Annotated in this window: 48 protein-coding genes and 1 tRNA gene (1 of these 49 only partly in view); 24 read left to right on the top strand and 25 right to left on the bottom strand. The window is 70.8% G+C overall.

Going from position 1 to position 56,789, the window contains the following annotated elements; translation table 11 throughout:
* Window positions 1-68: 68 nt before the first annotated feature.
* The 3 genes from ACFY3C_RS35010 (at window position 69) to ACFY3C_RS35020 (ending at window position 4,596) form a co-directional block, all read left to right on the top strand.
* The gene (locus ACFY3C_RS35010; protein ID WP_390773662.1) at window positions 69-1,850 is read left to right on the top strand and encodes a PQQ-binding-like beta-propeller repeat protein; all 1,782 of its coding nucleotides are present in this window, start codon (window positions 69-71) and stop codon (window positions 1,848-1,850) included.
* 67 nt (window positions 1,851-1,917) lie between these two features.
* On the top strand, window positions 1,918-3,669 hold the full coding sequence (locus tag ACFY3C_RS35015; RefSeq protein WP_390773663.1) for a PQQ-binding-like beta-propeller repeat protein: 1,752 nt from the start codon (window positions 1,918-1,920) through the stop codon (window positions 3,667-3,669).
* Between the two features lie 234 nt (window positions 3,670-3,903).
* Window positions 3,904-4,596 (top strand): LuxR C-terminal-related transcriptional regulator, encoded by a 693-nt coding sequence (locus ACFY3C_RS35020; protein WP_390773664.1) that lies wholly within the window; start codon window positions 3,904-3,906, stop codon window positions 4,594-4,596.
* A gap of 135 nt (window positions 4,597-4,731) precedes the next feature.
* Here the strand turns inward: ACFY3C_RS35020 and ACFY3C_RS35025 are convergent, their stop codons facing one another.
* Window positions 4,732-5,064: a hypothetical protein gene (locus tag ACFY3C_RS35025; protein ID WP_386573246.1), complete on the bottom strand. Its 333-nt coding sequence runs from the start codon at window positions 5,062-5,064 to the stop codon at window positions 4,732-4,734.
* 21 nt (window positions 5,065-5,085) lie between these two features.
* The gene (locus ACFY3C_RS35030; protein WP_386573245.1) at window positions 5,086-6,777 is read right to left on the bottom strand and encodes a sodium:solute symporter family protein; all 1,692 of its coding nucleotides are present in this window, start codon (window positions 6,775-6,777) and stop codon (window positions 5,086-5,088) included.
* 210 nt (window positions 6,778-6,987) lie between these two features.
* On the opposite strand from ACFY3C_RS35030, the gene galT reads away from it, so the two are divergent.
* From galT to galK, 3 genes are read left to right on the top strand one after another with little or no spacing between them, the layout of a single operon-like run.
* Window positions 6,988-8,049 (top strand): galactose-1-phosphate uridylyltransferase, encoded by a 1,062-nt coding sequence (gene galT / locus ACFY3C_RS35035; protein ID WP_390773665.1) that lies wholly within the window; start codon window positions 6,988-6,990, stop codon window positions 8,047-8,049.
* Window positions 8,046-9,008: a UDP-glucose 4-epimerase GalE gene (gene galE, locus ACFY3C_RS35040; RefSeq protein WP_390773666.1), complete on the top strand. Its 963-nt coding sequence runs from the start codon at window positions 8,046-8,048 to the stop codon at window positions 9,006-9,008. The genes galT and galE overlap by 4 nt, the downstream gene beginning before the upstream one ends.
* Window positions 9,008-10,162, top strand: coding sequence for a galactokinase (gene galK, locus ACFY3C_RS35045; protein ID WP_390773667.1), 1,155 nt, complete (start codon window positions 9,008-9,010; stop codon window positions 10,160-10,162). The genes galE and galK overlap by 1 nt, the downstream gene beginning before the upstream one ends.
* A gap of 28 nt (window positions 10,163-10,190) precedes the next feature.
* On the opposite strand, the gene ACFY3C_RS35050 is transcribed toward galK, so the two are convergent.
* The 3 genes from ACFY3C_RS35050 to ACFY3C_RS35060 all read right to left on the bottom strand — a co-directional run bounded on the left by ACFY3C_RS35050 (window position 10,191) and on the right by ACFY3C_RS35060 (window position 13,338).
* Window positions 10,191-10,505 carry a hypothetical protein gene (locus ACFY3C_RS35050; protein ID WP_390773668.1) on the bottom strand — a complete coding sequence of 105 codons (315 nt, stop codon included), beginning with the start codon at window positions 10,503-10,505 and terminating at the stop codon, window positions 10,191-10,193.
* A complete protein-coding gene (locus ACFY3C_RS35055) occupies window positions 10,502-10,792 on the bottom strand; it encodes a hypothetical protein (RefSeq protein ID WP_390773669.1) in 291 nt (96 codons plus the stop codon). Before ACFY3C_RS35055 ends, ACFY3C_RS35050 begins: the two co-directional genes overlap by 4 nt.
* A gap of 260 nt (window positions 10,793-11,052) precedes the next feature.
* Window positions 11,053-13,338 (bottom strand): NACHT domain-containing protein, encoded by a 2,286-nt coding sequence (locus ACFY3C_RS35060; protein ID WP_390773670.1) that lies wholly within the window; start codon window positions 13,336-13,338, stop codon window positions 11,053-11,055.
* Window positions 13,339-14,189: 851 nt separating this feature from the next.
* On the opposite strand from ACFY3C_RS35060, the gene ACFY3C_RS35065 reads away from it, so the two are divergent.
* A complete protein-coding gene (locus tag ACFY3C_RS35065; RefSeq protein WP_390773717.1) occupies window positions 14,190-14,681 on the top strand; it encodes a hypothetical protein in 492 nt (163 codons plus the stop codon).
* On the opposite strand, the gene ACFY3C_RS35070 is transcribed toward ACFY3C_RS35065, so the two are convergent.
* On the bottom strand, window positions 14,633-15,088 hold the full coding sequence (locus ACFY3C_RS35070) for a GNAT family N-acetyltransferase (protein WP_386573854.1): 456 nt from the start codon (window positions 15,086-15,088) through the stop codon (window positions 14,633-14,635). The genes ACFY3C_RS35065 and ACFY3C_RS35070 overlap by 49 nt on opposite strands.
* A 262-nt stretch (window positions 15,089-15,350) precedes the next feature.
* Here ACFY3C_RS35070 and ACFY3C_RS35075 point away from each other — a divergent pair, with 262 nt between their 5' ends.
* Complete coding sequence (locus ACFY3C_RS35075; protein ID WP_386573236.1) at window positions 15,351-16,118, top strand: LuxR C-terminal-related transcriptional regulator; 768 nt, start codon at window positions 15,351-15,353, stop codon at window positions 16,116-16,118.
* On the opposite strand, the gene tamR is transcribed toward ACFY3C_RS35075, so the two are convergent.
* The gene (gene tamR / locus ACFY3C_RS35080) at window positions 16,077-16,574 is read right to left on the bottom strand and encodes a MarR family transcriptional regulator TamR (protein WP_386573235.1); all 498 of its coding nucleotides are present in this window, start codon (window positions 16,572-16,574) and stop codon (window positions 16,077-16,079) included. The genes ACFY3C_RS35075 and tamR overlap by 42 nt on opposite strands.
* 103 nt (window positions 16,575-16,677) lie before the next feature.
* On the opposite strand from tamR, the gene ACFY3C_RS35085 reads away from it, so the two are divergent.
* Together ACFY3C_RS35085 and ACFY3C_RS35090 are read left to right on the top strand one after the other, a co-directional pair.
* Window positions 16,678-17,490, top strand: coding sequence for a trans-aconitate 2-methyltransferase (locus ACFY3C_RS35085; protein WP_390773671.1), 813 nt, complete (start codon window positions 16,678-16,680; stop codon window positions 17,488-17,490).
* A 1-nt stretch (window position 17,491) separates the two neighbouring features.
* Complete coding sequence (locus ACFY3C_RS35090) at window positions 17,492-17,878, top strand: VOC family protein (RefSeq protein WP_390773672.1); 387 nt, start codon at window positions 17,492-17,494, stop codon at window positions 17,876-17,878.
* Here ACFY3C_RS35090 and ACFY3C_RS35095 read toward each other — a convergent pair.
* From ACFY3C_RS35095 to ACFY3C_RS35105, 3 genes are all read right to left on the bottom strand, one after another.
* On the bottom strand, window positions 17,850-18,464 hold the full coding sequence (locus ACFY3C_RS35095) for a Uma2 family endonuclease (RefSeq protein WP_390773673.1): 615 nt from the start codon (window positions 18,462-18,464) through the stop codon (window positions 17,850-17,852). The two genes, ACFY3C_RS35090 and ACFY3C_RS35095, sit on opposite strands and share 29 nt — an antisense overlap.
* A 106-nt stretch (window positions 18,465-18,570) precedes the next feature.
* The gene (locus ACFY3C_RS35100) at window positions 18,571-19,245 is read right to left on the bottom strand and encodes a TetR family transcriptional regulator (protein WP_386573230.1); all 675 of its coding nucleotides are present in this window, start codon (window positions 19,243-19,245) and stop codon (window positions 18,571-18,573) included.
* On the bottom strand, window positions 19,242-20,249 hold the full coding sequence (locus ACFY3C_RS35105) for an acyl-CoA desaturase (protein ID WP_390773674.1): 1,008 nt from the start codon (window positions 20,247-20,249) through the stop codon (window positions 19,242-19,244). Before ACFY3C_RS35105 ends, ACFY3C_RS35100 begins: the two co-directional genes overlap by 4 nt.
* A gap of 310 nt (window positions 20,250-20,559) precedes the next feature.
* On the opposite strand from ACFY3C_RS35105, the gene ppc reads away from it, so the two are divergent.
* Entirely contained in the window at window positions 20,560-23,292 is a 2,733-nt protein-coding gene (gene ppc, locus ACFY3C_RS35110; protein WP_390773675.1) for a phosphoenolpyruvate carboxylase, read from the top strand.
* A gap of 69 nt (window positions 23,293-23,361) precedes the next feature.
* Here the strand turns inward: ppc and ACFY3C_RS35115 are convergent, their stop codons facing one another.
* From ACFY3C_RS35115 to ACFY3C_RS35150, 8 genes are all read right to left on the bottom strand, one after another.
* Complete coding sequence (locus tag ACFY3C_RS35115) at window positions 23,362-24,057, bottom strand: LPXTG cell wall anchor domain-containing protein (protein ID WP_390773676.1); 696 nt, start codon at window positions 24,055-24,057, stop codon at window positions 23,362-23,364.
* Window positions 24,058-24,257: 200 nt separating this feature from the next.
* Complete coding sequence (locus tag ACFY3C_RS35120) at window positions 24,258-24,764, bottom strand: hypothetical protein (protein ID WP_390773718.1); 507 nt, start codon at window positions 24,762-24,764, stop codon at window positions 24,258-24,260.
* Window positions 24,765-24,816: 52 nt separating this feature from the next.
* The gene (gene pth / locus ACFY3C_RS35125) at window positions 24,817-25,419 is read right to left on the bottom strand and encodes an aminoacyl-tRNA hydrolase (protein WP_386573226.1); all 603 of its coding nucleotides are present in this window, start codon (window positions 25,417-25,419) and stop codon (window positions 24,817-24,819) included.
* A 158-nt stretch (window positions 25,420-25,577) separates the two neighbouring features.
* A complete protein-coding gene (locus ACFY3C_RS35130; protein ID WP_390773677.1) occupies window positions 25,578-26,174 on the bottom strand; it encodes a 50S ribosomal protein L25/general stress protein Ctc in 597 nt (198 codons plus the stop codon).
* 207 nt (window positions 26,175-26,381) lie between these two features.
* Entirely contained in the window at window positions 26,382-27,362 is a 981-nt protein-coding gene (locus ACFY3C_RS35135) for a ribose-phosphate diphosphokinase (protein WP_386573224.1), read from the bottom strand.
* Window positions 27,363-27,457: 95 nt separating this feature from the next.
* The gene (gene glmU, locus ACFY3C_RS35140; protein ID WP_390773678.1) at window positions 27,458-28,906 is read right to left on the bottom strand and encodes a bifunctional UDP-N-acetylglucosamine diphosphorylase/glucosamine-1-phosphate N-acetyltransferase GlmU; all 1,449 of its coding nucleotides are present in this window, start codon (window positions 28,904-28,906) and stop codon (window positions 27,458-27,460) included.
* Between the two features lie 134 nt (window positions 28,907-29,040).
* A tRNA-Gln gene (locus ACFY3C_RS35145) sits at window positions 29,041-29,111 on the bottom strand.
* Between the two features lie 11 nt (window positions 29,112-29,122).
* Window positions 29,123-30,010 (bottom strand): hypothetical protein, encoded by an 888-nt coding sequence (locus ACFY3C_RS35150; protein WP_390773679.1) that lies wholly within the window; start codon window positions 30,008-30,010, stop codon window positions 29,123-29,125.
* Window positions 30,011-30,170: 160 nt separating this feature from the next.
* On the opposite strand from ACFY3C_RS35150, the gene ACFY3C_RS35155 reads away from it, so the two are divergent.
* A complete protein-coding gene (locus tag ACFY3C_RS35155; RefSeq protein WP_386573220.1) occupies window positions 30,171-31,481 on the top strand; it encodes a sensor histidine kinase in 1,311 nt (436 codons plus the stop codon).
* 31 nt (window positions 31,482-31,512) lie between these two features.
* Here ACFY3C_RS35155 and ACFY3C_RS35160 read toward each other — a convergent pair whose 3' ends face one another.
* Entirely contained in the window at window positions 31,513-32,007 is a 495-nt protein-coding gene (locus ACFY3C_RS35160; protein ID WP_390773680.1) for an SUKH-3 domain-containing protein, read from the bottom strand.
* Between the two features lie 81 nt (window positions 32,008-32,088).
* Window positions 32,089-32,613: a YwqJ-related putative deaminase gene (locus tag ACFY3C_RS35165; RefSeq protein ID WP_390773681.1), complete on the bottom strand. Its 525-nt coding sequence runs from the start codon at window positions 32,611-32,613 to the stop codon at window positions 32,089-32,091.
* Window positions 32,614-32,868: 255 nt separating this feature from the next.
* Here ACFY3C_RS35165 and ACFY3C_RS35170 point away from each other — a divergent pair, with 255 nt between their 5' ends.
* From ACFY3C_RS35170 to ACFY3C_RS35195, 6 genes are all read left to right on the top strand, one after another.
* Window positions 32,869-33,858, top strand: coding sequence for an SMI1/KNR4 family protein (locus ACFY3C_RS35170; protein WP_390773682.1), 990 nt, complete (start codon window positions 32,869-32,871; stop codon window positions 33,856-33,858).
* A gap of 8 nt (window positions 33,859-33,866) precedes the next feature.
* On the top strand, window positions 33,867-37,103 hold the full coding sequence (locus ACFY3C_RS35175; RefSeq protein ID WP_390773683.1) for an SUKH-4 family immunity protein: 3,237 nt from the start codon (window positions 33,867-33,869) through the stop codon (window positions 37,101-37,103).
* A gap of 37 nt (window positions 37,104-37,140) precedes the next feature.
* Window positions 37,141-38,079 carry an RNA polymerase subunit sigma-70 gene (locus ACFY3C_RS35180; RefSeq protein WP_386573215.1) on the top strand — a complete coding sequence of 313 codons (939 nt, stop codon included), beginning with the start codon at window positions 37,141-37,143 and terminating at the stop codon, window positions 38,077-38,079.
* A 91-nt stretch (window positions 38,080-38,170) separates the two neighbouring features.
* Window positions 38,171-38,728, top strand: coding sequence for a dihydrofolate reductase family protein (locus tag ACFY3C_RS35185; protein ID WP_390773684.1), 558 nt, complete (start codon window positions 38,171-38,173; stop codon window positions 38,726-38,728).
* Window positions 38,725-39,114: an EthD family reductase gene (locus ACFY3C_RS35190; RefSeq protein WP_390773685.1), complete on the top strand. Its 390-nt coding sequence runs from the start codon at window positions 38,725-38,727 to the stop codon at window positions 39,112-39,114. Before ACFY3C_RS35185 ends, ACFY3C_RS35190 begins: the two co-directional genes overlap by 4 nt.
* A 101-nt stretch (window positions 39,115-39,215) precedes the next feature.
* The gene (locus tag ACFY3C_RS35195) at window positions 39,216-40,103 is read left to right on the top strand and encodes a cellulose-binding protein (RefSeq protein ID WP_390773686.1); all 888 of its coding nucleotides are present in this window, start codon (window positions 39,216-39,218) and stop codon (window positions 40,101-40,103) included.
* 20 nt (window positions 40,104-40,123) lie between these two features.
* Here ACFY3C_RS35195 and ACFY3C_RS35200 read toward each other — a convergent pair whose 3' ends face one another.
* The 3 genes from ACFY3C_RS35200 to ACFY3C_RS35210 all read right to left on the bottom strand — a co-directional run bounded on the left by ACFY3C_RS35200 (window position 40,124) and on the right by ACFY3C_RS35210 (window position 43,890).
* The gene (locus ACFY3C_RS35200) at window positions 40,124-41,767 is read right to left on the bottom strand and encodes a cation acetate symporter (protein WP_386573210.1); all 1,644 of its coding nucleotides are present in this window, start codon (window positions 41,765-41,767) and stop codon (window positions 40,124-40,126) included.
* Window positions 41,764-42,171, bottom strand: a complete 408-nt coding sequence (locus tag ACFY3C_RS35205) for a DUF485 domain-containing protein (protein WP_386573208.1) — start codon at window positions 42,169-42,171, stop codon at window positions 41,764-41,766. The genes ACFY3C_RS35200 and ACFY3C_RS35205 overlap by 4 nt, the downstream gene beginning before the upstream one ends.
* Before the next feature lie 222 nt (window positions 42,172-42,393).
* Window positions 42,394-43,890: an MFS transporter gene (locus ACFY3C_RS35210; protein WP_386573207.1), complete on the bottom strand. Its 1,497-nt coding sequence runs from the start codon at window positions 43,888-43,890 to the stop codon at window positions 42,394-42,396.
* A 421-nt stretch (window positions 43,891-44,311) separates the two neighbouring features.
* On the opposite strand from ACFY3C_RS35210, the gene ACFY3C_RS35215 reads away from it, so the two are divergent.
* The 5 genes from ACFY3C_RS35215 to ACFY3C_RS35235 all read left to right on the top strand — a co-directional run bounded on the left by ACFY3C_RS35215 (window position 44,312) and on the right by ACFY3C_RS35235 (window position 53,197).
* The gene (locus tag ACFY3C_RS35215) at window positions 44,312-45,100 is read left to right on the top strand and encodes an ABC transporter ATP-binding protein (protein ID WP_390773687.1); all 789 of its coding nucleotides are present in this window, start codon (window positions 44,312-44,314) and stop codon (window positions 45,098-45,100) included.
* On the top strand, window positions 45,097-47,685 hold the full coding sequence (locus ACFY3C_RS35220) for an ABC transporter permease (protein WP_390773688.1): 2,589 nt from the start codon (window positions 45,097-45,099) through the stop codon (window positions 47,683-47,685). The genes ACFY3C_RS35215 and ACFY3C_RS35220 overlap by 4 nt, the downstream gene beginning before the upstream one ends.
* A 229-nt stretch (window positions 47,686-47,914) precedes the next feature.
* A complete protein-coding gene (gene mfd / locus ACFY3C_RS35225) occupies window positions 47,915-51,448 on the top strand; it encodes a transcription-repair coupling factor (RefSeq protein ID WP_390773689.1) in 3,534 nt (1,177 codons plus the stop codon).
* A gap of 220 nt (window positions 51,449-51,668) precedes the next feature.
* Window positions 51,669-52,385, top strand: coding sequence for an HNH endonuclease family protein (locus ACFY3C_RS35230; protein ID WP_390773690.1), 717 nt, complete (start codon window positions 51,669-51,671; stop codon window positions 52,383-52,385).
* A gap of 68 nt (window positions 52,386-52,453) precedes the next feature.
* Entirely contained in the window at window positions 52,454-53,197 is a 744-nt protein-coding gene (locus tag ACFY3C_RS35235; RefSeq protein ID WP_390773691.1) for an N-acetyltransferase, read from the top strand.
* A gap of 69 nt (window positions 53,198-53,266) precedes the next feature.
* Here the strand turns inward: ACFY3C_RS35235 and ACFY3C_RS35240 are convergent, their stop codons facing one another.
* Together ACFY3C_RS35240 and ACFY3C_RS35245 are read right to left on the bottom strand one after the other, a co-directional pair.
* The gene (locus tag ACFY3C_RS35240) at window positions 53,267-53,983 is read right to left on the bottom strand and encodes a hypothetical protein (protein ID WP_386573199.1); all 717 of its coding nucleotides are present in this window, start codon (window positions 53,981-53,983) and stop codon (window positions 53,267-53,269) included.
* Window positions 53,984-54,133: 150 nt separating this feature from the next.
* The gene (locus ACFY3C_RS35245; RefSeq protein WP_390773692.1) at window positions 54,134-54,835 is read right to left on the bottom strand and encodes a hypothetical protein; all 702 of its coding nucleotides are present in this window, start codon (window positions 54,833-54,835) and stop codon (window positions 54,134-54,136) included.
* Window positions 54,836-55,027: 192 nt separating this feature from the next.
* Here ACFY3C_RS35245 and ACFY3C_RS35250 point away from each other — a divergent pair, with 192 nt between their 5' ends.
* Window positions 55,028-56,789, top strand: partial view of an N-6 DNA methylase gene (locus ACFY3C_RS35250; protein ID WP_390773693.1) — the 5' portion only. 521 nt of this gene lie beyond the right edge of the window; 1,762 of the gene's 2,283 nt are visible here — the first part of the coding sequence; its start codon is at window positions 55,028-55,030; the stop codon falls past the right edge of the window.

Here is a 56,789-nt window from a genome sequence, read left to right on the forward strand (position 1 = left end):
CGACCTTGGGTCCGTGAACGAACCTCAGGGCGTGGCTAAAAATCAGTGAACGAGGGGGAAGAGCGCTGATGACTCAGCCGCCCAACCAGCCGCCGCAGGGCGGCTTCGGAGCACCGCAGGACCAGCCGCCGCACGGTGGCGGATTCGGGGCCCCGCAGTCGCCACCGCCGCCGGCGGCCCAGCCGCCCCAGGCACCGGCCCAGCCACCTCAGCCCCCGCAGCCCCAGCCCGGCTACGGCTACCCGCAGCAGCCCGGCCCCTACGCCCAGCCGGGCCCGTACGGAGCCCCCGGCGCACCGGGCCCGTACGCCCAGCCCCCGCAGCCCGGCCCGTACGCCGCCCAGCCCGGCTACGGCTATCCGCAGCAGCCGCCCCAGTTCCCGGGCGCGCCCGGCACCGTGCCCGGTGCCCCCTACGGCGGGAAGCCGGCGTTCAAGGGGCGGACGGCGCTGATCATCGGTGCCGCGGTGGCCGCGCTGGCCGTCATCGGCGGCACCGTCTACGCGCTGACGAGCGACGACGGCAGCGGCAAGAAGCCGGTCGCCCAGAAGAGTGACGACGGCAAGCAGTCCTCCGGTGACCCGGTCAACCCCGGTGACGGCAGCGGCGACGGCGGTGCGGACCCGGAGAACCTCAACGCCGGCCGCAAGCCCGGCGAGGCGAAGGTGCTCTGGTACAAGACCGCACCCGACGCCCCCGGTTCCGGCGCCGACGCACCCGGCATGTGGATCACCGGCAAGACGGCGGTGAAGGCGGCGTACAAGCAGCTCGTCGCCTACAACGTCGGCAACGGCAACCCGACCTGGGACCCGATCGCCTTTCCGCAGAAGATCTGTGCGGTCACCCCGGAGAAGTCCGCCGACGACAAGATCGTCGTGGCGTACATGAGCGGCGTCAGCGACCGCGCCAAGTGCAACCAGATCCAGCAGATCGACCTGAACACCGGCAAGAAGGGCTGGAGCGGCGAGGTCGCCGACGGCGCGCTGTTCGACAGCGCGATCAGCATCGAGCTGGCCATCAGCGGAAAGACGCTGATGGTGGGCCGTTCGCAGTCGGGCACGGCGTACGACCTGGAGACCGGCCACAAGCTGTTCGACAAGAAGAAGTACGGTACGGCCTGCTTCCCGACCGCGTTCGCGGGCGGCCCGGGCCGGCTGATCCAGGTGGCCTCCTGCGGCGCCGGCGGCAGCAACGAGCACGACGAGATCCAGGAACTCGACCCGGCCAGCGGCAAGGTGAAGTGGACGCAGCCGGTCAAGAAGGGCTGGACGGTCGCGCGGACGTACTCCCTCGACCCGCTGGTGGTCTACCTGACCAACCAGAGCAAGAAGGCCTGGAACATCTCCACCTTCACCAAGGACGGCAAGTTCCGCTCGGAGGTCAAGGTGGACGAGAAGTTCGCCCCGCACTGCGGCTGGGCGATCCTCGAACGCGACCTGCAGGGCTGCCAGGGCGTCGCCGTCGACGGCGACACGCTCTACCTGCCCACCGACACCACGACCGGCGCCAACGAGATCGTCGCCATCAGCCTGGCCAACGGCAAGCAGAAGTGGCGCGTCAAGTCCCCCGTGGACGAGTCGATGTCCCCGCTGCGGACCGAGGGCGGCAAGCTGATCGCGTATGTGCAGCCGTCGTACGAGGCGGGCGGCCAGATCGTGTCGATCCCGACCTCCGGCGGCTCGCACACCCCGGCCAAGGTGCTGCAGAACCCGGCGGGCACCGCGGAGATCGAGGACTCCTTCTTCGACGGTGACGTCGAGTGGGCCGACGGGCGTTTCTTCATCTCCTCCTCCCGGTTGTCCGGCAACGACGACTCGAAGGAGAAGCTGATGATGGCCTTCGGCAAGTGAGTCCCGGCCCGTCTCCCGTCCTCCTTCCGCCGTCCGGCCCCGACAGCTTCACCGAGGTACCTCCGCCATGACCCAGCCGCCTCCTCCGCCCCCGAACCAGCCGCCGAACCAGCCCCCGCAGCAGGGCGGCTTCGGCCCGCCCCAGCCCCCGGCACCCCAGCCGCCCCAGGCCCCGCAGCCCGGCTACGGCTACCCCCAGGCCCCCCAGCCGCCCCAGGCCCCCCAGCCCGGCTACGGCTACCCGCAGGCACCCCAGGCCCCGCAGCCGCCCCAGCCCGGCTACGGCTACCCCGGCGCGCCGCAGAGCCCGTACACCCAGCCGCAGGGTTACGGCTATCCGGGCGCTCCCACCGTGCCGATGGCTCCGCAGCCCGCGCAGTCCGGCGGCGGGAAGAACAACAGCGCCCTCGTCATCATCGTCGCGGCGCTCGTCGTGATCGGCCTGATCGTCGGCGGCGGTGTCTGGTACGCCAAGTCCTCCGGGGGCGACGGCAAGAAGGACGACACCGCCGGCTCCAGCGGGGGCTCGGGCGGCAAGGACGGCTCCGGGGGCACGTCCTCGGGCGGCAAGGAGAAGGTGCCGGCGAACCCCGCCGCCAAGGTCCTCTTCAAGGTCCCGATGCCCAAGGCGAACGACTCCGTCGTCACCGCGGGCTCCTGGCTGACCGACACGGTGTACGCCAAGAGCGGGATCGCGGAGATCGTCGGCTACGACGTCGCCCAGGGCTCCAAGCTGTGGACGCTCAAGCTTCCCGGCCCGGTGTGCACGGCCAGCAAGCACGTCACCGCGGACAACAAGACGGCGATCGTCTTCCAGCCGAAGATGCCCACGAAGGGCTCCACCGCGGGATGCAGCCAGGTCGCCGCCATCGACCTCAGCAAGGGCACCACGCTGTGGACGAAGACGGTCAAGACCGGTGACTCCGTGGTCAGCCTGGAGAACGTGACGGTCTCTCAGCACACCGTCGCGGTCGGCAGCACCAGCGGCGGTGCCGCGTTCGACATCGACTCCGGCAAGCCGCTGTGGCAGCCGAAGCCGACGGACTCCTGCTACGACGACGGGTACGGCGGCGGCCCCAAGCTGGTCGCGGTGCGCAAGTGCGGCAGCTACGGCAGCCGGCAACTGCACATCCAGACCATCGACCCGGCCTCCGGGAAGGTGATCTCCGACTACCAGATGGCGACGGGCATCGAGTACGCCAGCGTCGTCTCGACCGACCCGCTGGTGGTGGCCGCCGACGTCGGCAACAGCGCGGGCGACGGCAGCGGCATCTCGGACTACTTCTCCATCGACAACAAGACCGGCAAGCTGCTCACCCGCATCTCCGCGCCCGGTGACACCTACGCCGGCCGCTGCGACGGCATCACCCGCGTCGAGGACTGCCGGGAGGTCGTCGCGGGCGCCGGCAAGCTGTACGTGCCGACCGAGGAGCACGACGGCACCGGCCAGTACAGCAAGACCAACGAGATCGTCGCCTTCGACCTGACCACCGGCAAGCAGACCGGCCAGCGCGCCGAGGCCGGCGACGGCTACACGATCTCCCCGCTGCGCATGGACGGCGGCAACCTGCTCGCCTACAAGCAGCCGCCGTACAACAAGGGCGGCCAGGTCGTCAGCCTCGACGGCGGCTCCTTCAAGGCGACCAAGCTGCTGGAGAACCCGGCCACGCAGGACGTACGGCAGGCGGAGTCCACGATGTCCCCGGAATACGCGGAGATCCGGTACGGGCAGGGACGGCTGTTCATGTCGGCCGCGTACGCGCACAAGGTGTCGTACGGCAAGGAGTATCTGCTGCTCGCGTTCGGCGCGGGCGGCTGATCGCACGCCCCCGGGCGCTTCGGAGCGCCCCGGGGTGAATGCCAGGTATTACCAGGGAGTGCCCCGGATTTCATCGATCCGGGGCACTTCTCCTTCATAGGGGCAGCGCGACGTCGAACAAGCGTGTAGCTTCCGGGGGCATGAAGGCAGGGGCGCCGGGGGGCGGCCCTCTGTCGTGCTGGACCGGTGGGCGCCATAGTGGGGCATCCATGGGGGGGACTGGGGGGTTGCTCTATGGGAGTGCGGCTCATGGTCGTCGACGACCATCGCCTGCTCGCGGAGGCGTTGGCGTCGGCGTTGAAGCTGCGCGGGCACCGGGTGCTGGCGGCGGCGGCGCCGGCCGCGGGCGCGGCGGATCTGGTGATCGCGCGGGCGCCCGAGGTGTGCCTGCTGGGGACGGCGGCACCGGCCGAGCCGGGGGCCTTCGACCCGGTGGTGAAGATCAAGCGGGACCGTCCGCAGGTGGCCGTACTGGTGCTGGGCCCGGTGCCGTCGCCGCGGGGTATCGCGGCGGCCTTCGCGGCCGGTGCGTCGGGGTACGTACGGCACGACGAGCGGATCGAGGGGGTCGAGCGGGCCATCATGAAGGCTCGCGCGGGGGAGGCGGCGGTGGCCCCGCAGCTGCTGCAGGGCGCCTTCGGCGAGCTGCTCAATCCGGCGGCCCAGCCCGATGACGAGGGGCAGCGGCTGCTGCAGATGCTGACGCCGCGGGAGGTCGAAGTGCTGGTGCGGGTGGCCGACGGCGAGGACACCCGCCTGATCGCGGCGGGCATGGGCATCGCCCCGAGCACCGCCCGCACCCACGTCCAGCGGGTCCTGATGAAGCTGGGCGTGGGTTCGCGGTTGGAGGCGGCGGCGCTGGCGGCGCGGACGGGGTTGCTGGATCGCGCGGGCCCGCTGATGGATTCGGCGGGGCCGGAGCTGTAGCTGGGCGGGCGACTGCCCGCAGCTACGGACGGCAACTATGTGGCCGACGGGGCTGCAACTCCTAAGGGGCGCGGGGAACTGCGCGACCAGCCACAACGGACCCGCAGACGAAAGACGACCCGCAGGGCAACGGCGTTACTCCGCCTGCTTCTCCGCCGGAGGCAACGGCGGGGGAGTCGGGCGCAACTTCAGCCACACCAGGAAGAAGATGCCGAGGAGCAGCATGCCGATGCCGGTCCACAGGTTGATGTTGACTCCCTGGGCCTTGTCGATGGCGGCCTGGGAGTCGGTGATGCCGACGATCGTGACGATGACGCCGTAGACCACGAAGAGCCCGCCGATGATGCGGCGCAGGTCGAAGATGCGGGACGCGGTCGCGGACTTGGTCTCCAGCTCGGAGACCTCCCGCGCGACCTCTTCCTCGGTCCAGTGGTCGTGACGGCGAGGGTGCTCGGGATGCTCGGTCATGGTTTCCTCATCCTCCCGCGGTCAGAACGAGAACGGGATGTAGCAGGCGGCGGCCAGGATGACCGCGCCCCAGCCCAGCAGGGCGGGCTTGCGGTACCAGGCCTCGTCACCGGGCGCGGGCGGTTCGGCCATGCCGGGGGAGCGGGTGCCGTAGACGAGACCCTGCAGCTCCTCGGCCGGCTTCGGCCGGGTGAACAGGGACACCGCGAACATGACGACCGCGCCGGCGACGAAGCCCGCGATCGCGGAGACGAAGTTGGCGCCCTGGTCGGTGGGGATCGAGATGATGCCCTTCTTGTAGAAGACGAAGTAGTTGACCATCGCGGTCACGGTGCCGGCGAGCAGGCCCCAGAAGCCGGACTTGACGGACGCGCGCTTCCAGAACATGCCGACGATGAAGACGACGAACATCGGCACGTTGAAGAAGGAGAACAGCGTCTGCAGGTAGGCCATGATGTTCGAGAACGACGAGGCCAGGAACGCCGTGCCGACGGAGGCACAGACGCCGATCACGGTGATCAGGCGGCCGAAGCGGACGTAGTACGCGTCCTCGCGCCCGGACACCACGTACTTCTCCCAGATGTCGTTGGTGAACACCGTGTTGAACGACGACACGTTGGCCGCCATGCCGGCCATGAACGCGGCGAGCAGACCGGTGACCGCGATGCCGAGGACGCCGTTGGGCAGCAGCTCCTGCATCAGGAAGGGGATGGCGTCGTTGTACTGGTAGCCGGAGCCGGCGGCGCCGAACCTCGGGATGATCGCTGCGGCGACCAGGCCCGGGATCATCACCAGGAAGACGATGAAGATCTTCGGGTAGGCGGCGATCAGCGGGGTGCGCTGGGAGGCGGAGAGGTTCTTCGCGGACAGGGCGCGCTGCACCTCGGCGAAGTTGGTGGTCCAGTAGCCGAAGGAGAGCACGAAGCCGAGACCGAGGACGATGGTCAGCCAGTTGGCGCCGAGCGGGTTGGCGCTGCCGATGCCGGTGCCGCCCCACGCCGTGACGAAGTCCGGCCCGTGCTGCGCGGTGAGCTTGTCGGTCAGGCCGCTCCAGCCGCCGACCTTCTTCAGGCCGAGGACGGTGACCGGGATGAGGGCGGCGAGGATCACGAAGAACTGCAGCACCTCGTTGTAGATCGCGGAGGACAGGCCGCCCAGCGTGATGTACGCGAGCACGAAGGCGCCGGCGACCACGATGGCCACCCACTGCGGCCAGCCGAGCAGGGCCTCGACGACGATCGCGAGGGCGTAGAGGTTGACGCCGGCGATCAGGATGGCGGCGAAGGCGAACAAGATCGAACTGAGCAGGTGGGCGCCCCGGTCGAAGCGCAGCAGCAGGAACTCGGGGACCGAGCGGACCTTGCTGCCGTAGTAGAAGGGCATCATCACCAGGCCCAGGAAGACCATGGCGGGGATGGCGCCGATCCAGTACCAGTGCACGGTGTAGGCGCCGTACTGGGCGCTGTTCGCGGCCATGCCCAGGATCTCCGTGGCCGCCAGGTTCGCCGAGATGAAGGCGAGGCCGGTGATCCAGGCGGGCAGCGAGCGTCCGGAGAGGAAGAAGTCGAGGCTGGTCTTCACCGAGCGCCGGGCCGCGAAGCCGATGCCGAGGACGACGACGAAGTAGATCGCCAGGATCGTGTAGTCCAGCCCGTTCGTGGGGAGCCGTAGCTCCGCCGCCAGTTCTGTGGGGGCATATGTGGGGGTTTGCATGAGAACTCGCTTCGTTGCGCGAACTGATCCGGAGCGGAACCTATGCCTCCGCGTTCAGCAATTGAACACTTCTGTTGATGTCCTTTGTTTGATTGTGATGGTCCAGGGTGTTGTCGGGTTGTGGTCTGTTATGTTTGATTGTGTTGAGTGATTGGGTGCGGACAGGCCGTGCGGGCTGTTCCCCCAGGGGCGCTTGATCAAGGAGTCAGCGTGAAGAAGACCTCGACCCGGCTGGCCGACGGTCGTGAGCTGATCTACTACGACCTTCGGGACGACACCGTGCGGGACGCCGTCGACCGCCGCCCGCTGGACCGTACGATCACCACGTCCGAGGTCCGCCGCGACGCGCTGCTCGGTGACTCGGTGGCGATCGCCTCCCACCGGCAGGGCCGCACGTACCATCCGCCGGCCGACGAGTGCCCGCTGTGCCCATCCATGGGCGACCGCCTGAGCGAGATCCCGGACTCCTCGTACGACGTCGTCGTCTTCGAGAACCGCTTCCCGTCGCTGGCGGGCGGCTCCGGACGCTGCGAGGTCGTCTGCTTCACCTCCGACCACGACGCCTCCTTCGCCGACCTCACCGAGGAGCAGGCCGGCCTGGTGCTGGACGCCTGGACGGACCGCACCTCGGAGCTGTCGCACCTGCCCTCCGTCGAGCAGGTGTTCTGTTTCGAGAACCGAGGCGAAGAGATCGGCGTGACCCTCGGACACCCGCACGGTCAGATCTACGCCTACCCCTTCACCACGCCCCGCACCGCGCTGATGCTCCGCTCGCTCGCCGCCCACAAGGAGGCGACCGGCGGGGAGAACCTGTTCGACGCCGTCCTGGAGCAGGAACTCGCCGGGGAGCGGGTCGTCCTTGAGGGTGAACACTGGGTGGCCTTCGTGCCCCACGCGGCGCACTGGCCCTACGAGGTCCACCTGTACCCGAAGCGCCGCGTCCCCGATCTGCTCGCGCTCGACGAGGCGGCACGCACAGAATTCCCCCAGATCTATCTGGAACTCTTGAGGCGCTTCGACCGGATCTTCGGCTCGGGTGAGCCCCCCACGCCCTACATCGCGGCCTGGCACCAGGCCCCGTTCGGCGCGCTGGAGGAGTTCGACGGTGTGACGAGGGACGACTTCGCGCTCCACCTCGAGCTTTTCACCATCCGCCGCACTTCCGGCAAGCTGAAGTTTCTCGCGGGTTCCGAGTCCGGCATGAACGTGTTCATCAACGATGTGCCGCCGGAGCGCGCGGCCGAGCGACTGCGAGAGGTAGCGAGTTCATGAAGTACCTGGTGACGGGCGGGGCGGGTTACGTCGGCAGCGTGGTGGCCCAGCACCTGCTGGAGGCCGGACACGAGGTCACCGTCCTCGACAACCTCTCCACCGGCTTCCGCGAGGGCGTGCCCGCCGGTGCCGCGTTCGTCGAGGGCGACATCCGCGACGCCGCCAAGTGGCTCGACTCCTCCTACGACGGCGTGCTGCACTTCGCCGCCTCCTCGCAGGTCGGTGAGTCGGTGGTGAAGCCGGAGAAGTACTGGGACAACAACGTGGCCGGCAGCATGGCCCTGCTCGGCGCCATGCGCGAGGCGGGCGTCCGCAAGCTGGTCTTCTCCTCCACCGCGGCCACCTACGGCGAGCCGGAGCAGGTCCCGATCGTGGAGAGCGCCCCGACGAAGCCGACCAACCCCTACGGCGCCACCAAGCTCGCCGTCGACCACATGATCACCAGCGAGGCGAACGCCCACGGCCTGGCCGCGGTGTCCCTGCGCTACTTCAACGTGGCCGGCGCCTACGGGGCGTACGGCGAGCGCCACGACCCCGAATCGCACCTGATCCCCCTGGTCCTCCAGGTCGCCCAGGGCCGACGCGAGGCGATCTCGGTCTACGGCGACGACTACCCGACCCCGGACGGCACCTGCATCCGCGACTACATCCACGTCGCGGACCTGGCCGAGGCCCACCTGCTGGCCCTCACGGCCGCGCGGCCGGGCGAGCACCTGATCTGCAACCTCGGCAACGGCAGCGGCTTCTCCGTCCGCGAGGTCGTCGAGACCGTCCGTAAAGTCACCGGCCACCCGATCCCCGAGGTCGTGGCCCCGCGCCGCGGCGGGGACCCGGCGGTCCTGGTCGCCTCGGCGGACACGGCCCGCGAGAAGCTGGGCTGGAACCCGTCCCGCGCGGACCTCGCGGGGATCGTCGCGGACGCGTGGGAGTTCACGCAGCACATCGCTAAGGAGCACTAGTGGGGGCACAGCAGGTCCGGGAGCGCTTCGCCGAGCTGTACGGAGCCGAACCGGAGGGCGTCTGGGCGGCACCGGGGCGCGTCAACCTCATCGGCGAGCACACCGACTACAACGACGGCTTCGTGATGCCCTTCGCGCTGCCGCACCAGGCGACCGCGGCCGTCTCCCGCCGCACCGACGGAGTCCTGCGCCTGCACTCGGCGGACGTCCAGGGCGGGGTCGTGGAGCTGCGCCTGGACTCCCTCGCCCCGCAGAGCGACCCGAACTGGACGGCGTACCCGGCGGGCGTGGTCTGGGCCCTGCGCGAGGCCGGTCACCCGGTCACCGGCGCCGACGTCCACCTCTCCTCCACGGTCCCGACCGGCGCGGGCCTGTCCTCCTCCGCGTCCCTGGAGGTCGTGATCGCGCTCGCGCTGGCCGACCTGTACGACCTCGGCCTGCAGCGCTGGCAGCTGGCCCGCCTGTGCCAGCGCGCCGAGAACGTCTACGTCGGCGCCCCGACCGGCATCATGGACCAGACGGCCTCGGCCTGCTGCGAGTCCGGGCACGCCCTCTTCCTCGACACCCGCGACCTGTCCCAGCAGCAGATCCCCTTCGACCTGGCCGCCGAGGGCCTGCGCCTGCTGGTCGTGGACACCCAGGTCAAGCACGCCCACAGCGGCGGCGAGTACGGCAAGCGCCGGGCCGGCTGCGAGAAGGGCGCGGCCCTGCTCGGCGTGAACGCCCTGCGCGACATCTCCTACACCGACCTGGACAGGGCCCTCGCCCGCCTGGGCGACGAGGAAGAAATCGTCCGCCTGGTCCGGCACGTCGTCACGGAGGACCAGCGAGTGGAGCGCGTGGTATCCCTCCTCCGCGCCGGCGAGACCCGCGCCATCGGCCCCGTCCTCACCGAGGGCCACGCCTCCCTGCGCGACGACTTCCGCATCTCCTGCCCGGAGCTGGACCTGGTCGTCGACACCGCCCTCGCGAACGGCGCGCTCGGCGCCCGCATGACCGGCGGCGGCTTCGGCGGCTCGGTGATCGTCCTGGCGGAGGCCACCGACGTGGACACGTTGGCCAAGGCGGTGGAGGAGGCCTTCACGGTGGCCGGCTTCACGGCCCCGCGCGTCTTCGAGGCGGTGCCCTCGGCGGGGGCGCGGCGGGTGAACTGAGGCAGGTCAGGGGGGAGGCGGTGCCGGTTCAGCCCTCGGTGCCGCCGCCCGCGAAGCGCACGGGGGACACGAGCGCGATGCGAATCAGGCCGGGCTCGGGTGGCGGGGCGTCGTAGACGTAGGTGACGGTGAGAGCTGGGCGGGTGTCCGTGGGTTCGAGACGGGTTGTGTAGATCTTCATCTCTCCGACGGCACTGCCGGCCCGCCGACCGAGCGTCGGGGTCTTCTCCAGTTCGGCGCGCAGGGCTTCGACGGCTTCGACAGCCCCTCCGCCGATGGCCTGACAGCGGGCGAGGGCCTCATGCGTGACTTCGGCAATGACCGGTTGCCGGCCCTCGGTCACCGCGCGGTCCCTCGGGCGGCCCGGATCTCGGCGACGGCAGCGGCAACCGCTGCGTCGAAGCCGGGATCCTGCCGGGCGATGATCCGGCCGCGGAACTCTTCGACCAGACGGACAACACCACTGAGATCGGCGGGGTCGGCGTGATTGATCTCCCGGGCCAGCTCGGCCTCGAAGTCGTCGGCGTCGCCGGGGAAGCCGTAGCCCAGGGTGAGGGCGGCACGGAGTTCGCCGATGGTGCGCATGGGGGGGGTGTGGGGCGGGCCGGAGTCTGCCGGGTGTGCGGTCATGGCGGCCGAGGCTCCTTTCACGGTGTCGGCTTCACGGTACCGGGGCGCGATGCCCTGCGCCCAGGAACCGCCTTCCTGCCCCGGACTCCTCGCGCGGCCGCAGCAGGCATCGGCGCGGAGGGGTGCCTTCGTGTAGGTTCTCGTTTCCGATGTCCCACAGCACGACGCTGAGCTGCGCCGATAACGACTGTCGCATGTGATGTCCCGCGTTTCGTCTCGCTCTGGCAGGGAGACCGCGCAGGTTGGCACGCAGCGATGGCTCATGACGAGGTCGTTGAATCGGAATGTGCGCCCGGTAGGTCGGCAGGAGTGCGTGGCTCCGGCAGCCGAGTGCTTTCGACAAGGCGGCTTTGCAGCCGGGCATGGCGGAACTGGTAGGTCGAGTTCACTCTGCGCAGGATGCCCAGGCGATGGGCGTCTGCCAGGAATGCCTGTAGCCGCCAGGGGAGTTGCCCGCAGGCAGCGAACTGGATCCGAGCGATGACGTAGTACGGCCAGGCGCAGGTTGCCAGTGCGAGGACGAACCCGATGACCCCGATGTCGAGGAGACGGAAAGCGGTCACGATCGCGAGATCTGTGACTGTGCTGGCGAACCAGATACTCGTCCTGACACCGGCGTCAGGCAGGACGAACAGGACGGCGCAGGCTCCCCCGCCGAGCAGCGCAAGGAGACGATCGGCGCGCAGCGTCTCCGCGGCGGTTTCTTGCCCGTCGGCAGCGGAGGCGGACCTGATCCAGCGGAAGAAGGCGAGTCCCATGCCCAGGACGCCACCGATCACCAGCCCGTCGCGCAGGCTCGCCAGGAAACGCGGCTCTCCGTTGCGGTGCACGTATGCCGCGTAGCTCGCGAAGAACAGTGCGGACGAGACGGCGACGCATGCCACGCTGGCCAATGCGCGGGGCAGACGTCGTCGCCACTGGGCTACGCCAAGGCGGCCGCAGTTCGGCCGTTCCGGCGGGGTGGGCAAGCCCGCAGCGAGAAGGACCAGCCACAGGCACACGCCAACGAAGGCGGTGGCTCCGAGGAACTTGTGCGCCACGTTCGTGCCTGGCAGGAAGGGCACGGTGGCTGGGGTGACGGCCAGGCCACCGCTGAGGGCCACAAGGGCGGAGAAGCCGGTTCGACGCCCCGTCCTCGCCAGGGGGACCGACACTCTGCTGCTGAGGAGAAACATGGGCACGACCACAGCCGCTTGCGCCATGCACATGGGCACGATCTCCAACGGCGCCCCGAAGAAGAGCACCAGGAACGGATTGGTGACAAGGTGTCCGACAAGAGTGACAGCCAGCCAAGTAGCAGCTCGCCGCCAAGGCTTGGTCAGCGCGGAGCTCCATGTGTGGAGCTTCCACCAGGCAAAGTCGAAGGCACCCTCTTTACTCAGTCCCTGCGCAATGAACGTCAGGTAATGCCGCGCTTTTTCGGGGTCCCAGCCTCCGGTGGGGGCCTGTCGCTGGGAGCGCGCATAGAGAGTTGGAACGAGCGCGTCCAGCAAGTGGTGCTCAAGAGCGGGAAGAGCGGGAAAGCGGCGAAGGTCGGTCAGCTCGGTGACATCACGGTCTCCGCCGGCGTACACAGATCGGGCCAGGGTCGCCATCAGAGGGCTGGTCAGGACGTGGCCGACCGGTGAATCGGGGTTCTGGGTGAGGTGATCGGCCAAGGCGTCCCATGCGGGACGGCGTTGGGTGGGAGCGGCCAGGCGCAGCGCAGCAAGTGCTTCACCGATATGGAGCGGCGCAGGCTCCAGGACAGTTGCATTCGCCAGGGGCGTGCTTTCCCGTACGGCGCGCGCATAGTCGTCGGTGCGGCAGGTCAGTACGAGCGGTGCGTTCGTCGGCAAGGTGTCGTTGAGGGCTGCCAGGACCGCTGCCTGGCGTGCTACGGGTACCTCATCGAGCCCGTCAAGCACGGGCACCAGACGGTGCTCGGTGAGCAGCTCCACGATGGCGCTGGTGCCATATCGCTGGACATCGCTCAGCACGGGGTAGTCCTCGGTGACGCGGCGTTGCAGCCAGTCCCGAGCGCTCTCGCGTGACGGGTCGAAGCAGGACAGAGGGCACAGCACTGGTAGCGGGTCTTCGGAATCGCGCGTCCGCAGCAGGGCGAGAAGAAGCAGAACCGCGAAGGTTGTCTTTCCCGAACCACCAGGCCCCAGCACAACAATGCGCTGACGCGTGGCCCTCTGGAACGTCTCAACCAGCTCGTCGGGGTCATGCGCGTGGCACCGGATTGCGGTATCCGCCCGCGTGCCGTGGTCCATGAGCTCCGCGCGCCGGCAGGGTGTCCAGATCACGGGCAGGGGCGCAGGTTCGAAGAGCTGCCGCAGGATGGCCTCGTCCTCCCACTGGCGCCGAACCACGCGGGAAAGTGTCTGTGCCGTCTCCGCGATCTGCTCCGTGTCGGAGTTCTTGTGGTGTGGTTTGCCCCGCCACGCCCAGACTGCCAGGATCCCGAGCAGACCGACCACAGTCCCGAGCACCGAAGCGGCAGCAGAGACTTGGTCGGAACCCTTCAGGGCCCACACGGACATCAACCCGCCGGCGGTCATGGCGCATAGCGACCATGCCACCATCCAGCGCCATCGCATACCCACCCAACGGCCAGGTGCCTGATCCGGTCACCCATGTCCCCGCTACAAGGACCGTTGATGAGGGACGACGATATACGGTCCCATTCGACGGCCGGGGCATGGTCGAGATGCGGCTCGGTACGTCGGCGAGGCCTCGGGCCCAGGAGATCGCCCACGCGCTCGGGTACCAGCTGCTCTCGAGCCACCGGATCCGAAAGTGGACTTACCTGCTCGTCTTCCGACGTGACGACGCCCCCCGGGCCCGCCGCCGGGCGGAGCAGACCATCGAGCGGTTGCGGGAGGGTGGCCCGGTGCTGGTGGACCGCGAGCTGCCTCAGCCCCCCCGCCACCACCTCCGGCCCCGGCCCCGCCCCTCACGCCCCGGCAGCCGCCACCCCGCCCCCGCCGGTCGATGGAACCCCAGCCGTCTCCACCAGTGGGCCCGCCCGGGCCACGGATCCCGCCCCGACCGCCCTACCCGCCCCCGCCACCGCCTACCGTCACCCCGAACTCTGCGCCGGAATGACCTTCGAGCACCGACCCGAGTAGGAGCGCTCAGGAACTCGGCGGCAGCCGGAAGGCGGAAGGCATGACGACACCGCCCCTTCTGATTCGGTTGTGGACGGTGCGGGGAGGATGGGGAGCAGGAGCGCGTGAGGGATGGCCTGGCAGGATCCCTTCTCATGAGTTTGAGATGACCGCGGACAGTGTGATCAAACGGTTCACGTCGAGGGACGATGGCCGTGCGGAACGCGAGTGGCGGGGGTTGCTGCTGCTGTCCGCTCACGCTCTGGGAGTCAGATCTCGCGCTCGACAAGCCCGTAGTGGTGATGTCTCGCCTGGCTGGTGTTCCCCTGCGTGGCACTGCCCTGGGCAAGAAGGAGCTTGAAGCGCTGGTTGAGGCCGTAGCCGTGCTCTATGAAGCAGTGCCACCCGATGTGGTTCGTCAGGTTCCGCTCAGACCCGGACGGCCGAGCGAACTCGTCGGCCATATCGGCAGGTGGGCGGTGGACATGCGGCCCCAGACCGGCGGGCTGGTGAGGCGGGCCATGGACGTCGGACTGAGCTGGCTGGCCCGTTCCGGGCTGGAAGCCGACACCTCACGGGGCCCCGAGGTCTTCGGCCCAGGCGACGGCAATCTCGCCAACTACTTGTGGGACGGATCCAGGGTCCGGGTTGTCGACTTCGAGGATTCAGGCCGCAGCGATCGCGCCTTTGGGGCTCGCTGCGGAGTGAACGGGCGCCGCAAGGGCCGTAGAGAAGCGCGACTGGTTCACCCCAGCCGCTTCGTCAAAGTGAACTCCGTGATCCCCGGCGGATAGTCGGGGATCACGCACACCACGTCGTAGCCCTGCTTCTTGTAGAACTCCGGGGCCTGGAAGTCCCACGTCTCCAGTCGGGCGCTCGTGCAGCCGCGGTCGGTGTGGGCGACGTGCTCGGCCTCGGCCAGGAGGCGGGAGCCGAGGCCCGTGCCGCGGTGGGCGGAGTCGACCCACAGGTAGGTGACGTGCATCCAGGTCGTCCAGGTGTGGCCGACCAGACCTCCGGCCAGGTCTCCCGCCGAGTCCAGCGCCCAGACGTGCAGCGGGACTTCGCGCTCCCCCGGCGTGCCCCGAAGCGCCGCCAGGACCGGCGAGGCCGCCGTGTTGGTGTCCCGCAGCCGGGAGCGGAGCAGATCACGTCGGGCTTTGTCGACTTCCGCCTCAATACGAAACATGCGGCACACCATAAACGTGCCGGACGGCCAGTTCTGCAAATCGGCTTCCGCTCTCTGCTCCCATCCGTACTCTGATGAACAGCACCGGTGGGGGCCGGTGCATATCAGGGGGCGAGACAGGCGGGTACGGCGCCTGTGGTGGGGGTAGCAGTTTCCGCAACGGCGGCGGCCGTGCGGTCGGCGTTCCTTCCGCAGGTGTCGTGCCCGCGCGGGTCGTCGTGCTCCGGACCTTGGTCATCCCCTGCTCCACGCGGAGCCTGGGGAAGGGGGTTTCGTGGTTCGTATCCGAGTCCTGGTCGTCGACGACCACCGTATCTTCGCCGAGTCGCTGGCCGCGGCGCTCGCCGCCGAGCCCGACGTCGACGTCTCGGCCGCCGGCAGCGGCCCGGCCGCGCTGCGCTGCCTGGAGCGCGCGGCCGCCGAGGGCCGCCGTTACGACGTCCTGCTCGTCGACGCCGACCTGGGCGGCAACCTGCCCGGCGTGCGCCCGGCCGTGCCGGTGCAGGAGGGCAACGAGGACGGCCTGGTCGACGGGATCTCGCTGGTCGTCGGCGTCCGCTCGGCGCAGCCCGCGGTGCGCACGGTGGTCCTCGCCGAGAAGGACGACCCCCGGCGCGCGGCCCTCGCGCTGCAGGCGGGTGCCTCCGGCTGGGTCGCCAAGGACTGCTCGCTCTCCCGGCTGCTGACGGTGATCCGGGGGGTGCTGCGCGACGAGACGCATCTGCCGCCCGCCCTGCTCACCGGCGTACTCAAGGAGCTGACGGCCGCGCGCAAGCACCGCACCGAGAGCGAGCAGTTGGTGGAGTCGCTGACCCCGCGCGAGCGGGAGGTGCTGCGCTGCATGGTCGCGGGCCTCGGCCGCAAGGCCGTCGCCGAACGCCTGTTCCTCTCCCCGCACACCGTGCGCACCCACATGCAGAACGTCCTCGGCAAGCTGGGCGTCCACTCGACCCTGGCCGCCGTGGCGCTCGCCCGGCGGGCCGGAGTCGGTCCGGTGGACCTAGCCGGGGACGTTGTCGAACGGGGCGGTCAGCTGGCGTAGCAGGCTGGCGAGTTCGGCGCGCTGGGCTCGGGACAGCTCGCCGAGGATCGCCCGCTCCTGTTTCAGCAGGCCCGCCAGTGCCTGGTCCGCGCGGTCCCGGCCCGTGTCGGTCAGCCGGACCAGTACGCCCCGCCGGTCGCTCGGGTCGGGCAGGCGCTCCACCAGGCCCTTCTTCGTGAGCCGGTCGATCCGGTTGGTCATCGTGCCCGAGGTGACCAGGGTCTGCGTCAGCAGCTGACCGGGGGAGAGCTGGTACGGCGAGCCCGCGCGTCTGAGCGCGGTCAGTACGTCGAACTCCCAGGGTTCGAGCTGGTGCTCGGAAAAGGCGAGCCGGCGTGCGCGGTCCAGGTGCCGGGCCAGTCTGCTCACCCGGCTGAGCACTTCCAGCGGCTCCACGTCGAGGTCCGGACGCTCCCGGCGCCACGCTGCGACCAGCCGATCGACCTCGTCCTCCATGGAGATCAGTGTAGTGGTTGTGTCGACATGAAGTCTCTTGATCTCAATCCTCTTGATTTCAAGTCTCTTGACATCAAGATATGTGGGGCGGGAGAGTGGAGTCATGACGACGCCCACCTGGGATCCCGCCCAGTACCTCCGCCACGCCGGCCACCGCGCCCGCCCCTTCGCCGACCTGCTTGCCCGCGTCCCCGCCCTGCCGGATGACCGACCGCGCATCGCGGACCTCGGCTGCGGCCCCGGCAACGTCACGGCCCTGCTCGCCGAGCGCTGGCCCACCGCGCACATCACCGGCTACGACAACTCGCCCGAGATGCTCGACAAGGCGCACGTCGACCACGAGGGCGCCACGGCCGGGGGCGGCCGCCTGGACTTCGCCCACGCCGACGCCCGCGTCTGGACGCCCGAGGGGCCGCACGACCTGATCCTCTCCAACGCCACCCTCCACTGGGTGCCGGGTCACGCCGACCGCTTCGCCGACTGGATCGGCGCGCTGAAGCCCGGCGGCACCTTCGCCTTCCAGGTCCCGGACAACATCGACGCCCCGCTGCACGCCCTGATGCGCGAACTGGCCGCCACACCCCGCTGGAAGCCCCGCCTCGCCGACGTCCTGCGCCACGAGGACTCCGTCCACACCCCCGGCACCTACCTGGACCGCCTCGCCCGCCTCGGCTGCGAGGCCGACGTGTGGCAGACGACGTACTTCCACGTCCTTCAGGGCGAGGACCCGGTCCTGGACTGGGTCAAGGGCACCGGCCTGCGCCCCGCCCTCACCGCCCTCGCCGACGACCCCGAGGCCCGCGACGCCTTCGTCACCGAATACCGGGACCTGCTCCGCGAGGCCTACCCGAGCGCGCCGTACGGCACGGTCCTGCCCTTCCGGCGGCTGTTCGCGGTGGCCGTGAAGGGGGTGTGAGGTGATCATCGCCGTGGACCATGTCCAGCTGGCCGCACCGCCCGGCTCCGAGGACGACCTGCGGGCGTACTACGCCGACGTCCTCGGCATGACGGAGATCCCCAAGCCACCGGCGCTCGCGGCGCGCGGGGGCTGCTGGTTCCAGGCGGAGGCCGCACAGCTCCACCTCGGCATCGAGGAGGACTTCCGGCCGGCCCGCAAGGCACACCCCGGACTGAGGGTGACGGATATCGAGGCGTACGCGGCCCGGCTCGTGGAGAGGGGCGCGCCGGTGACCTGGGACGACAAGCTGCCGGGCTGCCGACGCTTCTACTCGGAGGATCCGGTGGGGAACCGGTTGGAGTTTCTGGAGCCGGTGGCTACAGATGCTTCAGGGCGTTCAGAGTGATGTCGATGGCGATGTCGTACGGCACGGCGAGCTCGAGCTTGTCGTGGTGGATGCCAGTGAGCCCATACGCCTTGGTCACCGGGTCGAGTTCGTAGGTCCGGATCACGGGGTGCCGATTGCCCTCGGCCACATCGACCAGCCAGAAATGGGGGATCCCGGCTGCCGCGTACTTCAAGGGCTTGGTGTCGTAGTCACGGGCCTCGGAGTCCGGTGAGACAACCTCGACGGCGAGCACCAGGTCCTCCGCCTTGAACCGGGTCTGCTCAAGCCCTGTGACGGCTTCCGCGCGGACGACGCTGACGTCTGGTTCCGGACCGTTGCGCCGGTCCAGGACCACGGTCATCTCCCGTTCGACACTCAGGTTGTCCGGCAGTGTCGAGCGCAAGCCGTTCACCAGCAGTTCCATCATCTTGTTGTGGAAACGTCGCTGCGGACTCACGAAGACCAAGCTCCCGTCGATCAACTCGGTGTGCGGCGGGAGGTCCGGCAAGGTGAACAGGTCGTCGACCGTGAAGCCCTCGGGCGGCGGCACGGGCAGGTGGATGCCGGGCTCGGAGTCGTGTGCGGCGCTCGGCTCGGCAGTCATGGTGATTCCTCCCATGAACGGGATTCTCGTCCTGAGTACCCACGGTAGCCGCCGGGACCGACAAAGGTCATCACATCGGGTGATCATCACCCGATGGCGGACACTGCTAGCTCTTGCGGTGCCCTATCAACCGAGGCTTCTGCTCCAGGCCGTCCAGCCCGTGCCAGGCCAGGTTCACCAGATGCGCCGCGACCTCCGCCTTCTTCGGGCGGCGTACGTCCAGCCACCACTGGCCGGTCAGGGCGACCATGCCGACCAGTGCCTGGGCGTACAGCGGGGCGAGCTTCGGGTCGAAGCCGCGGGACTTGAACTCGCGGCCCAGGATGTCCTCCACCTGGGTGGCGATGTCGGAGATCAGCGAGGCGAAGGAGCCCGTCGACTGCGGGATGGGGGAGTCACGGACCAGGATGCGGAAGCCGTCCGTGTACTCCTCGATGTAGTCGAGAAGAGCGAAGGCGGCCTGCTCGCACAGTTCGCGGGGGTGGCCGGCCGTCAGCGAGCCGGTGACCATGTCCAGCAGCCGCCGCATCTCGCGGTCCACCACCACCGCGTACAGCCCCTCCTTGCCACCGAAGTGCTCGTACACCACCGGCTTGGACACCCCGGCCTTCGCCGCGATCTCCTCCACCGAGGTGCCCTCGAAGCCCTTCGCGGCGAAGAGGGTGCGACCGATCTCCAGCAACTGCTGGCGGCGCTCCGCACCGGTCATACGGGTCCGGCGCGCTCGCCGCGGCTTGTCGGTGCTGGGGGTGCTGGAGTCGGTCGCCACGCCGTCAATCATGCCGCCTTCACGGGCTCCTTCCGGCGCCGGGAGCCGCCTTCCTCGGTGTTACGGCGCGAATCGATACGCGAGCGTGACGGCCAGCGCACGTCGTACGCCCAGCCGAGCATCTCGAACCAGCGGATGAACCGCGCCGAGGAGTCCAGCTGCCAGCGCTCCACACCGTGCCGCGCGGACGTCTGGTCGGCGTGGTGCAGGTTGTGCCAGGACTCGCCGCAGGACAGCACCGCCAGCCACCACACGTTGCCCGAGCGGTCCCGCGACTTGAACGGCCGCTTGCCCACCGCGTGGCAGATCGAGTTGATCGACCACGTCACATGGTGCAGCAGCGCCACTCGCACGAGTGAACCCCAGAAGAACGCGGTGAACGCGCCCCACCAGGACATCGTCACCAGACCGCCGACCAGCGGGGGCACCGCGAGGGACACGGCCGTCCAGTAGACGAACTGGCGGGAGATCGTCCGGATCGCCGGGTCCTTGATCAGATCAGGCGCGTACTTCTCCTGCGACGTCTGCTCCTCGTCGAACATCCAGCCGATGTGCGCCCACCACAGACCCTTCAGCAGAGCCGGGACCGTCTCCCCGTACCGCCACGGCGAGTGCGGGTCACCCTCGGCGTCGGAGAACTTGTGATGCTTGCGATGGTCGGCGACCCACCGCACCAGCGGGCCCTCGACCGCCAGCGACCCCATGATCGCCAGCGCGATCCTCAGGGGCCGCCTGGCCTTGAACGAACCATGGGTGAAGTACCGGTGGAAACCGATCGTGATGCCGTGGCACCCCAGGAAGTACATGAACACCATCAGGCCCAGATCGAGCCAGCTCACCCCCCAGCCCCAGGCCAGCGGCACGGCCGCCACCAGTGCCAGGAACGGCACGGTGATGAACAGGAGCAGCGTGATCTGCTCGATCGAACGCTTCTGCTCGCCACCCAGCGTGGCGGAGGCGATGAGAGTGTCGTCGGCCGTACGGGATTCTTCGATCACATCGGAACGTGAGGTCATGCGTGTCCCCTGTGGGGTTCGAGGGTCGGGACAGGGCGCCGGGCCGACCGGACCGAGCGGGACTCCAGCGGTACGTCCCTACGGTTCCGTAACCTACGGCGACGTAAGTATGGCAGCGTGCCGAGCCGCGGCAAGAGCCCGAGAGCCTGCGCGTCCGTATCGACACCTATCCTTGGAGTCGGTCGGACAGCGCGGTCCGCTCTGATTCCTTCCCGGACGCTCCGGCCCGTATGCGGCACCCCCGCCGCGTGGTGGATCGTGCCCCGGGTTCCCTCCCAGACGAGCTTCAACACTGCAAGGAGCCGCACCTGTGAGCAGTGCCGACGACCAGACCACCACGACCAGCACCGAGCTGCGCGCCGACATCAGGCGGCTGGGCGACCTCCTGGGCGAGACCCTCGTACGCCAGGAAGGCCCCGAACTCCTCGACCTGGTCGAAAAGGTCCGCCGCCTCACCCGCGAGGACGGCGAGGCCGCTGCCGAGCTGCTGCGCGGCACCGAACTGCAGACCGCCGCCAAGCTGGTCCGCGCCTTCTCCACCTACTTCCACCTGGCCAACGTCACCGAACAGGTGCACCGCGGCCGCGAGCTGCGCGCCCGCCGCGCCGCCGAGGGCGGCCTCCTCGCCCGCACCGCCGACCGCCTCAAGGACGCCGACCCCGAGCACATCAGGCAGAGCGTCGAGCACCTCAACGTTCGTCCGGTGTTCACGGCACACCCCACCGAGGCCGCGCGCCGTTCGGTCCTCAACAAGCTCCGGCGCATCGCCGCGCTCCTGGACGCCCCCGTCCTCGACTCCGACCGCCGCCGCCACGACGTCCGCCTCGCCGAGAACATCGACCTCGTCTGGCAGACCGACGAACTGCGCGTGGTGCGCCCCGAGCCCGCCGACGAGGCCCGCAACGCCATCTACTACCTCGACGAGCTGCACGCCGAGGCCGTCGGCGACGTCCTGGAGGACCTGACGGCGGAACTGGAGCGCGTCGGCGTCAAGCTCCCCGACGACACCCGCCCGCTCACCTTCGGCACCTGGATCGGCGGCGACCGCGACGGCAACCCCAACGTCACCCCCCAGGTCACCTGGGACGTCCTCATCCTCCAGCACGAGCACGGCATCAACGACGCCCTGGAGATGATCGACGAGCTGCGCGGCCTGCTCTCCAACTCCATCCGCTACACCGGCGCCACCGAGGAGCTCCTGGAGTCCCTCCAGCAGGACCTGGAGGTGCTCCCCGAGATCAGCCCCCGCTACAAGCGCCTCAACGCCGAGGAGCCCTACCGGCTCAAGGCCACCTGCATCCGGCAGAAGCTGGAGAACACCAAGCAGCGCCTCGCCAAGGGCACCCCGCACGAGGCGGGCCGCGACTACCTCGGCACCGGCGAACTGCTGACCGACCTCCGGCTCATCCAGACCTCCCTGCGCGAGCACCGCGGCGCGCTGTTCGCCGACGGCCGGATGAGCCGCACCATCCGCACCCTGGCCGCCTTCGGCCTCCAGCTCGCCACCATGGACGTACGCGAACACGCGGACGCCCACCACCACGCCCTCGGCCAGCTCTTCGACCGCCTCGGCGAGGAGTCCTGGCGCTACGCCGACATGCCCCGCGACTACCGGGCCAGGCTCCTCGCCAAGGAACTGCGCTCCCGCAGGCCGCTGGCCCCCACCCCGGCCCCCGTCGACGCGGCCGGCGCCAAGACCCTCGGCGTCTTCGAGACCGTCAAGCGCGCCCTGGAGGTCTTCGGACCCGAGGTCATCGAGTCCTACATCATCTCCATGTGCCAGGGCGCCGACGACGTCTTCGCCGCCGCCGTCCTCGCCCGCGAGGCCGGCCTCCTCGACCTGCACGCCGGCTGGGCGAAGATCGGCATCGTCCCGCTCCTGGAGACCACCGACGAGCTGCGCGCCGCCGACTCCATCCTGGAGGACATGCTCTCCGACCCGTCCTACCGGCGCCTGGTCGCGCTGCGCGGCGACGTCCAGGAGGTCATGCTCGGCTACTCCGACTCCTCCAAGTTCGGCGGCATCACCACCAGCCAGTGGGAGATCCACCGGGCGCAGCGCCGACTGCGCGACGTCGCGCACCGCTACGGCGTGCGGCTGCGCCTCTTCCACGGCCGCGGCGGCACCGTCGGCCGCGGTGGCGGCCCCTCCCACGACGCCATCCTCGCCCAGCCCTGGGGCACCCTGGAGGGCGAGATCAAGGTCACCGAGCAGGGCGAGGTCATCTCCGACAAGTACCTCATCCCGTCCCTGGCCCGGGAGAACCTCGAACTGACGGTCGCGGCCACCCTCCAGGCCTCCGCCCTGCACACCGCCCCCCGCCAGTCCGACGAGGCCCTCGCCCGCTGGGACGCGGCCATGGACGTCGTCTCCGACGCCGCCCACGCCGCCTACCGCAGGCTCGTCGAGGACCCCGACCTGCCGACGTACTTCCTCGCCTCCACGCCGGTCGACCAGCTCGCCGACCTGCACCTGGGCTCGCGGCCCTCCCGCCGCCCCGGCTCGGGCGTCTCGCTCGACGGCCTGCGCGCCATCCCCTGGGTGTTCGGCTGGACCCAGTCCCGGCAGATCGTCCCCGGCTGGTTCGGCGTCGGCTCCGGCCTCAAGGCCCTGCGCGAGGCCGGCCTGGACTCCGTGCTCGACGAGATGCACGGGCAGTGGCACTTCTTCCAGAACTTCATGTCCAACGTCGAGATGACCCTCGCCAAGACGGACCTGCGGATCGCCCAGCACTACGTCGACACCCTCGTCCCCGACGAGCTCAAGCACGTCTTCGACACCATCAAGGCCGAACACGAGCTGACCGTCCGCGAGGTGCTGCGCGTCACCGGCGAGAAGGAACTCCTCGACGCCCAGCCCGCCCTCCGGCAGACCTTCACCATCCGCGACGCCTACCTGGACCCGATCTCCTACCTCCAGGTCACCCTGCTCAAGCGCCAGCGCGACGCCGCGGCCGCCGGCGCCGAGCCCGACCCGCTGCTCTCCCGCGCCCTGCTCCTCACCGTCAACGGCGTGGCAGCGGGACTGCGCAACACCGGCTGACCGCCGGCGCACAACGAAGTTGCCCCCGAGGTCCGTACGACCTCGGGGGCACCCGTGCGTCCAGCCGCCTCAGCCCTGCCGGGCCCTGCGGCGCCAGGCCACCAGACCGCCACCCGCACCGACCAGCGCGGCCGCGACGGCCGACAGCAGGCCCACCGGGGCACCGTTACCGGTCTCGGCGAGGTCACCGCCGCCCTGGGCGGACGGCGCGGAGGACGGGGCCGACGACGAGCCCGACGCCCCGGCCTGCGACGGGCTTCCGGACGGGGACCCGGACCCGCCCGTCGCCGTACCGGACGACGAGGACGGCGACGCCGAACCGGACGGAGTCGCCGTACCGCCCCCGCCGCCCTGCGAGCCGGCGCAGTCCGTCCAGAACACCTTGTGCTTGGCCGCGCCCTTCTCGCCCTCGAAGTTCCAGAACAGCTTGTAGTGACCGTCCGGCAGCGACAGGTCCTCGCTACGGCCGTGACCGTCCGCGTCCAGCGTGAGGGCGCCCGACTTCACCGTCGCGCCCTTCGTCGCAGCCGTCGGCGCCCAGGCCTCGATGTGCCAGTCCACCTGCTGCACCTGGTCGAAACCGAAGGCGTCCAGGTAGAAGGTGCACACGTGCGGCTCGTTGCGGCGCAGCTCCTCGCCGGTCTTGGCGTCGTGGATCTTTACAGTGCCGTTGTCACCAGGGGCACTCGCGTGGGCAGCGGGGGCGCACACGAGCGCCGCCGCGACACCGGCGGTCAGCGCGCCGGTGCGGATGAGGGTACGCATGGGCAGGGTCCATCTTCGAGTGGCGAACGGGGAAGATGTGGAGGGGGCGGCTCAGCTTCCGTCCCCGCCTGACAGACGGTCAAGCACGAACAGGCAACAAACAGACCCCCCACAGACGTGAAGAACGCCCCAACCCCTCGGCGGGTCACGAAGCAGCGGGTCACGAAATCAGACGGGCGTGAAATCGGACGGGCGCGACATCAGAGGGTCACGAGAAAAGCACCCGTCAGCAGCGCGATCCCCGACCCCGCCAGCACCCACGCCGACCGCGTCAGCCGCATACCGCCCGCCACGACCACCGACGCCAGCAGCAACGCACCGCCCAGCGGAATCCAGGCGTACAGGATCCCCGCCGGCCCCGACCGCACCACCTCGTCGGTCCCCGGCTTCACCACCACGGTGTACGTCAGCCCCTTGCGCACCGCGACCGAATGCGCGATCTCCACGCTCGACCGCGCCCGCGCCCCCTCGGACGCCGGCGTGAACGGGCCCCAGCACGTGTCCCCGCTGCAGCTCGTCACCCTGATCGTGCCGCGCTCGCGCCCCTTCGTCAGCATCACGTGCTGTGCGGTCCCCCAGGAACCCCACACCCCGGTGAACAGGATCAGCGCGGCGAGCACACCCATCGTGGCGACCCGCCCGAACCGCAGCGCGGTCACGGAGGCCTGGCGAGCGGTGGCGGCTGTGGCAGGCATGGCCGGGATCATTGGCCATGCGCCCACGACCGGTCAACTCCGGCGGGCGGCATGGCCGGACAAGTCAGGAGTTGTACGCGCCCTGCGCCCGCTCCAGACCCTCGATCACCAGACACTCCACCGCGTCCGCCGCACGGTCCACGAAGTAGTCCAGCTCCTTGCGCTCCGCCGACGAGAAGTCCTTCAGCACGAAGTCCGCCACCTGCATCCGCCCCGGCGGCCGGCCGATCCCGAACCGCACCCGGTGGTAGTCCGCCCCCATCGCCTTCGTCATCGACTTCAGACCGTTGTGCCCGTTGTCGCCACCGCCCAGCTTCAGCCGCAGCGTGCCGTAGTCGATGTCCAACTCGTCATGCACCGCGACGATGTTCGCCACCGGCACCTTGTAGAAGTCCCGCAGCGCGTTCACCGGACCGCCGGACAGGTTCATGAACGACATCGGCTTGGCCAGGATCACCCGCCGGTTCGCCGGCCCCATCGGACCGATCCGCCCCTCCAGCACCTGCGCCTGCGCCTTGCCCGCACGCTTGAACTTCCCCCCGATCCGCTCCGCGAGCAGATCCGCCACCATGAACCCGACGTTGTGCCGATTCATGGCGTACTCGGGCCCAGGATTACCGAGGCCCACGATGAGCCAGGGGGCGTTGGCGGGGGTGGTCACGTCCATGTCTCCTCACGTGCAACAGCCGCTGCTCCCCCAAGGGAAGCAGCGGCTGGAGCGTACAGCTACCGCTGTGGGCAATCGTTCCGCAGGGCGGTGGGCACAGCCTGCAGCACCGGGCGCCTGCGAAACGCGCCCCAGCCCTGTTACGGCCGAACCGCCGGTCAGGCCTCCGCGGCCTCTTCGCCCTCGGCGGCCTCGCCCTCGACGGCCTCCTCGACCTGCGCCTGCAGGACCTGCAGCACGACCGCGTCCTCGTCGACGGCCAGGGTCACACCGGAGGGCAGCTTGACGTCCTTGGCGAGGACGGAGGCACCGGCCTCCAGGCCCTCGACGGAGACGGTCAGCGCCTCGGGGATGTGGGTGGCCTCGGCCTCGACCGGCAGGGCGTTCAGAACGTGCTCGAGCAGGTTGCCGCCGGCGGCCAGCTCACCCTCGGCGTGGACCGGAACCTCGACCGTGACCTTCTCGCCACGCTTGACCAGCAGCAGGTCGACGTGCTCCAGGAAGCCCTTCAGCGGGTCACGCTGCACGGACTTCGGGATCGCCAGCTCGTTGGTCTTGCCGTCGATGTCCAGGGAGATCAGGACGTTCGGCGTACGCAGCGCCAGCAGCAGGTCGTGGCCCGGCAGGGTCAGGTGCAGCGGGTCCGAGCCGTGGCCGTACAGGACACCGGGAACCTTGCTGTCACGGCGGATACGGCGGGCGGCACCCTTGCCGAACTCGGTGCGCGTCTGGGCGGCGAGCTTCACCTCGGACATGTTGATCACTCCTCGTAGGAATCGCGAACGGACAGGGTCACCCGGCCACGAACGGCCTGCTACGAAGAGCGCGTCGATAACGGACAGCCGATACCCGTATGAAACAGGTACGGCCTCCCTCGCCGAGCAACTGCAGCAGTCTACTCGGCAGGAAGGCCGTACCCAAAAGGATCTTCAGCTAGCCCACCAGGCGGGCCCGCAGAAACCTCACTGCTCGTCGAAGAGGCTGGTCACAGACCCGTCCTCGAACACCTCACGCACCGCGCTCGCGATCGTCGGAGCGATCGACAGCACCGTGATCTTGTCCAGATCCCGGCCCAGCTCCGCCGGCGTCGGCAGCGTGTTCGTGAACACGAACTCACTCACCCGCGAGTTCTTCAGCCGGTCCGCCGCCGGACCCGACAGCACACCGTGCGTCGCCGTCACGATGACGTCCTCCGCACCGTGCGCGAACAGCGCATCCGCAGCCGCACAGATCGTGCCACCGGTGTCGATCATGTCGTCCACCAGCACACAGACCCGGCCCTTGACCTCACCCACGACCTCGTGGACGGTCACCTGGTTCGCCACGTCCTTGTCACGCCGCTTGTGCACGATCGCCAGCGGCGCACCCAGCCGGTCACACCAACGGTCCGCCACCCGCACGCGACCCGCGTCCGGAGACACCACCGTCAGCTTGTCCCGGTCCACCTTCTCGCCCACATAGTCCGCCAGCAGCGGAAGCGCGAACAGATGGTCCACCGGCCCGTCGAAGAAGCCCTGGATCTGGTCCGTGTGCAGATCCATCGTCAGGATCCGGTCGGCACCGGCCGTCTTCATCAGATCCGCGACCAGACGCGCCGAGATCGGTTCACGACCCCGGTGCTTCTTGTCCTGCCGCGCGTAACCGTAGAACGGCACGATGACCGTGATGGACCGCGCCGACGCACGCTTCAGCGCGTCGATCATGATCAGCTGCTCCATGATCCACTTGTTGATCGGAGCCGTGTGGCTCTGGATCAGGAAGCAGTCCGCACCACGAGCCGACTCCTGGTAACGGACGTAGATCTCGCCATTGGCGAAGTCGAAGGCCTTCGTCGGGACGACCCCGACACCCAGCTGCTGGGCGACCTCCTCGGCAAGCTCGGGGTGGGCGCGGCCGGAGAAGAACATCAACTTCTTCTCGCCGGTCGTCTTGATCCCGGTCACAGCACTATCTCCTCAGAGGTGTCTCAGCAGCGGGTATGCGCTCGTGCGGATGTGCACTTATCACGGTACGCCGTGTTTGGCGCACCCGTTTCCGGTCAGCCCTCGCCCTCGCCCTTCCGGGTCGCGGCCTCGGCCGCCTTCGCGGCAGCACTCCCAGGACGCTTCCGGGCCACCCAACCCTCGATATTCCGCTGCTGACCACGGGCCACGGCCAGCGAACCGGGCGGCACGTCCTTCGTGATCACGGACCCGGCGGCGGTGTAAGCACCGTCCCCGACCGTGACAGGAGCCACAAACATGTTGTCCGAACCCGTCTTGCAGTGCGACCCGACGGTCGTGTGGTGCTTGCTCTCACCGTCGTAGTTCACGAACACGCTCGCGGCACCGATGTTCGTGAAGTCACCGATCGTCGCATCACCGACGTACGACAGATGCGGAACCTTCGTCCCCTCACCGATGGAAGAGTTCTTCGTCTCCACGTACGTACCGATCTTGGCCTTGAGACCGAGACGAGTACCCGGCCGCAGATACGCGTACGGCCCCACGGACGCCTGCTCACCGATCCGCGCACCGTCCGACACCGTGTTGTCCACACGGGCCCCCGCACCCACCCGGGTGTCCTTCAGCCGGCTGTTCGGCCCCACCTCCGCGCCCTCACCGAGATGCGTCGAACCGGTGAGCTGCGTGTTCGGATGGACGACAGCGTCCTGCTCGAAGGTCACGGTCACGTCGACCCAGGTGGTGGCCGGGTCCACGACAGTCACGCCGTCGAGCATCGCGCGAGTCAGCAGCCGGTCGTTGAGAATGCGACGGGCCTCGGCGAGCTGGACACGGTTGTTGATACCGGCGATCTCCCGGTGATCGGCGGCGACCGACGCCCCCACCCGATGCCCGGCCTCCCGCAGAATCCCGAGCACGTCCGTCAGGTACTCCTCACCCTGACTGTTGTCCGTCCGCACCTTCTTCAGCGCGTCCGAGAGCAACTGCCCGTCGAAGGCGAACACCCCGCTGTTGATCTCCCGGATCGCCCGCTGGGCGTCGCTGGCGTCCTTGTGCTCCACGATCGCGGTCACGGCACCGCTCGCGTCGTCGCGGACGATACGGCCGTAACCGGTCGCGTCCGGGACCTCGGCGGTCAGCACGGTCACGGCGTTGCCGTCGGCGTGATGGGTCGCGGCGAGCTGCTGCAGCGTGTCGGCGGTGAGCAGCGGGGTGTCCCCGCACACGACCACGACGGTCCCGTCGACACCCCCGCCCAGCTCTTCGAGCCCCATGCGTACGGCGTGCCCCGTGCCGTTCTGCTCCGCCTGCACAGCCGTCCGCACGCCGGGATCGATCTCGGTCAGGTGCGCGGTGACCTGCTCACGGGCGTGGCCCACGACGACCACCAGGTTCGCGGGGTCCAACTCGCGGGCGGCGGCCAGCACATGGCCCACCAGGGAACGGCCGCAGATCTGGTGCAGGACCTTCGGTGTGGCCGACTTCATACGGGTGCCCTCACCCGCTGCGAGAACGACGACGGCTGCCGGGCGAATGGCGCTCACGGGGTTGCCCTTCGGCTCTGGATGGGTGGGGGTGACAGCCGAAGGATACCGGGGTGGGGTTGGGGGGATATGAGAGTGGGCCCTGGCGGTGGTTTACCAGTCAGGACCCGAACCTAGGATTTGTGTGCTGTGGGCTCCCGGAGAAGGATTCGAACCCTCATTCAACGGACCAAAACCGTTTGTCCTACCCTTAGACGATCCGGGATGGGTTGCGCGCTATGTCCGATTTGATTGATCGGCTTCGCGTGCGGCCTCCACTATGCCGCACCAAGACCCTTCGATGCGACGGTACAAGTCGGCACCTTTCAGGACTTTGATCACGAGGCAGCCGCGATAGTTGTCGCCGGTGTTCTTGCGGACCGTCTTGGGGTTGTGCTTCTTGAGGGTCGTCCTGTTGAAGGCGGAGCGGTCGGCGCCGACGAGGCCGGCCCAGTACTTTTCGGCGCCTGGTACGTCGGCGGTTTCATGGATCATGACGGTGTACCGGACGCGCTCCCGCTCGACGCCGAGAAGGTCGAGCCATGCGAGGAACACCTCGATCATCCCCGGGTCGCTGTTGACGAAGGCGATGTTCTCTCGGCGGTCGTACGGCTTGTCCTTGCCGCCTTCGGCCCAGTAGAGCCCGACGCCCACCAGGAAAAGCTCGCGGGCCGACAGGTCGCCGATGGCCTGCCGGGCTTTCTCCTTGGTTTGTCGGCGTTCTTCGTCCCGGATGCGCAGCTTCTCTTCCCAGCCCTTCCGGGCGATGGCTGCCGCTTCCTCCGGGCTCCGCCTGCGCTCCGGCTTCGGCAGATCCCGCACCCAGAGGGAGATGGAACTCTTCGAGCACCCCAACTCGGCCTGGATCTGGTCGTAAGTCCACCCCTGCAGCCGCAGCTCCCGGGCCCTCTCCCGCAGGTCGTCCTTGGCCCTCGGGCGTTTCGTCCACTCCGGTGGGGGCTCCCCCTTCACCAGTTGGTTGAGGATGTCGTTGTTGAAGATCTTCAGCTCGTCCCGGATCTGCCGGAGGCTGAGCCCCTCGCGCCGCAACGCGACCGCTCGCTCCCGCAATCCTTCGAAGTCCTCGTATTTGCCGCTCTTGCCGGATGCACGTGTCATACGCATACCGTCCGGGCGGAATGTTCGCTCCCGGGTGTGAACGGGTGACGTTCAGTAGTTCGAGGGATACCAGCGGGTTTCGAGGTCATTCGATTGCGGAGTGCGCTCCGCGCCGGTGGGCGAAAGTCACCGGAAATGCCGTAGCCCCCGCCCGTAGGCTGGAGGCATGACCGCGACGGGGGAAGAGCATGCCAGGGCCCTGACCGGCCCATGGTGGTGGGCGAGGCGGCGCAGTGCGGTGCTCGACGGGAGTCTCGCGCTGGTGTCCGCCGTGGAGTGCGGTGCGGAGGGGATTCCGTTCGCGCGCGATGCGGGGATCCCGGTGTCGGTGGGGATCGTTTTCGGTTTGATCGCCGGTTCGGTTCTGCTGGTGCGCAGGAAGTGGCCGATCGCCGTGGTGCTGGTCGCGATCGCGATCACGCCGGCCCAGATGGGTTTCCTGATGGGCATCGTCGGCCTGTACACGCTGGCCGCGGCCGAGTTGCCGCGGCGGATCATCGTGGCGCTGGCGGGGATGTCGCTGCTGGGCACGATGATCGTGACGTTCGTGCGGGTGCGGCAGGACATGGCGCGGGGTGATCTGACCCTGGGTGACTGGTTCGTGCCGTTCGCTTCGATCACGACGTCTCTGGGGCTGACGGCTCCGCCGGTGCTGCTCGGGTTGTACGTGGGTGCGCGCCGCCGGTTGATGGAGAGTCTGCGGGAGCGGGCGGACAGTCTGGAGCGGGAGCTTCAATTGCTCGCGGAGCGGGCGGAGGAGCGGGCCGAGTGGGCGCGTAACGAGGAGCGGACGCGGATCGCTCGGGAGATGCATGACGTGGTCGCGCATCGGGTGAGTCTGATGGTGGTGCATGCGGCGGCGTTGCAGGCGGTTGCGCGGAAGGATCCCGAGAAGGCCGTGCGGAACGCGGCGCTGGTGGGGGACATGGGCCGGCAGGCGTTGACGGAGTTGCGGGAGATGCTCGGGGTGCTGCGGGCCGGTGACGGCGCGGAGCGGCGTGCGGCGTCGGTGCCGCCCGCCGCGGTGGGGGTGGCGGCTGCGGAGGCGGTGTCGGAGGCGGTTGCCGAGGAGGCGGCCGGGGACGGGCCGTGTCTGGAGGAGCTGGAGGAGCTGGTCGGGCAGTCGGCGGCGGCCGGGATGGTGGTGGATCTCTCGGTCGAGGGGGAGGTGCGGGTGTATGCGGCGGAGGTCGAGCAGACGGCGTACCGGGTGGTGCAGGAGGCGTTGACGAACGTCCACAAGCATGCGGCGGGCGCGAAGACGTATGTGCGGCTGGCGCATCGGGGGGCGGAGATCGCGATGCAGGTGGAGAACGAGCCGCCGGAGCCCGGGTCGGCGTCGGCGGCGCGGTTGCCGTCGGGTGGCAATGGCCTGGTGGGGATGCGGGAGCGGGTCGTCGCCCTGGGTGGTGTGTTTGTTTCGGGGCCGACGGATGCCGGGGGTTTTCGGGTGTCGGCGGTGATTCCGGCGGCGTAGCCCGGGTGCGTAGCCCGGGGTGCGGGGTGCGTCAGGCGATGGTGAGGCGTACGGGTTCGGTGCCGGCGACGAGGGTGGACAGGGCGTGGTCGATGTCGGGGCCGACGTACCAGTCGCCGGTGTGGTCGAGGGTGTAGACGCGGCCTTCGCTGTCGATGGCGAGGAGGGCTGCGGTGTCGGCTTCCTCGCCGAGGGGGCTGACCTCGGTGCCGAGGGCGCGGCCGAGGTCGCCGAGGGTGCGGGCGTGGTGGAGGCCGTGCAGCGGGTCGAGGTGGAGGGTGGCGGGGGCGACCTGGCGGCCGGGGCCGCCGGGTTTGATGTGGAGCCCGCCGAATTCGGCCCAGGCTTCGACGGCGGCCGGGAAGACGGTGTGCCGGTGTCCGGCGGGTGAGGTGTGCTCGCGCAGGGTGTCGGCCCAGATCTCGGCCTGCTTTATGTCCCAGCGTCCGGGTTGCCAGCCGGCGGCGCGCAGGGCGGCGTCGACGGGTACGGGGAAGCGGGTGGACGAGGTGCGGTCGGGGTGCATCGGCCCTTCGATCGTCGTGCCGGCTCGTGCTGACTCGTGCCGGCTGGGTGGTTCTGGTCGGTGTCGGGGCGGGCCGGGGTGTCAGCTGCCGGTGGTGGTCGGGTCGACGATGCGGACGCCGAAGTGGGCGCTGAGGGCGGCGCAGGCGCGGCAGGGGGTGGCGAAGCTCCCGTGGAGGGGGTCGCCGTCCTCGCGTATACGGCGGGCGGTGAGTTTGGCCTGCCTGAGGGATTTGCGGGCTTCGCCGTTGGTCATGGGTTTGCGGGCGGCACGTTTGCTGCGGGTGGCGTCGGCGGCGGCGATGTGCCGGGAGATGAGGATGGTTTCGGCGCAGCGGCCGGTGAAGCGGTCGCGTTGGGTGCTGGTGAGGGTGTCCAGGAAGTCCTGGACGAGGGGGTGGAGGGGCGGGGGCTGGTCGCCGCGGGCGGCGGTGCCGGTGAGGGTGGAGCCGCGTACGGAGAGGGCGGCGGCGACGGTGGGGAGGATGCCGTCGCGGCGGTGCAGAAGGGTGGGGGCGGGGGGTGTGTCGGTGCCGCTCCAGCCGATGCGAGGGTCTCCGGCCCGCACGTCGTTACCTCCGGTCTGCAAGGTATTCATGATCGTCATCCCCTCCCCGGGCATCCCCCCGAAGGACACAGAGTGCCAAATGCCGTGGCTGGTGCGGAAGCTGGGGCGGCGCGACACGCCCGGGTTTGGGCGGGCTGTCACGACAGGGTGACGGCTGGTCACGAAAGGGGAGGTGGGAAGTGCAGGAGTGGGGTGGAGCGCCGGTGACCGGGGTTCGAGTACCGCATAGGCTGTCGGCATCCGCGATCGACACCGCCGTTCAGGCCAGAGAGAACGCCGCAGGGGGCAACCGCCATGACGACAGGTCGGCTCGGGCAGCAAGCCGCGCCGCCGAACGCGGCCTATGCCGGGCAGGTCGTGCACTTCCCGGATCCGGTCCGGGCGGCACGTCACCCGAGAGGGGTACGCATCGACGAGCGCGGTTACCCGGATTTTTCACCGTACGCGCGCGCGGCGGCTCAGATCGCCGATCCGCCGGAGGGTTTCGGCGTCGACGAGTTGCGGCTGACGGACTACGTGTCGGCGAACGCGGCTCTGGCGGCGTCGGGGCACGAGTTGTGGGACACGGTGCCGGCGGTGGCGACGCCGCACGGCTGGACGTGGCACCACGTGGTGGGTTCGCGGCGGCTGGAGCTGGTTCCGGTCGAGGTGAAGGCGTTGCTGCGGCATCACGGTGGCGTGGCGACGGCGCGGGTGGACCAGGGCAAGCGTGGTACGCGGCCGTTGCAGGAGACGCGTCCGGTGCACTTCGGGCTGTCGAAGTCGGGTGTGGCGGTGACGGAGTCGCAGGTTCAGGGCGTGGAGGAGGACCTGGGCTACCGTCTGCCGGGTGCCTACCGTTCGTTTCTGAAGGCGGCGGGCGGTGCCGCGCCGGTGGGTGCTGCGCTGGACGCCGAGCTGGGGCTGCTGCTGGATCAGCCGTTCTTCACGGTGCGGGACGAGGCGGCGGTCAATGACCTCGTGTACGTCAACAAGTGCCTGCGTGACCATCTGACGAAGGATTACCTGGGCGTCGGTTTCGTGCAGGGTGGTCTGCTCGCGGTGAAGGTGAAGGGCGAGCGGGTCGGTTCGGTGTGGTTCTGCGCGTACGACGATGCGCGGGACGTGGATCCGTCGTGGTCCCCGGCGGAGCGGGTGGAGCGCCTGTTGCTGCTGTGCGGTGACGACTTCGACGCCTTCCTGTCGCGGCTGGCGGGCAATCCGCCGGAGTTGGAGACGGTGGCGAACCTGATGGTGGACGGCGGTTTCGCGCATGCCGTTCCGGTCTCTTCGGCGGGGGAGTGAGCTTCGCGATGGTGACGTTCGCACAGGCGCAGGAGCGCGCCGAGGAGTGGATCAACGGTGACGTTCCCGCGTACCAGCATCGTGAGGTGCGGGTGCGGGAGTTCGAGCTGGGCTTCGTGGTGTGGGGCGAGGACCGTGCGGAGGGCCCGCGTTCGGACGCGGGCGCGCAGCGGCTGGTGATCGCCCGGGACAGTGGCGAGGCGACGCTGTGGCCGGCGTTGCCGGTGGGTGAGGTGATCCGCCGGTACGAGGAGGAGTACGGCCGCGCCGAGGTCGAGGACGCGGTGCCGGCGCCGGCGGCTGCCCGGGTGGACCTGAACCAGACGTCGTTCCTGCTGAGTCCGCCGGAGTGGTTGCAGGAGGCGGCGGACAAGCTGGGGATTCCGGATCGTCGGGCGGGGTCGGCGCAGGACGCGGGCGCCGCGGCTGCGGCCGGTTCCGGTGCCGGTTTTGGTGCCGGGTCCGGTTCTGTGGGTGGCGGTTCGGTCGGGGGCGGGGCGCTTGCCGAGACGCAGGCCGGGGTGCCTGCGGCTGCCGACGCGCGGGCCGGAACCGACGGTGCGGGTACGGCCGGCGGGTCCGGGAGCGGTGCGTCGTGGTCGGCTGCCGGGGCGGCCGGTGCCGGTGCCGGTGCGCCGGGCGTGGGTGCGCCCGGTGGGGCGCCGGGGGTGCCGGGTGCGGCGGAGGTGCCTGACGGGGCCACGCCGTGGGCCGGTACGGACACCAACGCGGAAGCGGGTGAGGACCGTTCGGTGCCGTTGCCCGCGACGGTGTTCGCGCCGCCGTTGAGCGATGCGGACGTCGAGCCTTCGCGGCCGCCGGCGGTGGCGCCGGACGCGAAGACGGCGCTGATGTCGGGGGGCAGCCAGCTGCCGCCGACGGCGGTCGCGCCGGCGCTCGACGGTTCGAACGCGCCGGGAGCGCAGAACTTCCCGCCGGGAGCGCAGGACGGTGCGCCCGCTCCGGGTGGTGCTCCGGGGGCGCCCGGCTTCGCGCAGACGCCGGGAGCGCCTGGCATGGCGCAGGCGCCGGGCGCACCTGGTGTGCCCGGGGCGCCCGCTGCTCCCGGTGTGCCGGGCGCGCCGCAGAACAGCACGCCTCCGCCGCCTCCGGGCGCGCAGCCGTACGGCTATCCGCAGGGACCGGCGGCCCAGGGCACGCCCCCGCCGGGCGCGCCCGCCTACTCCCCGGCGGCACCGGGCACTCCGCCCGCGCCGCCTGTCGCGCCTGGTGCGCCGGGTGCGCCTGGTGCTCCGCAGGGCAGCACGCCTCCGCCGCCGGCTCCGGGCGCCTCGCAGTACGGCTACCCGCAGGGCCCGGGCGCGCCGGGTGCTCCCAGTGGTCCGCAGGGTGCTCCCGGGTACGGGTATCCGCAGACGCCGGGCGCCGTCCCGAACGCGCCGCAGCCTCCGGCGGGCCCCGGCGCCCCGGGGCGTCCGCTCGCGCCGCACGCCGGGGACATCGCGGACGCCGCGACGAGCAAGGCCGCACCGCCGCCGCGCAAGGCACGCGGTGGACTGGGCACGCCGCCTCCGCCGCCGGGCGCTCCGGGTACGCCGGGCGCACGCCCGGGGAGCACGCCTCCGCCGCCCGTGCCCGGTGCTCCGGGCGCGCCTGCGGGCGGGTACGTGCCGACGCAGCTGGTGTCGGCGCTCGGTCCCGAGGGGCCTGAGGTGCAGGGTGCCCCGGGTGCTCCGGGTGCGCCGGGCGCCCCCAACCCGCCTGGTGCGCCGGGCGTTCCCGGTGGCACGCCTCCGGGCAACGTGCACCACGCGGCCACGATGCTGGCCGACCCGAATCAGATGGGCGGAGGTGCGCCGCAGCCTCCGGGCGCCCCGCAGCCTCCGGGTGCCCCGCAGCCTCCGGGTGCCCCGGGCATGCCGCACCCGCCCGGCGCTCCCGCGGCACCGGGCGCCCCGGGCATGCCTCCGGCCCCCGGCGCACCGCAGCCCCCCGGCGCCCCTGGCGCGCAGCAGCCTCCGGGTGCCCCGGGCATGCCCGGCGCGCCGGGCGCCCCCGGTGCTTCCGGAGGCGGGCGTGGCGCTGTGCACCACGCGGAGACCGTGCTGGCCGCGCCTCCCGTGGGTGGCCCGGGCGCGCCCCCGCCGCCGCCCGCCCCCGGCGCACTCGGCGCACTCGGCGCGCCGGGCGCTCCCGGTATGCCGCCCGGCGTCCCGGGTGCCCCGCAGCCGATGCCGCCGGGTGCGATGCCGCCGCCGGGCGGGCCCGTGCCGGGGCAGCCTCCGGCGTACGGCTACCCGCAGCAGGGGCAGCCGACGGTGGGCCCGGGCTATCAGGCCGTCCTGCGCTACCGCGCGCAGGACGGTTCGGAGCAGCAGCTGATCCGGCGTTCGGCGCCGGGTACGCCGCACCCGGAGTGGCAGATCTTCCACGAGTTGCGGGCGATGAACGTGCCGCCGGACCAGGTGCTGGAGCTGCACACGGAGCTGGAGTCGTGCGAGCTGCCGGGTGCGTACTGCGCGCGGATGATCCGCGAGCAGTGGCCGCAGGCGCGGATCACGAGCATCGCGCCGTACGGCACGGACCACGCGAGCCGGCAGCAGGGCATGCAGCAGTTGCTGGCGCACCAGGGCGAGCTGCACCAGGTGGCGGACGGTCCTGCGCGGCCGGCGCCGGTGCGGGCGCCGCTGCCGCCGGTGCAGGCCGTGCAGCCCGTCCCGCCGGAGGGCATCGCGCAGGAGCTGGCGGCGGCGTTCGGGCCGGGGGTCTTCCGGTTCGAGCAGCAGGCGGTGTCGCGGCAGGGTGTGCCGCCGATCGTGGCGCACACGCTGGTGGTGGCCGGGCTGCCCACGGACATGGCCCCGTTCTTCTGGGCGCAGGCCCAGCCGGGCCGTCCGGTGCCGACGCTGGCGGAGCTGGCGGCCGAGCGCGGGGTGCAGCCGGCCTCGGACGCGGGCTCGTACCTGGTGATGGGCACGGACTTCGGCCGGGCGATCTGTGTGCAGTACGGGACGGCGAACATCGTCGCGGTGCCCGTGGAGGCGGGTCCGGGCGGTGCGCCGGTGCCGCCGCAGTTCGTGAACACCGGGTTGCCGGAGTTCGCGCGCTGTCTGGCGCTGCTGGGCCGGATGTGGCGGCTCAGGTTCGGGCTGAACCAGGAGCAGGCGGGCCGCTGGACCGTCGACTTCCAGGCCCAGCTGGCCTCCCTGGACCCGGCGGCGCTCGGTTCGCCGGAGAGCTGGTGGTCGGTGCTGCTGGAGCAGATGTGGGACGGGCTGCTGTAGTCCGTGTCTGAGGGGGCCTGAGGAGTCCGATCGCATCATGCCCTTCACGCGCGCGCGTGAAGGGCATGATGGGCGGGTGGAATTGGAGCCGTTCCGGGCTGAGCTGGTGGCGTACTGCTACCGCATGCTGGGCTCGTTCCACGAGGCCGAGGACGTCACGCAGGAGACGATGTTGCGAGCCTGGAAGGCCCGGGACCGGTACGACCCCGCGCGCGCCTCGGTGCGGACCTGGCTGTACCGGATCGCGACCAACGCCTGCCTGACCGCCCTTGAGGGCCGCGCCCGCCGTCCGCTGCCGTCGGGGCTCGGGGCACCGAGCGAGGATCCGGGTGCGCCGCTCACCCCGGCGCTCGACATCCCCTGGCTGGAGCCGTTCCCCGAGGCCCGGTTCGACGTGGAGGTGCGCGCGGATCTCCGGCTCGCGCTGGTGGCCGCGCTGCAACTGCTGCCGCCCCGGCAGCGGGCCGTCCTGGTGCTGCGCGAGGTGCTGGAGTTCTCCGCCGCCGAGGTTGCGGGCCAGCTGGAGACGTCCGTGGCCGCCGTGAACAGCGCACTGCAGCGGGCGCGCGCCGCGGTCGCGGGCGCCGGTGGGGCGGGTGAGGTCACCGAGCCGGACGATCCCGAGGTGCGGGCGGTGGTGCAGCGGTATGTGCGCGCCTTCGAGGCCGCCGATGTGCCGGCGCTGGTGCGGCTGCTCACCGAGGACGCGGTCCTGGAGATGCCGCCGGTGCCGCTGTGGTACCGGGGCGGCCGGGACTACGGCCGGTTCATGGAGCGGGTGTTCGCGCTGCGCGGCACGGGCTGGCGGGTGCGGCGGGTGGCGGCCAACGGGCAACCGGCGTTCGCGGCGTACGCGCCGGCGCCCGAGGGTGGCCATGTGCTGCACACCGTGCAGGTCCTGACGGTCACCGGCGGCCGGGTCGCGCGCAACGTGGTGTTCGCCGACCCGCGCGTGCTGGCCGCGTTCGCACCGTAGCTTTTTTGGGAGCAGTTCCCTTCGGAGCGATGAGTCCCGTGGGTGGCGCCGGTACGTACCGGTGAAGCACCCGAGCGAAGGGACAAGCGCCGTGAGCGTGATCGTCATCGAGTTCATCACCCTGGACGGGATCGTGTCCGACCCGGACGGGTCCACGGGCACCGCCTACGGCGGCTGGATGTTCCGGTACGGCCCCGAGGCGGTCGCCGGGGACAAGTTCCGCCTCGGCCGCGTCCTGGACGAGGGGGTCCTGCTGCTGGGCCGTACCACCTGGAAGCTGTTCGCAGGGCTGTGGCCCGGGCGGGACGACCAGTTCGCCGCGCGGATGAACGCCGTGCCGAAGCTGGTCGCCTCCCGCACGGCGACCGACGTGTCCGCGTGGTCCAACTCGCGCCTCGTGGAGGGCGATCTGCTGGAGGCCGTACGGGCCGAGCGGCGGGACCTGGTCGTCGCCGGGAGCCTGGCGGTCGTCCACGCGCTGAGGGCCGCCGACCTGGTCGACGAGTACCGGCTGATGGCCTTCCCGGTCGTCCTGGGCGAGGGGCGGCGGCTGTTCCCCGCCGGGAGTCCGCCCGCCGACCTCGAGTGCCTGTCGGCCGAACGGGTCGGCGCCGCCGTCCTCACGCGGTACCGGAGGGCGGCGCGATGACGGTCCGCTTCCTCGCCCTGTACGAGAGGCCGGCCGACCCGGAGGCGTTCGAGCGGCACTACCGGGAGGTCCACATCCCGCTCGCCCGCCGCCTGCCCGGCCTGCGCCGCTACACGGTCGGCCGCGACCTCGCCCCCGTCCGCGGCGGTGAGCCGTACTACCTGGTCGCGTCGCTGGAGTGGGACTCGCTTGACGATCTGCGTGCCGCGTTCGCCTCACCCGAGGCAAGCGCGACCGTCGCCGACGCGGCGCACCTCCAGCAGCTCGCGCCCGTCCGCAGCATGATCGTCACCCTGGAGGAGGACGTGCTCTGGACGCCCCGCCCCGCGCCCTCGGACAGACACGCGGATCGAGACGTGCGACATGCCGCGGGATTTCGACCGTGACATGTCTGCGGAGTGTCGCGTTATGCCTGCTTACGCCCGATCCATCAAGATGTGCGCCACGTCGTCCTGTCGTGTATGTCCGGTGGAGAGGGGTTCCCAGGGTGAGCAGCGCATCGATGACGCCGCACGGCTTCCCGACCGTCCGGGGGCGCGCCTACCGCCCCGATCAGGTCGACGCGTTCATGGAGGCGCTGTCGCTGGACCGGGACGCCGCGTGGGAGCGCGCCGCGCGGCTGACCGTGCTCGCCAAGGACATGGGTGCGGAGGCCGCGCGGCTGCGTGAGGCGGTCGCGCAGCTCGCTCCCCAGACCTACGAGACCCTCGGGGAGCAGGCGCAGCGCCTCTACCAGCTCGCGTTGCAGGAGGAGGCGGACGTCCGCGACCGTGCACGGCGCGAAGCGCACGAGCAGGTCGCGCGGGCCGAAGCGGAAGCCCTCGACCTGTGTCAGCAGACGCAGGAAGCGGCGGACGCGCTCCGCGCGGACGCCGATGAGCGCGCCCGCCGGTGTCTGCTCGCGGCGCGCGCGGAGGCCGACGACCTGCGCGTCGGCGCCCGGCTCGAAGTGAAGGAAGCGCGTGGGGAGGCGCTCGCCGCGCTGCGGGAGGTACGGCAGCGCACCGCCGGCATGCTCGCCGAGCAGTCCCGGGAGCTGGCCGAGCGGTGGGAGGCCACGGAACGCGAGGACGCCGAGCGGGCGGCCGCGCTTGAGGCCGACGACGCCGAGCGGATCACCCGCGCCGAGGCCGCCCTGTCCGAGGCGGAACGCGCCCTCGGTGAGGCCGAGGAGTCCGCGCGCCGCTGCCAGGACGAGGCGTGCGCGCGGGCCGCGGACATCGTCGCCGAGGCGCACGCGCGCGAGGAGCGCATCGCCCTGGACACCGAGCGGGTGCTGCGCGAGCACAGCGAGACCTGGGACGACGTCCAGGCGCACATGGACTACGTGCGCAGCAGCCTCATCTCGCTGACGGGCCGGGCGACCCTGGAGTAGCGCCCCCCGCGCGGACGTCGTCAACCGCCTCTGCGTACCGCCCCGGCGAGGATCCATCCCTCCACGGCCTCGTACTGGCGCCGCTGTTCCTCCGCTTTCCGGCGGCCCGAGACGACCGTGCCGAGCCAGCCGAAGAAGAAGCCGGCCGGGATGGAGACGATGCCGGTCGTGGTGAACGGGAACCAGTTGAAGTCGGCGTGCGGGAAGGCCGAGACGGGCGAGCCGGAGACGAGGTTGGTGCCCGGCATGAGCAGCAGCACGGTCAGCGAGCCCCCGAGCAGCGTGCCCATCAGCCCGCTGCGGGTGTAGCGGCGCCAGAAGAGGCCGTAGACCAGGGCGGGCGCGAGGGCGGAGGCACCCAGGCAGAAGGAGAGGGTGATCAGGGGCTGCAGGCTGTACTTCTGCACCATGGTGGCCAGCAGGATCGTCGGGACTCCTATGGCGAGCGCGGACAGCCGGGCCAGGGTCATCTCCCTGCGGGCCGGCATCTCCTGGACCCGGGCGGCGAACACGTCGTGGGCGAGGGAGTTGGCGCAGGCGAGGATCATCCCGGCCACCGAGGCGAGCAGGGTCAGGAAGATCGCCGTGGTGACCGTGGTGAAAAGGAAGGTCTCCGCCGTCGACACGTCGGCGCCGAACGCCGCCCGCGAGCCCAGCAGGTAGGCCGTGTTGCCCTGCGGGTCGGCCGCAGCGATCGCGCCGCTGCCGACGAGGGCCGTGGCGCCGAACCCGATGACCGTGATGACCAGCACGAACAGCGCCACGATCGACACCGCCCAGGACAGTGAGCGGCGCACCTGGCGGGCGCTGGAGGCGGTGTACATGCGCATGGTGATGTGCGGCAGGCAGGCGCCGCCGAGCACGATGGTCAGCTCCGAGGTGATCATGTCCAGGCGGGCGCCCGGGTGCCCGGCGAACTCGAGCCCGGAGTGCAGGAAGGCCGGCCCGGCCCCGCTCCGCTGCGCCGCGGCGCCGAACAGGGCGCCCGGGTCCCAGTCGAAGCGGCGCAGGATCAGTACGGCGACCACGGCGCCCGATCCGACCAGCATCACGATCTTCAGGATCTGGATGAGAGCGGTGCCCTTCATGCCGCCGATCGCCGCGTAACTGATCATCAGCGCGCCGAGTCCGACGACGCAGCCGGTCTTCAGCGACTCGTTCGAGAAGCCGAGGATGAACGCCATCAGCTGCCCGGTGCCGGCGAGTTGGACCAGCATCAGCGGCAGCAGCGAGGCGATCGTCACCGCGCAGGCGGTGATCCGCACCGAGCGGCCCGGCATCCGGCGGGCCAGCGCGTCACCCATGGTGAACCGGCCCGCGTTGCGCAGCGGTTCGGCGAGCAGGAACATCAGCAGCATCAGCGACAGCGCCGTGCTGAGGGCGAGCACGACACCGTCGTAGCCGCACAGGGCGATCACCCCGCCGGTGCCCAGGACGGTGGCGGCGGAGATGTAGTCGCCCGCTATGGCCAGGCCGTTGCGCAGCGGGGACAGGGAGCCGTAGCCGGTGTAGAACTCGTCGAGGTCGTCGCGGTCGGGGCCGGCCATCACGCACAGCAGCAGGGTGAGGGTGGCGACGGCGGAGAAGGCGACCAGTGACATGGTCTGGGCGGAGCTGCTGAAGCCGGTGAAGCCGGAGAGGTCCGGGGCGGCGCCGGCGGTCATCGGGCCGCTCCTCGCCGTGCGTCCAGTTCGGCCTCCTTGCGGATGCGGTCCGCGAGCGGGTCGACATGGCGGCGCGCGGTGTGCTCGTACAGGGCGATCGCCAGCCAGGTGACCGGGAGTTGGAGGAGGGCGAGCAGCAGGCCGGCCGGGATGCCGTCGACGACCGTCCTCGTCATGACGTCCGGTGCGAACGCGGACAGGACGAGGAACAGGGTGAAGTAGCCGAGCGAGGTGAGGGCGGCGGTGCGGCGCTGCCAGCGGTAGGCGCCGCGCAGGATGCGCAGGTCGCTGTGGTGGCCGAGGGGTTCGCGGGGCGGAGTGCGGCGTGGGCGGGGCGGTTCGGGGGGCGGGGGCTGCCAGGGGTAGGTGAGGTACGACGGGGGGTGCGGCGGGTCGTAGGACATCCCGGGGCTCCTTGCGTGGCTCGGGTCCGTGGCGGCGGACCGCAGGGAGGTGGGGGGTGGGGGAAAGCGGAATCACGCACGTTACTCGCCGGTTTGGGTGCGCGCGCGGTTTTCGCCAAACTGGACGGTCGGTATGCGCTTACTAGGCGAAAACGGGTCTGACCTCGGGTGTTACCCGCGTTGACCGAGGGGGTTGGGAGGGCCGCGTCGCCTCCCGTGCGGCTACTCCTGCCGCACCGGGAACTTCCGCGGCGCCACCACCAGCAGCACCAGGAAGGCCAGCGCCGCGGCCCCGGCCGCGCCGAAGTACACCGCGTGCACCGCCGCGGCGATCGCCCGTCGCGTCGCCTCCGGAGCCGTACCGCCGTCCCACGCGCGCGTGACGGACTCCAGGTCGCCCGCCCCGCCCAGCCTGGCCGCCAGCACCCCGTTGGCGACGGCGCCGAACAGGGAGGCGCCCACGGTCTGCCCGGTCTGCCGGCAGAACAGCACCGACGCGGTCGTCGTCCCCCGCTCCGACCAGCCCACCGTCGACTGCACCCCGATGATCAGCGGCAGCTGGAACAGGCCCAGCACGGCGCCCAGCGCCAGCATCAGCAGCATCGGCTGCCACCAGGACCCGGGATACGGCAGGAACGGGAACGCGAGCAGGACCAGCGCGCCCATGCCGATGCCGAGCAGTGCCGTGTCACGGAAGCCGATGCGCCGGTACACATGCTGGCTGAGCGCCGCCGACCCCGACCAGGTCAGCGTCCACACACACAGCACGAGACCGGCGGCCGCCGGACCGAGTCCGAGCACCGACTGGGCGTACGTCGGCAGGAACACCGACGGCGCCACCATCAGCAGCCCCAGCGCGCCGAACGCCAGATTGACGGCCGCGATCGTCCGGCGCCGCCACACCCACCCCGGGATGATCGGCTCCGCCGCCCGCCGCTCCACCCACACCACCACACCCACCAGCGCGAACCCCGCACCGAACAGCACGAGCGAGGGCGCCGACAGCCATGCCCAGGCCACCCCGCCCTGCACCAGCGCGGTCAACAGCACCCCGCCGCACGCGAACACCGCGAGCGCGCCCGCCCAGTCCACGCGCGCGCGTGCGGCCGTCTCCCGCTCGGGCTCGTGCAGGTGACGGACGATCAGCCACAACGCGGCCGCGCCGATCGGCAGGTTGACGAGGAAGATCCAGCGCCAGTCGGCGTACGCGGCCAGCACCCCGCCCAGGCCCGGCCCGGCCACGGCCGACACCGCCCACACGGTGGACAGCCTGGCCTGGATCTTCGGGCGCTCCGCCAGCGGGTACAGGTCGGCGGCCAGCGTCTGCACCGTCCCCTGCAACGCGCCGCCGCCCAGCCCCTGCACGACCCGGAACGCGATCAGCGCCCCCATGTTCCACGCGCCGGCGCACAGCAGCGAGCCCAGCAGGAACACGGCGGCGCCCGCGACCAGGACCGGCTTGCGGCCGAAGGTGTCGGACAGCTTGCCGTAGACGGGCAGGGTGACGGTGACGGCAAGCAGATAGCCGGAGAACAGCCAGGAGAAGACGGAGAACCCGCCGAGGTCGCCGACGATCTGCGGTACGGCGGTGGAGACGATCGTGGCGTCCAGCGCGGCCAGCGCCATCGACAGCATCAGCGCGGCGACGACCGCGCCTCTCCTGCCGGTGCGCTGCTCCGTCGTGGCGCCGCCGCGTATCGCGGGTGTCGTACCCCCCACCGGATCCCCCTCCCGTGCCCCCTGCACCTATCTCCGGTACGACAGCTTCCCACGGCCCGCGCGACTTGACCCTGACGCGACGGGAGGGTGGAGCCTTTCTGGGCCGGAGGGTGGAGCCGACCCTGAGAACGACTCCACCCGGCGGTGGACCACCCCTAGGGGTGTCTCCGTACTACGACCTGGGGAGGGTTCGTACCGCCGGAGGAGGAGACGGACCGGGTGCCGTCCTTAATCTGGCTTTACGCCGCCGGGGGGCGGTTGACCGAACCGGCGGGGGTGGGGTTTTCCCCCGCACAAGAGGGGGCTTCGCACCAGCGCGGGGCATGCCCGCCGCACGCGAGACTCGACGCCGTACCCAGGACGACGCACCGGCACACCGGGGCGCGACGACACACCTGCCAACCGATTTAGGAGACATACCGTGACATCGGCTGTGACCACTACCAGGCACGGGGGAACTGGAGGGCGTACGGCCGTTGCCGCGCGGGCGCGGCAGGTCGTCAAGGCGTACGGGTCCGGCGAGACCCGTGTCGTCGCCCTGGACCACGTGGACGTGGACATCGCCCGGGGCCAGTTCACCGCGATCATGGGCCCCTCGGGTTCCGGCAAGTCCACCCTGATGCACTGCCTCGCCGGCCTCGACACCGTGACCAGCGGGCAGATCTACCTGGACGAGACCGAGATAACCGGCCTGAAGGACAAGAAGCTCACCCAGCTGCGCCGGGACCGGATCGGGTTCATCTTCCAGGCCTTCAACCTGCTGCCGACGCTCAACGCGCTCGAGAACATCACGCTGCCCATGGACATCGCGGGCCGCAAGCCGGACCGGGAGTGGCTGGACCGGGTCGTGGAGACCGTGGGGCTTGCCGGACGGCTGGGGCACCGGCCCACCCAGCTCTCCGGCGGCCAGCAGCAGCGCGTCGCCGTGGCCCGTGCGCTCGCCGCCCGCCCGGAGATCATCTTCGGTGACGAGCCGACCGGAAACCTCGACTCGCGCGCGGGGGCGGAGGTTCTGGGCTTCCTGCGCCGCTCGGTGGACGAGCTGGGCCAGACCATCGTGATGGTCACCCACGACCCCGTAGCCGCCTCCTACGCGGACCGCGTGCTCTACCTCGCGGACGGCAGGATCGTGGACGAGATGTACCAGCCGACGGCCGATCAGGTCCTGGACCGCATGAAGGACTTCGACGCCCGGGGGCGTACGTCATGACCGTCCTGAAGACCTCGATGCGCAATTTCTTCGCGCACAAGGGCCGCATGGCGCTGTCGGCGGTCGCGGTCCTGCTGTCGGTCGCCTTCGTCTGCGGCACCCTGGTGTTCACCGACACGATGAACACCACCTTCGACAACCTGTTCCAGGCGACCTCGTCGGACGTGACGGTCACCGCCAAGGACTCCTCCAACACCGGCGAGACCACCTCCCGCACCGGCAAGCCGCCGGTCCTGCCGGCCTCCGTGGTCGGCGAGATCCGCAACGCCCAGGGCGTCAAGGCGGCCGAGGGCACGGTGTTCTCCACCTCGGTCACCGTGGTCGACGCCGACAAGGACAAGCTGTCGCCCAGCAGCGGCGCGCCCACCATCGTCGGCAGCTGGAACGGCAACGACGCCCGCACCATGAAGATCACCTCCGGTGCGGCGCCCAAGGGCCCCGGCCAGGTCATGGTCGACGCGGACACCGCCGACAAGCACCACCTCAAGCTCGGCGACGACATCGGCATGATCAACGTCGTCGGCACGCACCACGCGCGCGTGTCCGGCATCGCCACCTTCACCGTCACCAACCCCGGCGCGGCGATCTTCTACCTGGACACGAAGACCGCCCAGCAGAACCTGGTCGGCCGGACCGGCGTGTACACCAACGTCAACGTCACCGCCGCCAAGGGCGTCACCGACGCGCAGCTGAAGAAGAACGTGACCGCCGCGCTCGGCCACGGCTACAAGGTGCAGACCGCCAAGGAGGTCGCCGCCGCCAACCAGAAGAACGTCGAGAAGGTCCTGAACGTCATGAAGTACGCGATGCTCGGCTTCGCCGGGATCGCCTTCCTCGTCGGCATCTTCCTGATCGTCAACACCTTCTCGATGCTGGTCGCCCAGCGCACCCGCGAGATCGGCCTGATGCGGGCCATCGGCTCCTCCCGCCGCCAGGTCAACCGCTCCGTGCTCATCGAGGCGCTGCTGCTCGGCGTGATCGGCTCCGTCCTCGGCGTCGGCGCGGGTGTCGGCATCGCGGTCGGCCTGATGAAGCTCATGGGCAACATCGGCATGCACCTGTCCACGGATGACCTGACGGTGGCCTGGACGACCCCGGTGACCGGCCTGCTCCTCGGTGTCGTGGTCACCGTCCTGGCGGCCTACCTGCCCGCCCGGCGCGCCGGCAAGGTCTCCCCGATGGCTGCCCTGCGTGACGCGCACGCCCCGGCCGACGCCAGGTCAGGCGTCGTACGCGCCGCGATCGGCCTGGTCCTCACCGGCGCTGGCGTCGCGAGCCTCTACGCGGCCGGCACCGCCGACAGGGCCAAGGCCGGCTCGTCCTGGCTGGGCCTCGGCATCGTCCTCACCCTGATCGGGTTCGTCGTCATCGGCCCGCTCCTCGTCGGCGGCCTGGTCCGCGTCCTCGGCGCCGTCATGCTCCGGGTCTTCGGCCCCGTCGGCCGGATGGCGGAGCGCAATGCGCTGCGCAACCCGCGCCGTACCGGCGCCACCGGAGCGGCCCTGATGATCGGCCTGGCCCTGGTGGCCTGCCTGTCGGTGGTCGGCTCCTCCATGGTGGCCTCCGCCACCGACCAGCTCGACCAGACGGTCGGTACGGACTTCATCATCCAGCCGGACAACCCGCAGAACGGTCTCATCGCACCGCAGGCGGTCAAGGCCATCAAGAACACCCCGGGTCTCAAGCGGGTCACCGAGTACCGCCCGGCCGTGGCCGACTTCACCACCCCGGACGGCCAGACGCTCAAGGACACCGACATCACGGCGGCCGACCCGACGTACGCGACCGACGTGCGCAAGAAGACCGTCGCCGGGAACCTCAAGGACGCCTACCTGCCCGACTCGATGTCCGTGCACGAGAAGTTCGCCAAGGCCCACGACATCCACATCGGCTCGAAGATCACCGTCGCCTTCAGGAAGGGCTCCACCGCCCACCTGACGGTCCGCGCGATCACCAGCAGCGACGAGGTGATCGACCAGGGCGCCAAGTACACGTCCCTCGCCACGCTCGCCAAGTACGAGCCCGCCGGCGACATGCCGCTCGACGCGCTGGTCTTCGCCACGGCCGAGGACGGGCAGCAGGCGGCGGCATACAAGGCGCTGAAGGCGGCCCTGCACGACGACCACCCGGAGCTGACCGTACGGGACCAGACCGACTACAAGAAGGCGCTGAAGGACCAGATCGGCAAGCTGCTGAACATGATCTACGGCCTCCTGGCCCTCGCGATCATCGTCGCGGTCCTCGGTGTGGTGAACACGCTGGCCCTGTCCGTGGTCGAGCGCACCCGTGAGATCGGCCTGATGCGGGCGATCGGCCTCTCCCGCCGCCAGCTGCGCCGCATGATCCGCCTGGAGTCCGTGGTGATCGCCGTCTTCGGCGCCCTGCTGGGCCTCGGCCTCGGCATGGGCTGGGGTGCGACCGCCCAGAAGCTCCTCGCGCTGGAGGGCCTGAAGGTCCTGGAGATCCCCTGGCCGACGATCATCGCCGTCTTCATCGGCTCCGCCTTCGTGGGCCTGTTCGCCGCCCTGATCCCGGCGTTCCGGGCGGGCCGGATGAACGTACTGAACGCCATCGCGACCGACTAACGGCCCCACGGCCGACAGCCACCGCATACGGGGGTTGCGGGGGAAGACCCGGTGCCGGGAAGTCCTACGGGACTTCCCGGCACCGGGCTTTTCGCTGCCCGTGCTGTCGGACCACCCGAGTTATCCACAGCCTCCGACGCCCACAGCGACGGCGTCGTAGGCTGGACACCCCCGGCTGCCACCCGCGCCGGGCTACTTGCGTTGCCCACCTCCGGACGGAAAACCCCCCATGAGCCTGCACGGCCTGCTCGACGCCGTCGTCAAGGACCCCGCCCTCGCGGAAGCGATCACGGCGGCCGCGGACGGCAACCGCATGCACATCGACCTCGTCGGCCCGCCCGCCGCCCGCCCCTTCGCGATCGCCGCCCTCGCCCGCGAGGCCGCCCGCCCGGTGCTCGCCGTGACGGCGACGGGCCGCGAGGCCGAGGACCTGGCGGCGGCCCTGCGCTCGCTGCTGCCCCCGGAGGGCGTCGTGGAGTACCCCTCCTGGGAGACCCTCCCGCACGAGCGCCTCAGCCCGCGCAGCGACACCGTCGGCCGCCGCCTCGCCGTCCTGCGCCGCCTCGCCCACCCCCGCCCCGACGACCCCGAGACCGGCCCGGTCTCCGTGGTCGTGGCGCCCGTACGCTCCGTGCTCCAGCCGCAGGTCAAGGGCCTCGGCGACCTGGAACCGGTGTCCCTGAGGACGGGCCTGACGGCGGACCTGAACGAGGTCGTGGAAGCCCTCGCGGCCGCCGCCTACGCGCGCGTGGAGCTGGTGGAGAAGCGCGGCGAGTTCGCCGTACGCGGCGGCATCCTGGACGTGTTCCCGCCCACCGAGGAACACCCTCTGCGCATCGAGTTCTGGGGCGACGACGTCGAGGAGATCCGCTACTTCAAAGTCGCCGACCAGCGCTCCCTCGAAGTCGCCGAGCACGGCCTGTGGGCCCCGCCCTGCCGCGAACTGCTGCTGACGGACAGCGTCCGTACGCGCGCGCGTGTCCTCGCCGAGGAGCACCCGGAGCTGGGCGAACTGCTCGGCAGGATCGCCGAGGGCATCGCGGTGGAGGGCATGGAGTCCCTGGCGCCGGTCCTGGTGGACGACATGGAGCTGCTGCTCGACGTCCTGCCCAAGGACGCCATGGCCGTCGTGTGCGACCCGGAGCGGGTCCGCACCCGTGCCGCGGACCTGGTGGCGACGAGCCAGGAGTTCCTGCAGGCCTCCTGGGCGGCCACGGCAGGCGGCGGCGAGGCCCCCATCGACGTCGGCGCCGCCTCCCTGTGGTCCATCGCCGACGTCCGCGACCGCGCCCGCGAGCTGGACATGATGTGGTGGTCCGTCTCGCCCTTCGCCGCCGACGAAGAGCTTGACGACGACACCCTCAAGCTGGGCATGCACGCCCCCGAGACCTACCGCGGCGACACCGCCAAGGCCCTCGCCGACACCAAGGGCTGGCTCGCCGACGGCTGGCGCACGGTCTTCGTCACCGAGGCCCACGGCCCGGCCGCCCGCACCGTCGAGGTGCTCGGCGGCGAGGGCATCGCAGCCCGCCTCGACGCCGACCTCGGCGAACTGAACCCCTCCGTCGTGCACGTCGCCTGCGGCTCGATCGACTTCGGCTTCGTCGACCCGGCGCTGGGGCTCGCCGTCCTCACCGAGACCGACCTGTCCGGCCAGAAGGCCGCCGGCAAGGACGGCGCCCGCATGCCGGCCCGCCGCCGCAAGACCATCGACCCGCTCACCCTGGAGCCGGGCGACTACATCGTCCACGAACAGCACGGCGTCGGCCGCTACATCGAGATGGTGCAGCGCACCGTCCAGGGCGCCACCCGCGAGTACCTGGTCGTGGAGTACGCCCCCGCCAAGCGCGGCCAGCCCGGCGACCGCCTCTACATCCCCACCGACCAGCTGGAGCAGATCACCAAGTACGTCGGTGGCGAGGCCCCCACCCTGCACCGCCTCGGCGGCGCGGACTGGACGAAGACCAAGGCGCGCGCCAAGAAGGCGGTCAAGGAGATCGCCGCCGACCTGATCAAGCTCTACAGCGCCCGCATGGCCGCCCCCGGGCACGCCTTCGCCGGCGACTCGCCCTGGCAGCGCGAGCTGGAGGACGCCTTCCCGTACGCGGAGACCCCCGACCAGCTCACCACCATCGCCGAGGTCAAGGAGGACATGGAGAAGTCGGTCCCCATGGACCGCCTGATCTGCGGCGACGTCGGCTACGGCAAGACCGAGATCGCGGTCCGCGCCGCCTTCAAGGCCGTACAGGACGGCAAGCAGGTCGCCGTCCTCGTGCCCACGACCCTGCTGGTGCAGCAGCACTTCGGCACGTTCTCCGAGCGGTACTCGCAGTTCCCGGTGAGCGTGAAGGCGCTCTCCCGCTTCCAGACCGACACCGAGGCGAAGGCGACCCTGGAGGGCCTCAAGGAGGGCGCGGTGGACGTCGTCATCGGCACCCACCGCCTGTTCTCCTCCGAGACCCGGTTCAAGGACCTCGGCCTGGTCATCGTGGACGAGGAGCAGCGCTTCGGCGTCGAGCACAAGGAGCAGCTGAAGAAGCTCCGCGCCAACGTCGACGTGCTGACCATGTCGGCCACCCCGATCCCGCGCACCCTGGAGATGGCGGTCACCGGCATCCGCGAGATGTCCACGATCACCACCCCGCCCGAGGAGCGCCACCCGGTGCTCACCTTCGTCGGGCCGTACGAGCAGAAGCAGATCGGCGCGGCCATCCGCCGCGAACTGCTGCGCGAGGGCCAGGTCTTCTACATCCACAACCGGGTCGAGTCCATCGACCGCGCGGCGGCCCGACTGCGCGACATCGTCCCCGAGGCGCGCATCGCCACCGCCCACGGCCAGATGTCCGAGTCGGCCCTGGAGCAGGTCGTCGTCGACTTCTGGGAGAAGAAGTTCGACGTGCTCGTCTCCACCACGATCGTCGAGTCCGGCATCGACATCTCCAACGCCAACACGCTCATCGTGGAGCGAGGCGACACCTTCGGCCTCTCCCAGCTGCACCAGCTGCGCGGCCGCGTGGGACGCGGCAGGGAGCGCGGCTACGCCTACTTCCTGTACCCGCCGGAGAAGCCGCTGACGGAGACCGCGCACGAGCGTCTGGCGACGATCGCCCAGCACACCGAGATGGGCGCGGGCATGTACGTGGCCATGAAGGACCTGGAGATCCGCGGCGCCGGAAACCTGCTCGGCGGCGAGCAGTCCGGGCACATCGCGGGCGTCGGCTTCGACCTGTACGTGCGCATGGTCGGCGAGGCCGTCGCCGACTACCGGCGGCAGCTGGAGACCGGCGAGATCGAGGAGGAGCCGCCGCTCGAGGTCAAGATCGAGCTGCCCGTCGACGCACACGTCCCGCACGACTACGCCCCCGGCGAGCGGCTGCGTCTGCAGGCCTACCGCGCCATCGCCTCCGCCAACTCCGAGGAGGACATCAAGGCGGTCCGCGAGGAACTCACCGACCGCTACGGCAAGCTGCCCGAGCCGGTGGAGAACCTGCTGCTGGTGGCCGGGCTCAGGATGCTCGCGCGCGCGTGCGGCGTCGGCGAGATCGTCCTGCAGGGCACCAACATCCGCTTCGCGCCGGTGGAGTTGCGCGAGTCGCAGGAGCTGCGGGTCAAGCGCCTGTACCCGGGCACGGTCATCAAGCCGGCCGTGCACCAGGTGCTGGTGCCCCGCCCGAAGACCGCGAAGGTGGGCGGCAAGCCGCTGGTCGGCCGCGAACTGCTCGGCTGGGTCGGGGAGTTCCTCGCCTCGATCCTGGGCTCGTAGGCGGCGAGGAGGATTCCGGGGGTCGCAGGCCTTCAGGGGGCGTGCGACCCCACCGCCCCGCGCTCCGTGCCGGGCGGCACATGCCCCCGCACCACCACCGACTGCACGGAATCTCCCCGCCGGCCCCCATCGGAGCGACGTCGTACGGCCGTTACGGTGGTAGGCGGAACGATCCGCCCCGTATGTGAGGGCGGACCAGGGCGAGCCAGGGGGGACGCGCGTGAGGCGTCTGAGGGGTGGGGCGGTCACCGCCGCGGTCGTGATGGTCGCCGTGGCCGGCTGCAAGGCCGAACACGGCAAGGGGTCCTCCGGGCCCGAGCGGACGGGAGGCGGGGGCGCCGCCCTCGCGGCCGCCGAGTCGCTGCCTGCCAAGGGCCGCGCCCCGAAGACCGGTTACTCCCGGGACCGGTTCGGCTCCGCCTGGGCCGACACCGACTCCAACTCCTGCGACACCCGCGACGACATACTCAAGCGCGACCTGAAGGAGGTGAAGTTCACCGGCGGCACCTGCAAGGTCACCTACGGCCTCCTGGAGCCCGACCCCTACTCCGGCAAGGACATCACCTACCGGCGCGGCCGCAGCCAGGTCGACATCGACCACGTCGTCGCCCTCTCGGACGCCTGGCAGAAGGGCGCCAAGTACTGGGACCCCAGCAAGCGCATAGCCCTGGCCAACGACCCCCTCAACCTGCTCGCGGTCGATGCGAGCACCAACCGCGGCAAGGGCGACGGCGACACCGCCACCTGGGTGCCGCCCAACCAGGCCTACCGCTGCACCTACGTGGCCGCCCAGGTGGCCGTCAAGAAGAAGTACGGCCTGTGGGTCACCGCCGCCGAGAAGGCCGCGATGAAGAAGGTCCTCACCACCTGCCCGAACCAGAACCTCCCCACGGGCGGCAACCCGACCAAGGCCCCGGACCGGTTCCGGGCGCGGTGAGCCGCCGTCCCTCGGCGACCGGCTGAATTCGGTGCCCCCGTGGGTGCGTGCGGCTTACGGTGGCCGGCATGGACGTACAGGTAAGCACCCTCGCCGAACGGCCCGACCGGCTGCAGGCGGTGCTCGGGATGGCCGACACATGGCCCGAGTTCGTGACCAACGACCCCGTGGGCAGCGCTCACTACGGCCGCATCCCCACCGAACTGCCGCAGTACGCGCTGTTCGCCGAGGACGAGCGGGGCGAGGTCGTCGCCCACGCCTTCAGCGTGCCCTTCTCCCTCGCCGCCGAGGGCCGGGGCACCCTGCCCGCCCGGGGCTGGGACGAGATCCTGCTGTGGGCCTTCGCCGACCGGCGCCACGGCACCCGCCCGGACACGGTCAGCGCGATCTCCGTCGTCATCGCCCCGCACGCCCAGGGCCACGGTCTGTCCGCCGTCATGCTCTCGGCGATGCGGGCGGGCGCCCGCGCCCACGGCTTTTGCGAGGTCGTCGCCCCCGTGCGCCCGAGCGCCAAGCACCGCGAACCGCACACCCCGATCACCGAGTACGCCCACCGGGTCCGCCCCGACGGCCTGCCGGAGGACCCGTGGCTGCGCGTGCACGCCCGGGCCGGCGCCACCATCGACTCGATCGCCCCGGCCTCCATGACCGTGGGCGCCTCGCTGGAGGAGTGGCGCCGCTGGACCGGGCTGCCCTTCGACGCCCCGGGGGACGTCGAGGTGCCCGGCGCGCTGGTCCCGGTCCGCTGCGAACCGGAGCGGGGGTACGCCGTCTACGTCGAACCCAACGTATGGATGCGGCATCCGCTCTGACCCGTGCTCGGCGTGCCCCGTGCGCGGCCTGACTCGTGCGAGGCGTGGCTCGGCCGTCGGTCCGGGTGATCAGGACTTGGCGGCCGCGTCCTTCAGGGAGCCGACGACGTGCCCCACGAGCTTGGTGGCGTTGGCGGCGCCGTTGTCGCTGCCGGCCGTGGACATCACGGTGACCACCGAGCTGCCCACGCGGGCGGCCACCAGGGTGGTGCCGTTCTCCCAGCGAGGGCTGGTGAGCGTGATGGTGTAGGCCTCGTCACCGAGTCCGGAGGATTCGCGGCCGGAGAGCTTCACCTTGGCGTGCGCGTCCGTGTCCGTGAACGTGGCGCACGCGGTGGCGGCGTTCTGCACCTCCTTCATCACCGTCGTCGCGGTGGTGCCCTGGAACGCGTCGATCTCCTGGACCATCTCTTCGGTCTGGTCCTTGTTCGCGTAGTCGTTCTGCGCGAACGACACGCCCCCCTTGAAGCCGGTCACGTCGATCCAGGAGGTGTTCAGGAACTTGGAGCAGTCCGGCTTCGCTGTGTTCCGGCTGCTCGGGGCGAGGAACTCGCTCCCGCTGTCGGCGGCGCCGTCCGCGACGGTGGTGAGGTGGGACGGGAAGACCGATGCCGGAGCCAGAGCCTTCTTCAACTGGGTGCCCGTCATCAGACCGGCGTTGGGGTTCTTGGCCTTCGTCGCCTTGGCCGGCGTGGTGGTGCCGGAGGAACCGGTGGAGCAGGCGGCCAGGGCCAGCGGGAGCGCGGCGACGGCGAGGACCTTGACGAAACGGGACGGAAGACGCATGGAATTTCCTTGGGGGAGTCGGTACTTGGTGTGCGGTGGTAGGTGTGAGGCAGTGGGGGGAAGCGGCCCCAGAGGCGGGGGCTCGGGTGCCGGGGCGCGGGACGTGAGTGCAACGTCCCGCGCCGACCGGGGGCGGCAGCGCCTGCCGGGTCAGGCCGTCTTCTTCCAGTCGCCGCAGCCGGTCGTCTTGAAGTACGCGTCCTTGGAGCTGATGGTGACGACGGCCGTGCCGGTGACGTTGTTGTTGGCCAGCACCGAGTCCGTGTCGCCCGCGGCGTCCTTGGTGCGCTCCCAGTAGCAGGAGTCGTCCTTGTTCCCGGAGGACTTGTAGGTGCCCGGCGCGATGTCCGTGCCGACCTTGAACATGCCGCCGTCGCCGTCCATCGAGGAGGCGGGCGTGCCCTTCGCCTTCGGGTCCACGGCCTCCCAGTCCTTGCAGTCGGTCGACTTGAACAGCTTGTCGCCGGCCTTGACGGTCACGTAACTCGTGCCGGTGACGTTGTCGTTGGCCAGAATCGAGTCCGTGTCGCCCGAGGCGTCCTTGGCGCGCTCCCAGTAGCACATGCCATCGGTGTTGCCGGTGGTGCGGTAGGTGCCGGGCTTGATGTCGGAGCCGACCTGGTAGTCGCCGTTCCCGCCGAAGGCCGCCTTCTTCTCGGCCGCCTTGGCGCCCCCCGAGTCCTTCTTGCCGCCGGGCTGGTGCGTGGCGGACGCCGAAGAGTCCTTGCTGCCGGAGCTGGTGTCCTTGCCGTCGCTGCCGTCGCTGCCGTCGCTGCCGGCGTTCGCGGACACGACACCGATGACGACGACCCCCACGACGGCGCCCAGCGCGATCTTGCCCTTCATCCCCATGACGGGACCCCCTCCCCTGGCGTGGCGACCGCCCCCTCCGGCTGGTCGCTCGTTCGCTGGGTCAATAAGACCAGAGCCTGTGAACCGAGTCAACACGATTCACATCATTGGTTGTGTACACGCGCGTGAATGCAGGGATCTTGTGTACGCCGGTATGCTCGGCGCACACACGGGACGAGGGGAGTGGGGCCGGTGCAGGACAACGCGACAGAGGTGACCGCGGCCGGTATCGCCCGGCTCGCCGGGGTGGGCCGTGCCGCCGTCAGCAACTGGCGCCGCCGGCACGCCGACTTCCCCAAGCCGGTCGGCGGCACCGAGACCAGCCCGTCCTTCGGGTTGGCCGAGGTGGAGGCCTGGCTGCGCAAGCAGGGCAAGCTCGCCGAGGTCCCGCTGCGGGAACGGGTCTGGCAGCAGCTCGCCGGCCATCCCGAGGGGCCGGTCACCGCCCTGGTGCACGCGGGCTGCGCCCTGCTGCTCATCCATGAGCGACCCACTGTCTGGCTCGACGTGAGCGCCGGTTCCGACGAGCGGCTGGCCGCGATGCTGCCCGGAGCGCTGGACCAGGTGCTCGCCCCGCGCTTCGGCGCCGCGCACGGCCGCGGTGTTCACACCGACCGGGCCGCTGGCTCCTCATCGACTGTGAACAGTCCGCTTCCTGTGAACACAGGTACGGCTGCTCACGGCGAGGCCGGCTTCCCGGCTCCGAGCGCCGTGAACACCCCACCCGCTGTGAACACCCCGTCCGCCCTGCACACCCCGTCCACCGCGAACACCCCGTCCACCGCGAACACCCCGCAGGGCACCCACGGCGCACCCGCTGCCCACAGCACACCGGCCACCCACGGCGCACCCGCCCTCCACACCCCGACCGGCCCCCAACTCCTCCCCTCCGCCCCCCTCCTGCGTGGCGCCGCCGAGCTGGCCGCCGAGATGGGCGCGCGGCAGACCTTCGAGTTCCTGCTGGGCCGGCATCTGGACGCGAACCCGCGCCAGTACACGCTCACCCCGGCCGAACTCGCCCGCCTCATGGCCGACCTCGCCGGTCCCGCCCGCACCGTCCTCGACCCGGCCTGTGGCACAGGCGCCCTGCTGCGCGCCGTGGACGCCCGTCCCGACCAGGAGCTGTACGCCCAGGACAGCGCGCCCGACCTCGCCGCCCTGACCGCGCTGCGGCTCGCGCTGGGCGCCCGGGCCACCGTGCGCGGCGCCGTCGGCGACACCCTGCGCGGCGACGCCTACCCGCAGCTGCGCGCCGACGCCGTCCTGTGCCATCCGCCGTTCAACGAGCGCAACTGGGGCCACGACGAACTCGCCTACGACCCCCGCTGGGAGTACGGCTTCCCCGCGCGCACCGAGTCCGAGCTGGCCTGGGTGCAGCACGCGCTGGCCCGGCTGGCCGACGGCGGCACCGCCGTCCTGCTGATGCCGCCGGCCGCCGCGTCCCGCCGTTCCGGGCGCCGGATCCGCGCCGACCTGCTGCGCCGGGGCGCGCTGCGGGCCGTGGTCGCGCTGCCGGTCGGGGCGGCGCCGCCGTACAACATCGCGCTCCATGTATGGGTGTTGCGACGGCCGGACCGGATGCCCGCGGCGCCCGAGGTGCTGCTCGCCGACACCGGGCGGTTCGCGGGCGAGGCGCGGGGCGGGCCGGACTGGCAGGCGGTCCGGGACGCCGTCCTGGACGCCTGGCGGACCTTCGAGCGCGCGGGCCGGCTGGAGGAGCGGCCGGGGCTGGCGCGTTCCGTGCCGGTCATCGAGCTGCTCGACGACGACGTGGACCTCGCCCCCGCCCGCCATCTGCCGCCCCCGGCCGTGGCCGACGGCGTGGAGCAGCTCGCGGCGGTACGCGAGTGCCTCGGCGAGACCCTGCGGCTGACCGCCGACCTCACCCCGCCCCCCGCCGATCCGGTGTCGCCCGCGCGGTGGCCGCTCACCACCGTCGGTGAACTCGCGCGCG

The sequence above is a fragment of the Streptomyces sp. NPDC001410 genome (assembly GCF_042895235.1).
Classification (GTDB): domain Bacteria; phylum Actinomycetota; class Actinomycetes; order Streptomycetales; family Streptomycetaceae; genus Streptomyces.

Excerpts from the sequence above, each read along its gene's own strand:
- ACFY3C_RS35010 (WP_390773662.1), top strand. The coding sequence starts at position 69 with ATGACTCAGCCGCCCAACCAGCCGCCGCAGGGCGGCTTCGGAGCACCG.
- ACFY3C_RS35015 (WP_390773663.1), top strand. The coding sequence starts at position 1,918 with ATGACCCAGCCGCCTCCTCCGCCCCCGAACCAGCCGCCGAACCAGCCC.
- ACFY3C_RS35020 (WP_390773664.1), top strand. The coding sequence starts at position 3,904 with ATGGGAGTGCGGCTCATGGTCGTCGACGACCATCGCCTGCTCGCGGAG.
- ACFY3C_RS35025 (WP_386573246.1), bottom strand. The coding sequence starts at position 5,064 with ATGACCGAGCATCCCGAGCACCCTCGCCGTCACGACCACTGGACCGAG.
- ACFY3C_RS35030 (WP_386573245.1), bottom strand. The coding sequence starts at position 6,777 with ATGCAAACCCCCACATATGCCCCCACAGAACTGGCGGCGGAGCTACGG.
- galE (WP_390773666.1), top strand. The coding sequence starts at position 8,046 with ATGAAGTACCTGGTGACGGGCGGGGCGGGTTACGTCGGCAGCGTGGTG.
- ACFY3C_RS35055 (WP_390773669.1), bottom strand. The coding sequence starts at position 10,792 with ATGACCGCACACCCGGCAGACTCCGGCCCGCCCCACACCCCCCCCATG.
- ACFY3C_RS35060 (WP_390773670.1), bottom strand. The coding sequence starts at position 13,338 with ATGACCGCCGGCGGGTTGATGTCCGTGTGGGCCCTGAAGGGTTCCGAC.
- ACFY3C_RS35065 (WP_390773717.1), top strand. The coding sequence starts at position 14,190 with ATGTCTCGCCTGGCTGGTGTTCCCCTGCGTGGCACTGCCCTGGGCAAG.
- ACFY3C_RS35070 (WP_386573854.1), bottom strand. The coding sequence starts at position 15,088 with ATGGTGTGCCGCATGTTTCGTATTGAGGCGGAAGTCGACAAAGCCCGA.
- tamR (WP_386573235.1), bottom strand. The coding sequence starts at position 16,574 with ATGGAGGACGAGGTCGATCGGCTGGTCGCAGCGTGGCGCCGGGAGCGT.
- ACFY3C_RS35085 (WP_390773671.1), top strand. The coding sequence starts at position 16,678 with ATGACGACGCCCACCTGGGATCCCGCCCAGTACCTCCGCCACGCCGGC.
- ACFY3C_RS35095 (WP_390773673.1), bottom strand. The coding sequence starts at position 18,464 with ATGACTGCCGAGCCGAGCGCCGCACACGACTCCGAGCCCGGCATCCAC.
- ACFY3C_RS35100 (WP_386573230.1), bottom strand. The coding sequence starts at position 19,245 with ATGATTGACGGCGTGGCGACCGACTCCAGCACCCCCAGCACCGACAAG.
- ACFY3C_RS35105 (WP_390773674.1), bottom strand. The coding sequence starts at position 20,249 with ATGACCTCACGTTCCGATGTGATCGAAGAATCCCGTACGGCCGACGAC.
- ACFY3C_RS35115 (WP_390773676.1), bottom strand. The coding sequence starts at position 24,057 with ATGCGTACCCTCATCCGCACCGGCGCGCTGACCGCCGGTGTCGCGGCG.
- ACFY3C_RS35120 (WP_390773718.1), bottom strand. The coding sequence starts at position 24,764 with ATGATCCCGGCCATGCCTGCCACAGCCGCCACCGCTCGCCAGGCCTCC.
- pth (WP_386573226.1), bottom strand. The coding sequence starts at position 25,419 with ATGGACGTGACCACCCCCGCCAACGCCCCCTGGCTCATCGTGGGCCTC.
- ACFY3C_RS35130 (WP_390773677.1), bottom strand. The coding sequence starts at position 26,174 with ATGTCCGAGGTGAAGCTCGCCGCCCAGACGCGCACCGAGTTCGGCAAG.
- ACFY3C_RS35150 (WP_390773679.1), bottom strand. The coding sequence starts at position 30,010 with ATGCGTATGACACGTGCATCCGGCAAGAGCGGCAAATACGAGGACTTC.
- ACFY3C_RS35155 (WP_386573220.1), top strand. The coding sequence starts at position 30,171 with ATGACCGCGACGGGGGAAGAGCATGCCAGGGCCCTGACCGGCCCATGG.
- ACFY3C_RS35160 (WP_390773680.1), bottom strand. The coding sequence starts at position 32,007 with ATGCACCCCGACCGCACCTCGTCCACCCGCTTCCCCGTACCCGTCGAC.
- ACFY3C_RS35165 (WP_390773681.1), bottom strand. The coding sequence starts at position 32,613 with ATGACGATCATGAATACCTTGCAGACCGGAGGTAACGACGTGCGGGCC.
- ACFY3C_RS35170 (WP_390773682.1), top strand. The coding sequence starts at position 32,869 with ATGACGACAGGTCGGCTCGGGCAGCAAGCCGCGCCGCCGAACGCGGCC.
- ACFY3C_RS35175 (WP_390773683.1), top strand. The coding sequence starts at position 33,867 with ATGGTGACGTTCGCACAGGCGCAGGAGCGCGCCGAGGAGTGGATCAAC.
- ACFY3C_RS35180 (WP_386573215.1), top strand. The coding sequence starts at position 37,141 with ATGCCCTTCACGCGCGCGCGTGAAGGGCATGATGGGCGGGTGGAATTG.
- ACFY3C_RS35190 (WP_390773685.1), top strand. The coding sequence starts at position 38,725 with ATGACGGTCCGCTTCCTCGCCCTGTACGAGAGGCCGGCCGACCCGGAG.
- ACFY3C_RS35200 (WP_386573210.1), bottom strand. The coding sequence starts at position 41,767 with ATGACCGCCGGCGCCGCCCCGGACCTCTCCGGCTTCACCGGCTTCAGC.
- ACFY3C_RS35205 (WP_386573208.1), bottom strand. The coding sequence starts at position 42,171 with ATGTCCTACGACCCGCCGCACCCCCCGTCGTACCTCACCTACCCCTGG.
- ACFY3C_RS35220 (WP_390773688.1), top strand. The coding sequence starts at position 45,097 with ATGACCGTCCTGAAGACCTCGATGCGCAATTTCTTCGCGCACAAGGGC.
- mfd (WP_390773689.1), top strand. The coding sequence starts at position 47,915 with ATGAGCCTGCACGGCCTGCTCGACGCCGTCGTCAAGGACCCCGCCCTC.
- ACFY3C_RS35235 (WP_390773691.1), top strand. The coding sequence starts at position 52,454 with ATGGACGTACAGGTAAGCACCCTCGCCGAACGGCCCGACCGGCTGCAG.
- ACFY3C_RS35240 (WP_386573199.1), bottom strand. The coding sequence starts at position 53,983 with ATGCGTCTTCCGTCCCGTTTCGTCAAGGTCCTCGCCGTCGCCGCGCTC.
- ACFY3C_RS35245 (WP_390773692.1), bottom strand. The coding sequence starts at position 54,835 with ATGGGGATGAAGGGCAAGATCGCGCTGGGCGCCGTCGTGGGGGTCGTC.